The organism is Cohnella mopanensis (assembly GCF_022352055.1).
Taxonomy (GTDB): domain Bacteria; phylum Bacillota; class Bacilli; order Paenibacillales; family Paenibacillaceae; genus Cohnella; species Cohnella mopanensis.
The window spans coordinates 1-55812 of sequence record NZ_JAKRWM010000032.1 but is presented as its reverse complement, the minus strand read 5'-3'; the positions used below and the strand labels follow the sequence as shown (position 1 = coordinate 55812).

Below are 55812 nucleotides of genomic sequence, written 5' to 3'. Positions count from 1 at the left end.
GCATCGCGGGTGTGCAAGTGGCGGCAGGGTATGCAAACCAGCCGGAGCTGACGGCGGAGAAGTTCGTGGCGAATCCATTCTTGCCGGGGACGCGCATGTACCGGACGGGAGATTTGGCCCGCTGGACGGCGGACGGTCAAATTCAATACTTGGGCCGAATCGACGATCAAGTGAAAATCCGGGGGTACCGGATCGAGATGGGCGAGATCGAACGAACGCTGTTGACGCACGAAGCGGTGTCGGAGGCGGCAGTCGTAGCAGCGGAAGATGGTATCGGCGACAAACGTCTAGTCGCGTACATCGTAGCTGATCGCGCTTTTACGTCGAGCGAGATGCGCCAACATTGCGGGGAGCGATTACCGGACTATATGATCCCGGCGCTGTTCGCGCAGTTGGAGCGGATGCCGCTGACAGCGAGCGGAAAGGCGGACCGGAAAGCACTACCTGCGCCGGAAGAGGAAGTGGCCACGGGCGTGGTGTACGCAGAGCCGACCACGGAGATGGAACAGCAATTGACCGAGTTATGGGAGGAACTCCTACAACGGGACAAAGTCGGCATCGACGATGATTTCTTCGCCATCGGCGGTCACTCGCTGAAGGCGGCGACGTTGGCGGCGCGCATAGGAGAATGGAGATGCGCTCAAGTATCGGTAAAAGATATATTCCTGTATCCGACGATTCGCAAACTATCCGGAAAATTAGAGCTGAAATATGAAGCCGAAGCCTTCTATTCCTCCATTCCCCGGGCGCCGGAGCAGCCGCACTACGCGATTACTCCCGTGCAGAAGCAAATGCTTCTTCACGAATCTCGCAGTCCCGGCAGCTTGTCTTACCATATGCCGTCGGTGCTGGAGCTTGAGGGAAAGCTGGACGAAGACAGGCTGAAGGAAGCATTAACCCAACTAGTAAATCGGCATGATTCGCTTCGAACCTCCTTCGGCCAATCGGAAGGTCAATCGGTACAGATCGTTCATGCGGAGACGAACGTTGATCTGGAAACATTGGACGAGGAAGCGTTCTTCTCGGGGATCGAGGGGAACTGGGAAGCAGCGGCGCAAGCGTGGCTTCGCCCGTTCGATCTAACCCGATCGCCGCTCTTTCGCGTCGGACTTGTAAGGATGGCGCCGGAGAACCATCTTCTGCTCCTCGACATTCATCATGCCGTATCCGATGGGGTGACGTCGGGCATTCTCGTAAGCGACCTGATTGCGCTCTACGAGAACCGGCCATTGCCGGAGGTGAAGGCGCAGTTCAAAGATTACGGCGAATGGATCGCCAAGCTTCGGAACGAATCGGAGTGGGATCGAATGCGGAAATATTGGTCATCGAAGTTCGCAGACGGCATACCGGACTTCGAATTGCCTTATGACCGCGACAGACGATCGATATCGGATCTTTCGGAGCTGGACAAAGCAGACCGGTATACGTTCCGCATTGAAAGTCCTATGAAAACAGATTTGGAGCGTCTTGCCTATCGGACAGGGACGACCATGTTCATGGTTATACTTGCATCCTATCAAGCATTGCTTGGTTGCTGGTCGGGGACAACGGATGTCGTGACCGGAGTGCCATCAGCAGGTCGAATGCATCCCGATTTGGCGCAGACCGCTGGATTGCTGCTGCAAACGTGGGCTATACGCAGCCGTCCCGAATCTACGCTTTCTTTCGAAGAATGGCTTGCAGAGGTGAAAGTAAGTCTCCTGGAAGCGTTCGAGCATCCATGGCTGGCCGCAGAGGATCTTACCGAGTTGCTTGACGAGCGGGGGCTTGTTCGTTGGGAAGCAACCCGGAATCCGCTGTTCGAGACGATGTTCGTTATGCAGAACACGGATCCAGCGCCGTCCCACGCGGAGGAACTTGCGTGGCGTGCGCTGCCGTGGAATTTCACCGGAGCTAAGCTTGATCTCGTGCTACAAGCGGAAGAAATAGAAGGGGCATTAGTTTTTGCCTTTGATTATCGTTCCTGCTTGTTCCGCGAGGAGACCGTTGCCGAGATGGCCCGCGAACTGCTGAAGTTGCTGGAAAGAGCGGCGGCATATCCCTTGCAGAGCCTTGGCCAATTAACGGGAATCGAGGCGATGCGCGAATCATCGGATACGGATGACGATCTATTCGGCTCGGGATTTCAGTTCTAGGTCACAGTTAAAACCGTCATTAGGCTGACCAGATATTATTACTGGTTGGCTTTTTTTTTGATTTATTTAATAGACTCATCACTGTTAATTCAATCAAGCGAGTTAATAAATTGTTAAGAAACTGTTCATGGGCGCTTCACTAATTCCAAGTATCGTTAGTTGTGTAGATCGATGACGACTTATTAAGGGGGATTAGGAAGTGAACGCAAACGTAAAAGAAAAACCGATTTCCAATCTTTTGAACAAGGTGCCGGAAGTGACGATTTATTTCTGGATCATCAAAGTGATGGCGACCACGGTCGGGGAGACGGCCGCCGATTACTTGAACTTCAACTTGAGCTGGGGATTAACGAATACGACGTTGTTTATGTGTGGCGTTTTCCTCCTTGCTTGGATCGTTCAGATGAGAGCCAAGCGCTATGTTCCTGGCATTTACTGGCTCGTTGTCGTTCTGATCAGCGTCGTCGGGACGTTGATAACCGACAATCTCACTGATAATTACGGCGTGCCGTTAGAGACGACAACGATTATTTTCTCCGTTGCGTTGATAATCGCTTTTACGGCGTGGTTCAGAGCCGAGAAAACGCTATCGATTCATTCCATCTACCCAGGAAGACGCGAGGTCTTTTATTGGCTGGTCATCTTGATTACGTTCGCTCTGGGAACTTCAGCTGGCGATCTGCTGTCGGAAGGCATCGACCTGGGGTACGGTTGGTCTACGGTACTATTCACCGCGGCCATCGCGATCGTGACGTTCGCTTATTATCGGTTACGATTGAATGCGGTAACCGCATTCTGGATCGCCTACGTACTGACTCGGCCATTCGGCGCCTCCGTGGGGGATTACTTGACGCAGTCGAGGGATGATGGAGGGCTCGGTCTTGGTTCCGAACTTGTGACCGTCTTTTTCCTGATTACGATCGTAGGATTGGTCGTTTATTTGACGAAGTCGAGAAGAGATTTCATTCTCGAATCCAGGACGTAAGGGGGGAGATCCCATGAAATCGGACGCGAAGGTCATGATCGTCTATTCTTCCTTCGGGGACGGACATTTGCAAGCCGCTTTGGCGCTTAAACAATCGTTCGCCTCCAGGGGCATTCACGACGTAAGATTAATCGATCTATTCTAGGAAGCTCATCCGCATATCAATGCGGTCAGCCGTTTCTTCTATTTGCAAAGCGCAATCTATGCTCCCCGAATATACGGTTTTCTCTACCGCTTAACGAATCGCAAAACGAGCGTATGGCTCGGTAGCCTTTTCCATTCGATCGGCAAGAAGCGCCTTCTCGAGTTATGGAAGGATGAGCGGCCGGATTTAATCATCCACACGTTTCCGCAACTTGCGGCGGATGAGCTAAGACGTCATGACAATCACGGTATACCGACGTTTACGGTGATGACCGATTATGTTCTTCACAGTCGATGGATTCATCCAAGTACGACGGGTTATTTCGTAGCGTCCGAATCGTTAAAGAAGGCGCTATCGGCAGCCGGAGTACCCGACCACCGAATATCCGTAACCGGCATTCCGCTTCGGGAACAGTTCTCGAAGCCCGTGAGTCGAGAAGATTTGTGCAAGCAATACGGATTAGACTCATCGCGGCGCTATGTTCTAATTATGGCGGGCGCCTACGGCGTGCAAGCTTCCGTTCGATCGATGATCGACGTCGTCTTGAAGGACACGGAATGTGATCTGATCGTCGTCTGCGGCAAAAATGATAAGCTCAAGTACAATGTAGACGCAGCTTATGGAGGATTAGACAGAGTGCGCGTGCTTGCCTACGCGGAGAGAGTGCATGAATTAATGGTTCTAGCCGATTGCATGTTGACGAAGGCGGGCGGCATTACGTTAACGGAAGCGCTGGCCTTGTCGTTGCCGGCGATCGTATACCGGCCGCTTCCGGGTCAGGAAAGGGGAAATGCCGATTATTTAGTCGGCATAGGCGCGATCGGTGTCGCCTATCGTAAAGAACAATTATCGGTGCAATTGCGACTTGCTTTGGATTCTTCGCACGCCGAGCGCATGAGAGAGGCGATGGCGGAAGCGTATCGCGGCGATTCCGCGCAGCTCATATGCTATGAGGCTTTATCGTTCGACGGGCTTGTCGATGGGGCAACTCCGGGTATCGTAACTTCGGATAGAAAGGCCGTTAGCGTACATGTTTAATACTCAATGGAGAAAGCTCGTACCGGGTTCCATGCTCCCGGCCGCCCTGTTATTGTTCGTCGCGGAATGGTTAAGAGGCGCTTATCTGATCTCCTTCTTGCCCTATTATTCTGTTCAGCATGCGAATGCTGCCGCTGCTTTCGTCGGGCTTGCCGTCTCCGCTCATTATTTGGCAGATAGCGCGATCAAGACTTTCGCAGGTTATTTGCTCGATCGATATTCGCCCAAAATGGTTCTTCAGGTCGGATTCGCTTTAACGGTATGCGGACTAGTTTTATCGTTGTCGACCGGTTTCGGTTGGATGACCGTCTTATCGTCCGGAATAATGGGGATAGGTTTATCTCCGATATGGCTTGTCGGCGTGAGGCACGTAAAGGAGGAAAATCGGGCTGAGCGCATGGGGATCTTATATGCCTTCTGGATGGCTGGCTTAGGCTTGGGTCCCGTTATGCTGAATTTGGTGTTGGACGGGGGATTGGGCATCGGCATTATCGCGCTGTCGGCGTTCCTTACGACAGGATGGCTCATCGTTTGTCTTTGCCGATTCCCTCTCGAACATGTCGCTAAGCTCGGACGCGTGTCGGCGATGGAACAGTTAAAGTTGATGCGAGAAAATTTGAAAAACAACCGAATAATTGTGCCGGCTATCTTGCTGCAAACGATGGGGGCCGGAATCATCGTTCCGTTCCTGTCCAGCTTCGCATCTCAGCGATTGGCGTTAACGAATTCTGAGCTTTCGCTCGTCATGGTTCTGGGAGGCGCATGCGTTGTCTTGTTGCTAGTTCCGATGGGGAAATGGTACGATTCATCCAAGAGCAGATGGTTTCTGGTGTGCGGTTTCGGACTCTTCGCGGTTTCTTTAGCCGGGCTGACGACCGTAAGTTCATTAACGGGAGCAACTATGATGGCGGTCGTCATGGGTTTCGCCTATGCGATGCTCTTGCCTGCATGGAACGCTCTGTTGTCCCGTCACGTTCCCGCCCAATCGCCAAGCATGGGATGGGGGATCCTTTCATCTTTGGAAGGTATGGGAGTCGTTGTCGGTCCGTTGATCGGCAGTTGGGCAGTGGCTAAGGGAAGCTTGGCATCTCCGTTTCTGCTATGCGCCTGCTTATACGGGATAGTCGGGTTATCTTACTTCCTTATGCCCGCCGAACTATTCGGTAAAAGAAGCTCGGTCGAAATAGGCAAAGCTTAGCACGATTCTTAGACGAGGTGCGCGATTGTCATGTCGATTCGATTAAAGTTGATTTTGTCCTATTTAGCGATGCTTATCGTACCTCTCGTGCTTCTGGTCTTGACGGCGATGTTGCTTGTCGTCGTATATCAAGGAGACCTGCAAAATTTGAAGAAGCTATACGAAACGAAAATCGAAGGACTCGAGGAAAGCGACTATCACCGCTTGATCAAGCATGCGATCGAACAAGATCCGGCTTTGCTCAAAGATCAAAAATATTTAAATGATTTGTCGGCCGAACTGACGAGCAAGGATACTTATCTCTATATCCGCTCGGGAAACCGCGTATTATTCGCTTCCGATGGAATTCAATCCAATACGGATCTCATCTCGGAATTACCGGCATTCCAGCGTTCCCGAGATCGATTCGTATCTCCAACGAAGCCTTACGGGAACGAATTTTATCAATTCGTCCGATACGACTTCGGAAGCGTCGATACGGTTAACCTTTATTTGATCACGAAGGTCGATCCGTTCATCTATTTTGCTAGAAAATATTCCCCATACTTGTTGGTATCGGCCATAGTTATACTCGTGCTGACAAATGCGTTATTGACCTTATATATGTCCAAGAAAATTATCAAGCCGCTAATGGAGCTTCGAAAGTCCGCCATGCAGTTCAAAGACGGCAAGCTCGAGACGCCAGTAATGATCAAAGGTAAGGATGAAATCGGCCAGTTAGGTACGGCATTCGAAGAAATGCGTTCCCGGCTTCGCGATTCCATAGCCGTTCAAGCGCAGTACGAGCTGAACCGCAAGGAGTTGATCGCGAACATCTCGCATGACTTGAAGACGCCGATTACTTCCATTCGGGGTTATGTAGACGGATTGCTGGAAGGCATCGCCGATTCCCCGGAAAAGACGGAAAAATACATGCGAACGATAGCGGCGAAAGCGGTAGAAATGGATCGTCTGATCGATGAGCTGTTTTTATATTCCAAATTGGATTTGCACAGCATGCCTTTCTCCTTCGAAACGGTGAAAATCGATGATTTCTTGAACGACTTGGCGGAAGAATTGCACTTCGAGTTAGAGAAAACGGGCGTGAATTTCGTATCCGATATTCAGGTCGACCCGGATTCCGCCATCACGATCGATGGGGACTCGTTCCGTCGGGTTCTTAACAATATCATTCAGAACAGCTTGAAATTCATGGACAAAGCGGATAAGGAAATCCGTCTGGCTGCGAAGACGGAGCGCGAGTTGTTGCTCGTCATCGAGGATAACGGCTCGGGGATTCCTAATGAAGCTCTGCCTTACGTATTCGACAGGTTCTATAGGGCGGAGCGTTCGCGAAGCGCCGAGACGGGAGGTAGCGGCCTCGGACTTGCGATCGCGAAGCAGATCGTATCCGCTCACGGCGGGAATATCCGCGCGGAGAGCGAAGAGGGAGCCGGATCCCGTATCATAATAACTTTGCCGATCGCAAGGAGGGACTGAACCGATCATGAAGAAAATTTCGATCTTGATCGTAGAAGACGATAAATCCATCGCCGAGCTTCAGCGCGATTACTTGGAAGCGAGCGGCTACCGCACGGAAATTGCCGACAACGGAGAGTTGGGGCTTGAGAAAACGTTAAGCGGGCAATTCGATCTGGTCGTGCTCGATGTGATGCTGCCGAAATTAAATGGCTTCGAAGTGTGTAAACGAATACGCGAAGAAGTCGACATTCCAGTGCTGATGGTAACGGCAAGCAGGGACGACATCGATGTTATTCGGGGATTGGATCTCGGGGCCGACGATTATATGACGAAACCGTTCAAACCAGCGGAATTGGTAGCGAGAATAAAAGCGCACTTGAATCGGTATGAACGGTTGAAAGGAAGGAAACCTGAATCGAGCGAAATCGAATTCCGCGAGCTTCGGATCGATCCGGAGTCGAGGCGGGTATACGTTAAAGAAGAGGAAGTCACGTTAACGGTCAAAGAGTTCGATTTGCTCTATTTTTTGGCGAGCCATCCGAATCGGGTGTTCAGCAAAGACCATTTGTTCGAGCGGCTATGGGGAATCGATTCCATGGGGGATACGCAAACGGTTACCGTCCACGTCCGAAAGCTCAGGGAGAAGATGGAGAGGGTTCATCCGAATCTCAACTTCGTCGAAACCGTGTGGGGAGCAGGGTATCGATTTCGCGGATAACCTGTCTATGCGAAAGGGGTTGATCGTAGGGCACCGTGTCCCGGGATCAACCCCTTTCTGGTATTATTCAAGCTTGCGAATCTCGAATACGCTGCCGTATCTTCCTTGATAGACCGGTTGTCCGAAAGCACTAGTCCATTGCTGAAGCAAGTTCCCGGAAACGGTGTTGTGCGCGATAACGTAATCGGGTCGATCGGCCTTGACGATCTCGGGCAGCTTATCCGAGAAGCCGTACATCGACCGCTCGAACGCGGTCCAACCGAAGGCGCCCCTGGAAGCATCGGTCACGAACGGATCCTGCCTGCCGTCGCATAAGACGTTCGCTCCGCGGAACATAACATAACCGGAAGCGCCGTATCGGGCGAGAACTTTAGGCCGAACGCCGGAAGAAGTTTGCGCCATCACGTAATTCATTTCGTCTACAGGATAGTCTTTGGCATCGGTCTTCGGAGGGAAAGCAAAGACGAATGCCAAATTCAAGATCAACCCGACCGCCATGCCGGCAAACGCGTAACGCGGGCCAAAAGAAAAGCGGAAGTTCAGCGTTCGGCGCAGGAGAGGGGCTTTCTCCATTGCGGATGCAGCGAAATAAAGGATAAACAACCATAAGAACAAGTTTTGTTTGTAATTCGACAGGCCTAAGTATGCAATTCCGATCATGAGGAAAATCCGGAAAACTTTCTTGTGCAGGGAGAACGGAATCACGAAAGCAAAGAAGATAAGCGCCAGGATGATCGGGATGTTCTGCCAATTTCCGTAATCAATGGGCTGCCATTCGTCGATCAAGAGATTGAAACGATTTTTCGTAACCGCAAGGATGTAGAATAAGCTGCGATATCCTCCCGGATTAAGCAAGCCGGCTAGAGCGGTTATCGTATAGATGGCAAGGTCGCGTTTACGTCCTTGCCTCTCGAACAATGTTTCCGCAATTTGCATGCCCGAGAACACCGCGATGACTAGCCACACTCCAGTATGTACGTTCGCGATGGCAAGCGACAATAAAACCATCGCTGCCCCGTATCGAACATCCCCCGACATTTTGTAACGCCTCATCCAGACGAAATACCAGACAATGAGGAATGCAGAGATCATTTGCGGACGACTCGTAAAATAAACGTAATAAATCCACGCGCCGGCTAATGCTAAGAAGAGCATACAAAGGAGGGGCAGGCCTTGCAGATTTTGTTCTTGCCTGGACACCTCCATTAACCGATATAAGCCAACGATAAGCAAGGCGAAGCTAGTCGCGGTCAATAGATAAGTGCCGGGCCAACCAAAAACCGTATAGAGCCATCCTTCGATGATCTGAAACCCGAATTCATGAGGGATATAGGGCAAGTTGTCCCCGTAAAAAGTATGGATCGCATGATGGAGGATCGTGCCGTGCTCGATCATGTAACGACCGTTCTCGATATGCCAGAACGTATCCGGATCGTTATAGGAATTCGAGGGAAAGAGCAGCAATATGACGAGCGCGGACAGAGCCGCGCTGGCCCATAGACTGAATAACCGTTTATTGCTCATTGCCGGGGTAAAAACTTCAGCTTTACTGTCAACGAGCGGTACAGCTTAATGAGTCCGTTCGGCAATACGTCCATTTTTCCGTTCGTGCGGTAGACGGAGTAGCTAACGATAAAGGATAAAACGATGGCCCCAAGGATGTCTCCCGGATAGTGGACGCCTACATATACCCGTGCAATCCCCGTCAAGAGGGCGAGGCCCAGCAGAATGTAGCCTAATTTCTTGCGAACGAACCATACGCTAAACGCAAGCGAGAAGGCAAGCGTGGCATGATCGCTCGGGAACGACGCGTCGGCAGCGTGCGGGATGAGTTGATTAACTTCGTGCGCAACGAACGGTCTAGGATGGTTTATCGCCGGGGAAATCAACAACGATCCAAGAAGCAGGGCAATCGCGGTCGATAATCCCGCGTAGAAGACCAGTTTCTGATTGGCTGGCTTAGCCGTAATCCACAAAGCGGCCATCACGATCAGGATGATCCATACGATATCCTGCGCGAAAAATTCGAAAATATCGTCTATCGTATCGAATCTAGAAGCGAATTGATTGAGAAAGTGGAACAAGTTTTCGTTCATGTGCGGAAGATCTCCTTTTGTATTTTTGTAAATACTATATCTCCTTTATATTAACTATTTATTAATTCCCTTAAGTATCCATTCATTTTACTCGTCTAAAACAACATTGCCGAAGATAGGAAGAGAGGCTGGCGATATTCATGTGCATATGTCTATTGCTACCTTCTAGCTTGCTCAGCATAATGCCGCCTTCCAATAAGGAGAAGGCAAATGTGGCCAATGCATCGACATCCAAATCCGTCTTGAATTCACCGTTTTTTATGCCATCCTCAATAATTGCTTTTATCATATCTAAGGTAACGAAAAGACCTTGCTGGGCTCTATGTCGCAAAGTCGGGTGAGTGTCGTCGCTCTCAACGGCGGTGTTCTGCAAGGGGCATCCGCCGATGAAAGGGGGATTGTTCACGACGTCTTCATAGACGCGGAAAAATGCGAGCAATCGGCCTGTGGCGGACTCCTCGTTACCGATAGCTTCGGATAAACGGTTGCCGACAATAGAAGCGGCATAATTGTAAGCCTCAAGAGCAATTTCGTCTTTATTGTGAAAGTGGCGATAGATGCCCCCTTTTTGGATGCCGGTGGCGGCAATAATATCGTTTAAAGATGAACCGGCGAATCCTTGCTGATTAAACAGTTCAGCAGATTTCATAATGATGTGTTCCCGTGTTTTGTCGCCTTTTTTCATGAGTCCTCCGCTCGAATAATGTTCTAATTATTCATTATAACAAATGATAAGATTGCATCTTGCCATTTATTGGTTAAATGTTACAATCAAAAGATACCGAACGGTATCTTTTGATTGTTTTTCTATTTTACATTATAAAGGAGAGTAGTGCCATGTCGATTAAAGAACAGTTGGAACAAGCGAAGACGGGCTTTATTGCTCGAGTGCCCGAAGAGGCTCAGATGAACATTTTTCGACACATCCGGGAGCAGCAGCAATCCGGTATCGTTTTTGGATTAAAGGAAGGAGACGAAGCTCCGAATTTTACTTTGAGCAATCCGCTCGGCGAGCAAGTAACCTTGTATGACGAGCTTGCCAAAGGTGCTGTTGTCCTTATATTCTACCGCGGTAGTTGGTGTCCGTACTGCAATATCCAGCTTAGGGGTTTCCAGCTATTATTGTCCGAATTTCGCAAGCATGGCGGGCAATTGATCGCCGTCTCTCCGCAAAGCCCAGACAACTCGATATCCCAGACGGAGAAAGAAGAACTGACGTTCCAAGTGTTGAGCGATACGAATGGCCTTGTTTCCGAAAGTTACAACCTTTTATTTGAATTACCCGATTACCTTCAGAATACGTTCATATATACGCTTAAGCGGGATTTGACCGAGTTCAATGCAACCGATCGCTGGGTGCTTCCCGTACCTGCCACTTACTTGATCGACAAGGACCGAATAGTCCGTCACGCTTACGTTAACCCTGATTTCATGCAACGGGTGGAGCCGCAGGAAATGATCGATCTCTTGAAGGAAATTGAGGCAAAATAAAAATATGCGAATTTTTGCCCCGTCTGTGCGGATGCACATACCGGATATTTATCTCAACATACACTAACCGGGTGATGTAACATCACAATAACTATTGGTGGTGATATACATGGGTTATGAAGTCGGTGGTGTTGGTGCCGGAAGTTGTGGAGGCTATGGCGGCGGCATGCAAGCAGCTGCATTCGCGCTGGTACTCTTCATTCTGCTGGTAATCATCCTTCGCGCTGGAACAGGCATTTACTAATCATTTGATCGTCGCGTAACCTTATCCCATCATGCTATTTAGCATGATGGGATTTTTCTTTTTGAAACGTTTCATGCTCAGGCTTGTTGAATTTACAAAATGCCTATGATAAAATACATCTAATTTAATTACGGGAGCTGAAGAGAATGTGATTTTTCTTGCTAATCATAATAAAACAATTAAAGCGATCGTGATCGCATGTTTTATTTTGTATGCAAGAAAGTTACACTTCTTTTCACTCAAAAAATATATCCATGTCTAACTCTATAGCGGGTTGGATTAACTGTATTTATTTGAGCTACAAGAAAGTAACTTTCTTGTAGCTTTTATATTTTCTAATGCAGGAGGATTATTTTATGTCATTAATTAACGTTACCAATCTAACTTTTGCCTATGAGGGCAGCTACGATAACCTGTTTGACAACGTAAGTTTTCAGTTGGATACCGATTGGAAATTAGGATTTACGGGAAGAAACGGTAGGGGAAAGACAACATTTCTCCATTTGTTGCAAGGTAAATATGATTACAGCGGAAAGATATCTGCTCAAGTCGGTTTTGAATATTTCCCATTTCATGTCGAGGACAGGCAAAATAACACGATCGATATCATTGGAGACATCGTTCCAGACTATGTTCACTGGGAATTAATGCGGGAGCTTTCATTGCTCAAAGTGTCAGAGGATGTTTTATATCGGCCTTTTGATACTTTGTCCAACGGAGAGCAGACGAAAGTGTTGTTGGCTGCCTTATTTCTCAAGGAAAATCGATTTTTGCTAATTGATGAGCCAACCAATCATCTGGATAGGGAAGGGCGAGCAATCGTCAGTCATTATCTTAATTCCAAGAGCGGATTTATACTGGTGTCTCACGATAGATCCTTTCTCGATAACTGCGTGGACCATATCCTGTCCATCAGTAAGACGAACGTTGAAGTTCAGAGAGGAAATTTCTCCGACTGGTGGGAAAATAAAAAGAGGCAAGATCAATTCGAACTGGCAGAGGACGAAAAGTTAAGAAAAGACATTAAGCGATTGTCGGATTCAGCCAAGCAAAAGAGCAATTGGTCGCACGCAGTGGAAAAAACGAAAAACGGGACAACAAACTCCGGTTCCAGCGTAGATAGAGGATATATTGGCCACAAGGCTGCCAAAATGATGAAACGTTCTAAAACAATCGAGAACAGACAGCAAACGGCTATCGATGAAAAATCTAAGCTTCTTAAAAACATCGAAACCTCCGACAGCTTAAAAATTTCCCAACTTGCCTATCATAAAAACCAACTAGCTGAACTTGAGCACATATCGATCTATTACGATGAGATGTTGGTGTGCGCAGACATTAGTTTTACTATTGAGCAGGGGGAGCGAATTGCGCTTTCAGGGAAAAACGGCTCCGGAAAATCGAGTATTATCAAACTTATTCGCGGTGAAAATATTAACTATACGGGAACGTTCAGAAAGGGAAGTCAGCTAAGAATCTCGTATGTTTCACAGGATACCTCGCATTTAAAAGGCAACTTAACGGACTATGCTAGAGATAACGGGATTGAGGAAAGCTTATTTAAAGCCATTTTAAGGAAGCTTGATTTTTCCAGACTTCAATTTGAAAAGGATATTTCTACGTATAGCGGCGGCCAGAAGAAGAAGGTGCTCCTTGCCCGAAGTCTTTGCGAGAAAGCTCATTTGCATATTTGGGATGAACCGCTTAACTTTGTCGATGTCATTTCGCGCATGCAGATTGAAGAATTATTGCTTGAATACGCACCAACCCTTCTTTTTGTGGAGCATGACAGTGAATTTTGCCTTAATATCGCTACAAAAATCATTGAACTTGCTGCTCCGGACGTTTAGCAGGTCGTAAATACTAATGTCAGTCGATTAAAACCGCGAAGGCTTGATGCTACGCGGTTTTTGTTTAATGTTAAGCTTACTCCCTGGTCATTTGGCTCTTGACATCATAATAAGTAATAACTATAGTGGTTACAACGGTGGTGATAAAGCTTGAAGCAAATAAGCACGCGTTTTTCAATGGCGGTTCATATCCTTTCCTTGATTTCCGTTAATCCAAACGTGACAGGGGACTTCATTGCGGGCAGCGTAAACACGAATCCTGTGGTCATCCGCAGAATTATGGGAATGTTAAAGAAGGTAGGGCTGGTGGATGTGCGACCAGGGGTAGGAGGCGCCTCACTGCTCAAGCCGCCAGAGGAAATTACGCTTCTTGACGTTTATCGTGCTGTAAATGTGATTGAACAAAACCAATTATTCCGCGTTCACGAAGACCCGAATGTGAAATGCCTAGTCGGCCGGAACATCGAGTCAGTCCTTCAATCGGAATTGAAAGAAGCTCAAGCCGCTATGGAACAAAGGCTAGCCCAAACGACTTTGAGTCAACTTACTTCAAGATTCAATTAAATGAGAGCTCCCCCAAGAGCTTTTATTTTATAAACTTGTTGTAACTATAACAGTTATAACATAAGATATTACAACAAAACCTACTAGGAGGAATAACAAGATGAAAATTTTAGTTACGGGTGCAACAGGGAAATTGGGAACGAAAATCGTAGATACGTTATTGAAATCCGTACCCGCAAGTCAAATTGCGGTTAGCGCACGCAATCCAGAGAAAGCAGAAGGGCTCCAAGCTCGAGGAGTAGAAGTTCGGCACGGGGATTTTGACCGCCCGGAAACATTGGATTCCGCCTTTGCGGGAATCGATCGGCTATTGATCATATCTACGGACGGGGACAACGAGACTAGAATACGTCAACATACTAATGCGGTAGCGGCGGCACAGCGGGCACAAGTTGGATTTATTGCCTATACGAGTGCGCCAAATGCAAGCGAAAGCAAGTTGTTCCTTGCTCTAGTCCACCGCGTAACGGAAGAAGCCATCGTCCAAACCGGAATCCCGTATTCTTTCTTGCGTAACAACTGGTACTTGGAGAATGAGATCGGTAGTATTCAAGGTGCACTGGCGGGAGCGCCGTGGGTGACGTCTGCCGGAGAAGGCAAGGCAGGCTGGGCAGCGCAACAAGATTACGCGGAGGCAGCAGCAGCGGTATTAGCGGGAGATGGGCATGAGAATACGGTCTACGAGCTTTCGGGTAAATTACGGACTCAAGCTGAACTGGTGTCCGTTATTGGAACAGCAATAGGGAAAGAAGTACCCTTGCTGCAAGTCGATGATGCCAAATATGCCGACATCATGAAAGGTGCAGGCGTACCCGATTTCGTCATCCCTATTCTCGTAGGGATCCAGCAGGGCATCCGGGAAGGGACTTTGGAAGTCGAAAGCAACGATTTGGAAAAATTGCTCGGTCGTCCAGTTGCCCCAATTAGCGAGGCACTGACACAAATCATTCATAGGATTATTTAAGCTTAGGAAAATCAATCGGTACGGATAGTCGAAGGAATCCTATCGGGTGTCATGAATATGCACGGCCTCCAACCCGCGTGAATCGCGGGTTTTTTGGTTATTAGTTATAGCCCTTATGAGTCATTTTAAGCACCTTTGAAGCAGGGTATAGTTAGCTTGTGATACGACAAATCTATTGGGGTGGAATCGGATGAACAGTCAAACCAAGAAAAACTCGTGGATTTTTTATGCGTGGGCAGTATCGGTAGTCGCTACTCTAGGAAGTCTATATCTCAGTGAATATTTGCATTTTACGCCTTGCAGCTTGTGTTGGTTTCAGCGAATTTTCATGTATCCATTGACGATACTGTTAGGCTTGGCTTCCGCTCGCAAACATACTTTTATAGTTACATATGCCTTGCCGTTGGTTATTATAGGCGGCCTGATCTCATCGTATCATATTTTCGTACAAGAGATGCCGCACGAGGGGGCCACTGCGTCTTGCGGACCAGTATCGTGTCAAGAGGATGTATTAAATGCTTTTGGATTCCTTACGGTTCCTATGTTAGCTCTAAGCGCCTTCATTCTCATTTTCGTGTCTCTATTGCGGGTTAGACATTATGAAAAAAGAGAGAGCCATTCCAATGAGGCAACTCCGTCATGAGCTATCTGTCACAAGAATGACATCGGTTATAGCCCTATCGAGTTATGTAATAAATTGGGTTCCGTTCTAGAATAGTAAAGAAACATAGTTGTTGAATCGGGGTGAGTAAATGAAAAATAGACTAGGTAGGATGCTGTTAACTTTAAGCGTGGCTGTAGCCGTATTATCGGCTTGTTCTTCATCTACGATCAAGGGGGACCAAGATCCCAAGGCTGTAAAAGTTGATCTAATCACGGTACCTGCACAGGTTCATTCGGGGGAAGAAACGAAACTACAAGTCACTATCACGGGTTTAGTGGATGAGAAAAACACTGAAGTTCAGTTTGAAATCCGCAATACGGATAATAAGAGCTTACCCGATTTGATTCAAGAGGTTGAATCTTTGGGGAAAGGACAATACACAGCTCCGTATGTATTTAAGAAAGCGGCTAATTACGATGTTTATATCCATCTATACAATCAAGATATTCATATTACGAAAAAGAAACCCGTGGTTGTGAGGGAATGAAAAACAAATTCATGAAGTGGATGAGACTAACAATTGCAATCCTGTTCGTTTCCGTTGCTTCTTCGTTGTTCGGTTCGGCTCAAGCGAATACAACGGAAGCGCCTGCAAAAGCGTTACAGCTGCTGATAGACAACGCAATGCCAGGCGATACGATCGTTCTAGAAGACGGGAAATACCTTGGACCGGCTATCATAAATAAGCAACTGACGATCAAAGGGAGTCGCCACACAGTCGTAACCGCTGATGGTAAGCCTACGGTTATCGATATTCGATCTAATCAAGTCGCAATTGAGGGAATTTCGATAGTTCAACGGTTAGCAGGTGATTCGTCAGCCATTATCGTTAACTCTGATCACGTATCTCTAGACAATCTTTCGATCGAGACACGCGGATTTGGCATTTTGCTTCGAAATGCGAACGAAGGAATAATCAAAAATAACCGGATTGTGTGGTCAGGGGCAAATAACAACGAAAGAGCAAGCATGAGTAAGAAGAACAATGGCATTGACCTTTACGATTCTCATGACAACAGGATTGAAGCAAATGAAATATCGGATATGAGAGACGGGATCTATCTCGAGAACAGCCATCGTTCGAACGTCGCGAACAATCTCATATACCGCTCGCGTTACGGTATTCATTGCATGTATACGGATGGGACCCGCATTATAGGCAATCAAGGGGAGTATAACGTCACGGGAGCAATGATCATGGGAGTTCGAGACGCTGTCGTTTCCAATAATTCATTTCGGAAACAAAGCGAGAACGTGAACTCACAAGGCCTATTATTGTTCGATGTCCAGACCTCACTAATTGAAGACAATGTAGTCGAAGGTAACCGGGTCGGAATTTATATGGAACAATCTTCAAACAACGAATTAAGAAATAACTCCGTCCTGCGAAATTTCATGGGAATCCAATTTTTGGAGTCGAGTGACAACCGATTTAATCATAACCAGTTGATCGCAAACGTGATCGAAGCCGAAGCGCTGGAGAGCAGCGGCAATCGTTTGGATAGTAATTATTGGGACTCCGTTCAGGGGCTGGACGTCAATGATGACGGATTGAGCGATATCTCCTATGCGATAAACCCTTTTTATCAACGGTTGATTCAGAAGACTCCGGCTTTTCAGCTTTTTTTTCAATCTCCAGGAATGATTTACTTGAGCAATTTGTTTATGAACGATAAGGATAATTGGGCAACGGATCGTACTCCTCTGATGAGCCTACCACCCGCATTGGCGGATAGAACTAATCTTCCGCAAGAAACTCGATCCTACGTGTGGATCGCAAGTTTGATTTTACTAAGTGCTTCACTAACCATCATATACAAAGGGGTTCATAGAAAATGAAAAAATGGACATTGGGTTTAACTCTTGTATTGGCGATTGCAGTATTGACTGCTTGCGGAGGGAAAAAATACGAGGCGGTTCCCATTAATGAAGAAGTCGATGTATGCGCTATTTGCAAGATGCAAGTCAAAGACGATGCTTACGCCACGCAGCTCACGACTAAGGATGGGAAAACGTACAAATTTGATGATATCGGCTGCATGAATGAATGGAAGAAGACGAACGGAACGGAAAACATCGGAATGGATTATGTCCGCGATTATAATGACAAGGAATGGGTTGAATACAAGAAAGCGACTTATGTATACGATGCATCGCTTCGCACGCCCATGGCGTATGGCATCGTAAGCTTCAAGGACAAGAAGGCCGCTGAAGATTTCATCGCGGAGCAAGGCGTAGGGAAGCTGATGAAAGCGGATGAGCTGGTCTCTCACACGTGGGAACAAAATAAAGAAAGTATGAACATGGGAGATATGCACGGTGACGGTGATATGAACAGTGTTATGAGCGGCGATTCTATGGAAATGACGGAGAAATAATGATGGCCGATATGCTGCAGGTCGCTAAGCGCGAATTAAAAATCGGTTTTCGGAATCCATGGGCCTATTCCTTCTTGGCCCTGTTTTCCATATTCAGTCTTTGTTTGATATTCATTAACTCCCAGAACATTGTGCAAGGATACTCGGGAACAACGGGTTCTATGCTTAGCCTCATTCTTTACTTGCTGCCCTTAATGACTTTGTTTCTTGGTTCCTTCTCCTTAACCGCGGAGAAGGAGGAAGGGAGTTGGCAATTATTATCCACTTATCCTCTCGGCACGTTGTCGTTCATTGCGGGTAAATATATCGGCTTATCCGTTGTTCTGATTACGATCGTCGCCTTTGGATATGGAGTTCTGGGGATCGTTGGTCAAATTGCGGGGACCGGCTTTGACTTCGAAACCTACTTCTTATTTTTGGCATTCTCGGTTGGATTGGTATTATTATTCCTGGCTATTGCCATGATCGTAGGCTCTCTATCGAGAAACCGATGGCAGGCGATGACAAACAGCGTTGCCATTTGGTTTTTCCTCGTTGTAGGTTGGTCTACGATACTGATTGCGATATTAGGAAGCTTGCCTTACTTGTGGATCAAACCGATCTTGGTCGCTTTGACATTCGTTAATCCAGCGGAGTTAGTCCGGTTATTCGTCGTAATTAAGCTCGGAGGAGGTTCCGTCCTCGGGCCGGAATATTATGAATGGGTAAATTGGGTACGCCAATCTTCCGGTACTTTTCTATTCTTGGGCGTCTGTATCGCATGGATTGTTATATCTATGGGTTTAGTCTATTGGATATGGGAAAGGGGGCGTTCGCGTGGATGAACCGCTCGTTAAAGTATCCGGCATCAGCAAGACGATCAAGAAGCAAACGCTCGTGGAGCCTATCGATCTGAAGATCCATCGAGGAGAAGTCCTTGCCTTATGCGGAGGCAATGGCGCAGGGAAGAGTACGATACTCCGAATGGTTGCGGGAATCCTTCAACCTAGCACTGGCGAGATTAGCGTAAATGGACTGGCGTGGAAAAAAGACAGGGCAGCATTCGCTAAGCAAATTGGTTACATGCCCGACGATTACCAATTCAGCGCGGGTTTATCTGCCTTCGAAGCTTTGTCCTTCTGGGCGGCCTTGCGTTCCGTACCTAAGCAACGTGTTCTGGATACAATGGCGATGGTAGGACTCGAGGACAAAAAAAATAATAAAGTGCTTACGTTCTCTAAGGGCATGCGGCAGCGTCTGTTGTTCGCCCAATCCCTATTAGCCAACCCTCCGCTTTTGATTATGGACGAACCTACCAATGGACTCGATCCATACTGGATGAGTGAGTTCGTTCAATTGATTAAGGACATCAAACAGGCAGGTCACGCGATCGTTTTTTCCACTCATCAGCTTCCGGTAGCGGAAGACGTCGCGGATCATGTCGTATTTCTCAATCAAGGAAGAAACTGCGGTGAAGGTAGCGTAGAGCACTATCGCGCTCGCTTCGGTAATCATCCTCTACATGCGGCTTTCCAAGAGGCGCTCAGATGAGACAACGAACAGGAAATCTTAATATCGTAAGTGTAACAACTGTTGTCATTGCTCTAATTGCCCTTATTTTCGTTGTCAGGCTGCTCATATCGGAACACCGATCCGAGGATTTGCAAGTCAAGGGGAGCATCTCCATCGGACGGGAAGCGCCTGACTTCGAAAGGATAAATACAGCCGGAGAGCAGGTGAGCCTTGGTTCCTATCGGGGTCAAACCGTTCTGTTAAACTTCTGGGCGTCCTGGTGCAAGCCTTGCGTCAAGGAGATGCCTCTTATAGATGAGCTTTTCCGCAGTAAGGAAGTAGATTTTCAATTAGTATCGGTTAATGTAGGCGAAACTAGAGGAACGGTTAACGAATTTCTGAAGCTACAGGGTATCGCTTTTCCCGTCGTCATCGATGCTACCGGTAAAGTCTCGACGCTGTATCGAATAGTTGGTCTGCCTGCAACGTTCGTGATCGCTGCCGATGGGAAGCTTCGACAAGTCGGGATTGGGGAAATCACGAATCGAGACCAATTGCTGTCGATGCTGCAAACTTGATAATCGACCAAGGAGGAAAAGTTTATGAATCCATCCATCCGAGTTCTTATCGTAGATGACCATGCTCATGCTAGAGAAGGAATCCGAACCATTCTCCGTTCCGATCCGAATTTTGAGATTGTCGCGGAAGGGAATAGCGGGCTTGATGCCATTCGATTAACGGAGGAATGGATGCCGGACCTCATCCTTATGGATATCAATATGAGGGAGATGGACGGGCTCGAGGCAACCAAAGAGATCAAGTCAAGATTCCCTTACGTGAAGATCGTCATGGTTACCGTTTCCGATGACATCGCGCACTTATTCGAAGCGCTAAAGAAAGGAGCGCAAGGTTATTTGTTGAAAAATCTAAATCCGTCCGCCTGGCATGAATATTTACGAGCTGTGGTCTATGATCAGGCGCCTCTATCCAGAGAATTGGCTCAACGGATCCTGTTGGAATTCTCACAGAAGGAAACGTTAAAGGCGATAGATAGTCCATTAACGACCAGGGAACAAGAAATATTGAGATGGGTTGCCAAAGGCATGTCCAATAAAGAGATCTCCTCCACATTGGATATTTCCGAGCATACGGTCAAAAACCATCTCAAAAATATCCTTCACAAGCTTCATTTGGACAATCGCGTCCAGTTAACCCGTTATGCGTACGAGAAGGGCTATTTTCAAAATTGATTACAGAAATAACCGTGTATCACACTAAAAGCCCGACTCGTTAAGCTGAGTCGGGCTTTTTTCCTTCCATGCCTTACTTATGGGATGCGAGCCAGGTGGTGATCGTTATTAGTTGATCTTCAGTCAAGCGATTCTCGAAGGCCGGCATTCCACCGCCGCCTCCCGATATCTTCTTGTAGAGTTGTTCTTTGGTCATCGATGCGCCAATATGCGCGAGCTCTGGACCAACTGCTCCTTGCATCCGATCCCCATGACAAGCAATGCACATGTTTTTGTATAATTGCTCTGATGCAGGAGCATCCACGGCTCTTTCAGGTACCATAAATTTTGTGCCTCCAGTAGCGGATTCTTCTTTGTCAGGGAGCCCCGTGCTTATTAAATAAACTCCGAAGACGCAAGCTAAGCCTACCAGCACAGCCAATAACCGCGTATACATTTTATCCCTCCTTACCGGTACGAATCGGATTTTGTTTGTTCGGAGAGAAGCGAAGCGATATCCTTCATGATTTCTTCGCTTTTCATTCCTTCTCCCATTTCATAGACCTTGCGAATACGTTGTTCGGAATCGATTAATTGGAGGGAAGTTACCGTATGTACGAATTGCCCTTCGCCTAAATTTTGCACCATAATGCCATAATCAGCCGCGATTTTCTTAGTTTGCTCTTCATCGCCCCGAAGGATGCGCCATCCTGAACCATCCATATTTAATCTCTGCGCATATTTACGCAATACTTCCGGGGTGTCGTTCTCTGGATCGAATGTCACCGCGACAAATTGGACTTGATTCCCGAATAAACCTTTCTGCTTCAGTTGTTCTTGAAGTTGAACCATCTTGTAGGTCGTCAGCGGACAAATATCAGGACAGCTCGTGAACATGAATTCCATCAGGACGACTTTACCTTTGTTGGAGCTTGCGTTCACGGATTGGCCATCCCAGTCCTGCAAGACGAAATCAGGCGCGGATTTCACGACAGGCAAAGCGGATTTTGAGCCTTCTGCTTGATAAATAAAGTAAACGGCTAGACAGATAACAATAACGAGCAGGGCTAACGGAAATAAATAGTTGCTCATTTTATTACTCAATAATGAAATCCTCCTTTGGTTAAAATAAGTTATATCGGACGAGACCGAACAATCGGAATCAATTAAAGTATAAGCGGAAAGGAGGATCGTCTAAATAACTCGAAATAGCTAGTCGGCTTACGGTTTATGACAGAATCTTGACAGTTATAATAAATAAACGGAATTGCTAGACGGATTTGCAAGAGAACGGAGGGAGCGATAATCCATCCTTTTTCTCTCATAACTTCATACCCGATACCTTCTTGTCATAAGAATCGTTAAGGACAAGTTTGACTACCGGGGTGAAGGCATTGAAATTGCCGCTTCTTTTCAAGCAAACCGCAATACGTAGCAGCGCCATATTTCTTGTAAAAATTTTCGGTTTGATCGGAAGGATTTTCCTGACGCGGTTGGTTGGGGCCGAAGGAGTGGGGCTTTATCAAATCGCTTATTCTTACTATGGATTGATTCTGATGATAATCACGGGAGGACTACCGACAACTCTTGCTTTATTTACCGCGAAAAATAGAGATCAGGGATGGTTGTTGTTCAAAGCGTTCTCATTAACAATCATAGTTGCAGGTGGAATAAGCAGTCTGCTTACCTTTTGGTTTTCTTCTGATATCGCACGTTTACTAGGTAACTCCGAGCTTGGATTTGCAATTCGGTGTATAGCTCCGGCACTTTTCGCCGTTCCGTTACTCAATATGCTGCGAGGCTACCTGCAAGGGTTAGAACGCTTCGGGATGATTGCATTATCGGAATTAACGGAACAAGCTGTACGTATTGCAGCCATGCTCGTTTTTGTTTTGTTGTATCTCCCTAACGGATTTTCAGCCGCGGTGGGAGGGGGAATCCTCGGAACATTCATGGGTGCTTTGTGCGCCTTCATTTTATTGATATTCGCTTGCGCGTTTTCTCGAAAACCTATTCAAGCCATCGCTAATCCGATCGAAACCACTCGCGTAAATTCCGCGTTCGCTGTAGTCTTTCAAACTTCTTTACTCATTGCACTAACGAGACTTCTTATTCCCGCATCCGATCTAATCGATGCCGTATTGATCCAAAAAAGGTTACAAACAGCAGGCCATTCCGCTTCTGAAGCCATGGCTATGTACGGCGTGCTCTCAGGAATGGCCGTCATTATCGTCTACATGCCGACCCTGCTTACGTCGGCATTGTCTCATACAATCACTATGAAAATCGTGGCCGATTGGCAGGACGGCCGAATGAACCAGTTTTACAGACGAGTATATGCGGCTATGGAATTGAGTTGGATATGGGGGTGGGCATCGGGCTTGTTTCTCTATCAATACTCAGAGGATATCTCTTCGTTATTTTTCGGCACCGCCGAAGCAGCTAAACCGATTCAATATTTATCGTTCATTCCCTTAATCGTTGGATTCCGCGAATTAACGACAAGCATATTGTGGGCTCAAGATCGTAAAAAGGTACCTTTAGCGGGACTTATTGCCGGGATATGCGCGACGATTATTTTGCTATATTTTCTTATCCCAATCCCGGGATTCGGTTACGCGGGGGCCGCAATCGCTTTAACGTCCATGGAACTCGTTGCGGCGGTATGGAATTTACAAGCGCTAAAGCTGGTTCGATCGGTCTTTTTTCGTCCTTCTCTGCTTATTGCGGATTTTTTGTTTCTAGCTGGAATCATGATTTTCGCATCGTTATTATCCCTATCTTTTCTAGGCCTTACTTCATCGAAGCCAATGGCACTGGCTCTAGAGATCGTCATTTACCTCGGAGGAGCTGGCATTTACATGGGCATACGTTTCCTCTACAAAATAAGGCAACAGCTCTGACATGCAAATAGATGCTAATCCAAAATATGGATAAGCTGATATCGGGTGTTTTGGTCCCAACCCAAATCGAACGGCACCCTATGTCGATCTGCGGTATGGGAATTCACTAATGGATAGCCATAGTCATCATATCCGACTAATATGCCAAAATGGTCCACGTCATTGCCATGAAGAATATAGGCAATTAAATCGCCGGGCTTTAATTCCCCAATGTCGCCGTACGGATGGTTTGCGCTCGGTTTCGTTATCTCTTCGAAAGTTCCTTTGGCGATTATGCGCACATATCCTGAGTTTTGAAGAAACTTGCTAAAACGATCCGTCTGAATCCAAGTATGGCTCCCCCCGGATCGAAACCAATACCTCCAGTTGGCGGTCATCCGTAACCCGCCGCCTTCAATGGGATCGCCAATAACCTGCGATGCAAAATTAGTGCAGTCTCCTCCGTCCGAGGTATAATCCCGATACTTCTTATTGTAGCGATAGTTGTTTCCGGCCCCCCAAGCGGCACCTGCGTATTTATTCGCATAAGCTACTGCGCGGTCGCGATGGTAACCGGATTTAGCTTTGTTTAGATGCATTGGCCTCGAATGTTCATGGATTAAAGGATTAGGAAAACGATCGTCTGTGTCGGATATTAGCTTCGGATTCTCGTTAAGCGGATCGGAATACCACTCTCGGAGGACGTGCCATTTTCCGTCTTTTTGGATCAATGTCAAGGCATGACGGGTTCCGATACCAAACGATTGGTAAACAGAGAAGGGCTCTGGATACGTATACTCTAGTTGTTGAGATTGGACGACGGATACTTTGGCGAGTTTTCCATCCATGCGAATGCGGGGAACACGAACATGGCTTTGGGCACGCACGAATTGAACTTTTCTGCGAGCCGCCCAAGCGTTAACGTATTCCTTTCGAATCTTCTCCTGATTTAAGGCGTGCCGGCTTGCTTTTTCCGTAGAGAGATAGAAATTGTTTAGCATCGTATCATCTTTACTCAGCAAAAATCGGGAACGAGCATCGAATAAATCCTGGACATATTGAACGATCTCAAGCTCCGTTTTCGATTGGGATACAGCAGCGTCTACAGGGCTATAAGGATTCAATGTAAAAAGGATTACGGTGATTAGGACCATAATTCGCTGCATTGTAAAGAACATTGTGAAGAACATTCCTCCCCCTGACGGAAATGATGATGAGTATGTTAACCGCTAATGTGGAATGATATTCGCGAATACAACCAAGGAGTGATCGATGATGAAGCGAATGATCAAATCGGTTATAATAATGGCTACTTTCATTTATTTCTTATATCCCTCTATACCGGCATCCGCTGAAGGAAACCAACCTTATCATTTTGGTTTTAAGAAAAGCAGCGGGGGGAATCTCCCGTCGATTGCCGAAGAAGGCTTTATGGACAAGCTGCAAAAGCATGAAGCGATCTTTTTGGGAAATACGGAGAAGAAGGAACTGTATCTGACATTCGATAATGGGTATGAGAATGGTTACACTGCCCAAATACTCGATGTGTTGAAGGAAAAGAAAGTTCCCGCGGCTTTTTTCGTAACGGGCCATTTTGTTAAAGATCAGAACGAATTGGTGAGAAGAATGGTTAATGAAAACCATTTAATCGGCAATCATTCATGGAGCCATCCGAATATGACCCAAGTGTCCGCCTCACAAATAAAGGACGAGCTAGAAAAAGTAAGACAGGAAGTCGCTAATTTAACCGGCCAACAAGAAATGCGTTTCGTAAGACCGCCTAGGGGGATCTTCAACGACCGCATGCTAGGTATTTGCCGGGAGCTTGGATACACTAACGTATTTTGGTCGATTGCTTATAAAGATTGGGACGTGAAGCAACAGAAAGGATGGATGAATGCTTACGAGAATGTGATGAAACAGCTGCATCCCGGCGCAGTAATCTTGCTGCATTCCGTTTCCAGCGATAACGCTAAAGCTTTAGGGAAAATCATCGATGATGCCAGACAAAAAGGTTATGAATTCAAAAGCCTTGATCAATTGGACGTGAGAAAGTATCGTTAGTGGCCTCTAGGGTCGGGGAAGGAGCGAGGGGTCTGGAATTCTTTAGTCGTCTATTGGAACACTATGGTTACTGGGTTTTATTTTTCGCTCTTATGCTTGAATTAATTGCTCTGCCTCTTCCAGGGGAATTCATAATGACTTACGCGGGGCTTATCGTCTACGAAGGCCAACTGAATTGGTTCATCTGTATTTTGGTTGGCGGAATTGGAACCTGTATCGGCGTTACTATCTCCTATTGGATCGGATACCGGCTGGGAACCCCGTTTTTCGAAAAATACGGAACGCGATTTCACTTTGGTCCCGATAAGTTGAGAAGCGTGTCTGGCTGGTATCAAAGATATGGCAACAGATTATTGTTGATCTCATACTTTATCCCCGGCGTGCGTCATATCACCGGCTTATTTTCCGGTACTACCCGAATGTCATTTCGACAATATGCCATTTACGCGTATTCAGGGGCTTTTATTTGGGTAAGCACGTTCATTTCTCTTGGAAAGTTGCTTGGACCTAAATGGGAAATCTATCACCACGCGATCAATAGATATTTGATTCTTATAGGTATCATTTTAATAGCCATTTATCTTTGCATTCAGGTATACCGCAAAAAGAAAAAACAAATCCGAGATCAAATGATCGGCATCCTGAATCAAAGCTTCGAGCATTACAGGTCCATGGGTAAAGTGAAGTTTATTATCATTGCCGCTTTAGCCGTTTTTGTTCTATTCCTCTCGTTGCTAATCGGTTTGATTGAGGATTTACTCGCGCATGAATTTGCTGTGTTCGATGAAGTGACACAATTCCTTATCCATAGAATCTTCGATCAGAGCTGGATAGGGACCATGAACGAAATCTCGTTATTAGGATCTTACATATATTTAGTGCCAGTGTTCATCCTGACCAGTGTGTGGATTAGTTTCAAAGGGAAAGACCGGTTTCTTGAACTGAAAATATTAGTATTCGTGATTCTCGGAGGATTGGGGTTAAACGAAGGTTTACGGCTATGGTTTCCAAGCCAACAAACGATGCTTTCGTTTTCGGTTTATGGATTTGCGGCTTATTTGCTTTTTCGTCATTACGGGGGAATATTCGTGCGGATAGCGGCCGTATTAGGGGTTATCGTTATTTGTCTTGCGGTAGGAATCAGCCTTATCTTCTTAAACGTTCAATATCCGAGCGATGTAACTTCGGGTTATATTATTGGTGGAGTCTGGCTTAGCATGAATGTCATTTTGTTGGAGATTTATCGTATGTTGCTTAATTTTAATAAGGATTCCGCTTAGCGGTGGATGCCTTGCCCTTTTACTTATTCCGGTTGTCATAGGGTCTCGCAAACGAAACAAGGCATCCGCCGTATCTGATAAAATCTCGTTGAACTAGAGATCAGCGGAGGCTTGGATCAATAGGAGATCGTAACTGGCAGCAACGCCTCCCGGTATGCTGAACTTCTCCTCGTATACCTTATACATGTTAGCGAACAAGCGTCGCGTGCTGAGACCACGCATTGAAACGGCTTCCGAAGCGCTGGCTCCCATCGCTTTAACCGAATGAAGAAAATCACTTGCCGAATCATACTTTTCCGTATGAATCGTACGTTCATATTGAATGTTTGAAAATCCAGATTCCTTAAGCATGTTAAACCACTGGACTGTCGTGTGGAAAGACAGCCCATGCCGTTGCGGTTTAATACCGCTGGCTCGATAAACTTCATTAAAGGCTTCATGCATCTCGCCGAAAGTATCCGGTCCGAATGTCGTGAAGAGTAGCAATCCTCCTGGACGAAGCATGCGTCGAAGTTGGCCTAACGTCTGCAAGGGATCGGCCAGCCATTGGAAACAAGCATTAGATACGATGAGATCAACCGTGGCCGTCGGAACATCAGGTGCCCATATCTCCACATCAGTTTGAAGAAAGCGTAAACGATCCGATGCCGCAGCTGATCGAATACGTTGTTCAGCCAATTGGATCATCACAGGGGCGATATCGATTGCCGTAATACTCGCAGTAGGCCATCCATTGACAACCATCTCGGTCAGATTCCCCGTGCCGCACCCGATCTCAACAATGTCGAGTCCGTCTAAGTCCTCGTTCTTCTTCCAATCTACTAACGATTTTGAAAGAGCGTCCGACATCATACGCTGTACATGTGCATGAGCGTCATACGAATTGGCATTACGGTTAAAATGACGCCGAATATTATTTATGTTGCTGCTCAATCCACCAGCTCCTTATTTCGCAAGTGATATGATCTTCTCTTCCCAGGAACGGGACATGTCCGCACTCGGGGATGGTGAGTAACTTTGCTTTAGGTAAATGCGCTTTAAGCTCCAATGCAGCGCCATAGGGACAAATCTTGTCTTCAGTTCCGTGAACTAGAAGAACCGGACAATGGATGGACTGAAGTTGAGATAGGTATTCCTCGCTTCGCAAAATCTGAAGGCCTGCGATTAGAGCGGGGGTCGTCCAGCTAGCGATGGGAGGGAGGCTTTCAACAATACCGGCTTTGGATTCTCTCTCCGTACCCAGGAGATGACGAAAGTTTAGTTCAACGGCTTGTCGATCTTGTACGAGCCCTGTCATCATCTTCCTAACGTATGCATCTGCCCAGCCGAGATCCGAATTTTCTTTGGAGCGAGTAAAACAGGCTGTTGCCGCCATTAACACAAGTCCGTCAGCGAACCCTTTTGCCGCTAGTCTTAGCGCAAGTAAAGCCCCGAGAGACCACCCTCCAATCAATAGCTGATCTTGCAAAGCCCTTGTCCTGCAAGTTGTTTCAGTTCGGATCAGCATTTGCTCAGGAGTATCGACATCGCTGTAATCAACGGAAAGATGATGATAATCCGGCAGTCGTTCGCGAATCCGATCGAAAACCGTACTCGGCATGCTCCAACCGCTCAACCATAAGATCGTGCCGTTCTTCATGGATTCAACACTCCTAATCGAAATCCGATCGTGCGGATGAGTTCGGCGGCATCATTGAGTTCCTTATCGGTATGAGCAGCAGATAAGGAGAAGCGGATTCGGGCAGTGCGATCTGGCACAGTAGGGGGCCGGATGGCCACCGCGTCGATACCTGCCGCTTCGAGTTCTTCGCTGAACCGAAGAGCCTTATCGTTATCTCCAACGATCAGCGGAACAATAGGAGAATCTCCGCAACCGATGTTAAAACCGGCGTCGCTAAGCGTGGAACGGAATAATCGGCTTGCCGCAGAGAGTCTTTCTCGGCGCCATTGTTCGATTTGTACCAAATCTAAAGCTTTTGAAATACCGGCTACGATGGATGGAGGCAGCCCGGTGGAATAGATGAGCGGTCTTGCCTTGTTCACTAACCATCGAATTAAGGTGTGGCTGCCGCAAATATATGCACCGTAGACGCCGAATGATTTACTGAATGTGCCCATATGAATATCCACATCATTTTGCAGCCCGAGTTCATGGCATAATCCCTCTCCGCGGTTCCCGTAGATTCCTCCGCTATGCGCCTCATCGACCATCAGCATCGCTCCGTATTCGCGCTTAAGCGCAGCAAGTTCACGTAAGGGGGCATGGTCGCCATCCATCGAGAAGACAGCATCGGTAACGATCAACTTTCGTCGTTTATCACGGTACTTATGCAATAGCATTCGCAAATGTTCTATATCGTTATGGCGGTACCTGGCATGCTCCGCGCGGCTTAATACGATTCCGTCCACAATGCTCGCATGGTTGAATTGATCGCTGAACACAACATCTCCACGGCTTACAAGCGCGCTTATCACACCTGAATTAGCCATATAGCCATTGGCGAAAACAAGAGCTGCTTCGCAGTTTTGCCAATCGGCCAGCGCTGTTTCAAGATGACTATAGGGCAGACGGTTACCCGTCACAAGGCGCGAAGCCCCTGAACCTGCTCCTTCCGTGAACAACGCTTCGCGCATCGCTTCGAGTATGGCAGGATGTTGAGCGAGTCCAAGGTAGTCATTAGAGGATAGGTTGAGCAGCATCCGTTCTCCACGCACCATATAGCCGGTAGATTCGAAGACGGGTTTACTAATACGCAATGTACGCTCCAACGAAGCTCCGGCTAATAATTCAAGTTCCTGATCCATCCAATTCATAGTCGACACCGCCTTAAAGGGCGTTTAATTCAATCTCAAAGCCCAAATCTTCAATGATTTGATGATCAGCCGACACGTCTTGGCCTTCCGTCGTTAAATAATCGCCTACAAACAGCGAATTCGCGGCGAACAGCGACAACGGCTGTAACGTACGAAGGTTAACCTCGCGCCCGCCCGCTACGCGGATTTCTTTAGACGGACAAATGAAACGAAATAGGGCTAGAACCTTAAGCGCCTTCATCGAAGGCGTTCGGCCTGCATGCTCCAGAGGAGTTCCCGGAATCGCGTTCAGAAAATTGATCGGAATCGAATCGGCATCAAGTCCGCGTAGCGCGAAAGCCATTTCCACAATTTCTTGATTCGTCTCGCCCATGCCTATAATGACGCCGGAGCAGGGGGACATGCCATATGATTTTACCTTCTCCACGGTTTCAATCCGTTGATCGTAGGTATGGGTCGTTGTAATGGACGGGTAGTTGGCTTTGCTCGTGTTTAAGTTGTGGTTGTATCGATGTACGCCGGCTTCGGCAAGTCGTTCGGCTTGACCATCCTTCAGAATACCCAGGCATGCGCATATTTTCAGCGGCATAGTCGAACGGATTTCTCTGACCGCATCCACCACTTGATCAAGTTCCTTGTCTGTCGGGCCTTTCCCGGCCGCTACGATGCAATAGGTTCCGGCTTTCCTTGCCAACGCTTCGCGTGCTCCTGAAAGCAACGTATCTTTGTCGAGCAGGGTGTATTTCTGGACAGGTGCCGTCGACACGATCGATTGCGAACAGTATCCGCAGTCCTCGGGGCACAGACCGCTTTTAGCATTGATGATCATGTTAAGTTTTACTTTTTTGCCGTAATAATGTTTTCTCACCGTAAAGGCAGCTTGCATGAGCGGCAATATTTCATCATTGTCGGCTTCGAGCACAGAGAGGCCTTCCTCAAGCGTTAACAATTGCCCGTTCAAAGCTTTGTTGGCAAGCGATTGCCATGCCATCTCGACTTCAGTTGTTTTCATTTTAATCATCCTCCCATGAGTTGAACTGCTATTGCCTCTCGAATAGGCGCGAAATCTATTGTATTTCGTCCGGTATGTATCAACGTCTCTGAAGTCGCTTCCGCGTGTAATCGGGGAAGCCGACCGAGAACCTTAAGTCCGCTGAACTGTTCGATTAATTGTGCATTCGTAGCGATGCTCGGATCGTCATTCGGCTCCGGTAATTCGCCATCGTTCAATAGGACGCCAACAATCGGAATTCCGCGATGCCGAAGGAAGGAAGCGGTCATAACCGTATGATTAATCGTCCCTAGACCGGAACGGGCCACGATTAAGGCAGGAATGCGAAGCTCCGAGATTAAGTCCACAACCATAGCCTCATTGGTCAGCGGCACGGCGACGCCGCCCGCGCCTTCGATAATTAGCGCGTCGTATCGTTTAGCGAGCGATCGGCCGGCGTCGATGATGATCTTCAGCGTTAATGTCACGCCAGCTTGTTTTGCGGCGAGCAGAGGAGTAAGCGGAGCTTCGAATGTAAATGGCGCGACTGACTCTGGCCGTTCGTTAATTCCCGTGCTATGCAGCAACCGTTCAGCGTCGGTAAGTCCGCTGCCAAGCGGTGCTCCGGATTGGATCGGCTTCCAGACGCCGGCATTCAGCCCCTCGGCGCGGAGCATAGCGGTAAGGGCTGCCGTCACAACCGTTTTCCCAACGCCGGTGTCAGTACCTGTCACGAATAATCCCCGTATCGCTTGATCATTCATTTTGTTCATTTCGCTCCGCCGCCTTCAGTGACGTGACGGATAGATTCCACCAAAATATCCGTCATGGCATCCAGTTCAGCTATATTGCTGGCAAGAGGAGGGATGAAGACGATCACATTGCCGAGCGGCCTCGTCAGCATTCCGAGTTCTCTGGCCCGCAAGCTCGCGAGTACGCCTATTCGATCTTCCCAATCGTACGGCTCTCTGGATTCCTTATCGCGTACTAGCTCTATTCCAACCATGAGTCCCTTTTGACGGATTTCACCGACGTGCGGGCGATCTTTAAGTTGTGCGAGCTTATGCTCGACCAATGCAGCTTTTGCACTTACTCCTTCCACTAATTTGCGCTCTTCAAATAGCTTTAAGCTGGCCAAAGCAACGGCACAGCCAAGCGGATTGCCTGTGTAGGAATGACCGTGGAAAAATGTTTTCTGTTGTTCATAATCGGCATAGAACGCATCATACACCTCGTCGGTCGCAAGCGTCGCAGCTACAGGCAAATAACCGCCGGTCAGCCCTTTGCCGATCACCATCAAATCAGGCGAAACATCTTCATGATCACATGCGAACATAGCGCCGGTCCGGCCAAAACCAGTTGCCACCTCGTCGGCGATGAGCAGTACGCCATATTGGCGACATAGGGCAGCCATCTGGCGTAAGCAACCCGGGGGCATGACAATGATGCCGCTGGCTCCTTGCACGATGGGCTCCACAATTAGAGCCGCAATCTCATCCGCTTGCGTCTCTAGTAAATTACGCAATGCGGATAGGGTCGATTTCAATGCCTCCGCCTCGCCGCCCTCATGGCGATAAGCGTAGGGATAGGGAATAACGTAAGAAGGAAATAGCATGGGGCGGTACACGTCATGATACAGAGGAATCGCACCGACGCTTACCGCGCCGATCGTATCTCCGTGATACGCTTGATTCATCGTAATAAACTTCGTTTTACCCCGTATCCCCTTGTTATGCCAGTATTGAAACGCCATTTTGATTGCGATCTCGACACCGGTCGCTCCTGAATCCGAGTAAAAAACTTTGTTTAATCCTTCCGGAGTGATCTTAGCCAATTTCTCTGCAAGCTCGATTGCCGGTATATTGGCCATTCCAAGCAGGGTGGAATGGGCAACGCGGCCTAACTGTTCCGTAATCGCCTGATTCAGCTCCGGCACGTTGTGGCCGTGCACGTTGAGCCATACGGATGAGAAACCGTCATAATAAGCGCGCCCTTGGACGTCATACAGCATGATGCCTTCACCGCGTTCGATAATGAGCGGATCAGAGTTGTTGTAGTCTTTCATTTGAGTAAAAGGATGCCATAAATACTGCTTATTCATAGCCGTTAACCGTTCGTAATCCGTAAGCACAATGATCACCATCCATTCGTTATTCAATTGTTAACCACAATACAGTTGTTTGGTTAACAATTGAATGTCGCAATATTAGCAAACAAAAACGCCCTTGTAAAGAAAAAAAAGAACCAATGCGATGAGGATCGCCTTGATTCCATATGTTTCAGTTATTTTGCTATCTAGTAATAGGTTCGGATAGTTCTCTTCTTAACAGGGAGATTTCGTGTTTATAGGGTGCATCTTTGTACTTTATTTCACCAATGGATGGCGTCTCCAATAGTTTAGGAATAGGTGCGAGTTGAGGGTGATGCACGATATAATCAAGAGCCTTTAGACCGATGTGTCCATGCCCGATATTTTCATGGCGATCTTTTCTTGAGCCTCGTTCATTTTTAGAGTCATTAATGTGAAGGACTTTCAATTTGTCTATCCCTAACACACGATCAAACTGCTCAAGCACGCCGTCAAAATCATTGACGATATCATATCCGGCATCGTGAATATGACACGTATCCATACAGACGGATAAGCGTTCGTTATGGTAAACTCCATCAAAGATTTTTTCGAGCTCTTCGAAACTTCGACCGCATTCCGTGCCTTTACCAGCCATCGTTTCCAGAGATACCTGCACGTGGCTATCCTCGGTAAAAACTTCATTTAATCCGTTAACAATTTGCTTGATTCCTTTATCGCTTCCGGCACCCACATGTGACCCTGGATGCAAGACCAATTGTTCGGATCGCAAGCTTTCGGTCCGTTTAATTTCGTCTTGAAGAAAGGTCACGCCGAATTCGAAAACCTCTTTGTTTATCGTATTTGCCAGGTTAATGAGAAAGGGTGCATGAACGACAATGTTAGATAGGCCATGTTGTTTCATGTGGGCGTGACCGCGTTCTATATTATATTGATCAATCGGTTTACGTTTCGAATTTTGCGGGGCACCTGTATAGATTAAGAAGGTTGAGGCACCATAGGAAGCAGCTTCTTTACTAGCTTGCAATAACATCTCTTTGCCACCCATGGATACATGGGATCCTATTAATAGGGTCATTACATCCACTCCACTTAGATTTAGGACTTTAGTATTAACATATCAGCAGCAGCACGAAAATGAAAATGGGGATGGATGGGAGTAGAGGGGAGAGTAATCGAGAGGACGACTTATTCTATATGCTATAATATTAGCCAGCAGGATTGTACTGTAAAGAAACGTGCACCTACTGTAAGTATTAGAAGCAACGAGTTTGGCAATAATTTATGTGCATCGAATGGGGTTATTACTTAAATTAGGGAGTGGATATCTTTGATTAGTAAACTCGGTCAAATTATGTTGTATGTCAATAATCAAGATAAAGCACGAGAATTTTGGACAGAAGTAGTAGGCTTTAATGTTATTTCCGAAGAAGATAACGGTCAAGGATTGAGATGGATTGAAGTCGCTCCTGCAAAGGGTTCGGAAACTAGCATCATTCTTCATAATAAGGATTTCGTTGCCAAAATGTCACCCGGAGTAAATCTCGGTACGCCTTCTTTAATGTTTTTTACGGAAAATCTCGATCAATTACATACCGACTTATCCAATAAAAAGATCAAAGTCGGTGAAATCGTAACTATGCCTTCCGGAAGAGTATTTAACTTTGCGGATTATGAAGATAATTACTTTGCCGTACTGGAGAAAAACAACTAAATATATTGTTTTTGCGGGCGGCTGACAATTTTGTCAGCCGCTTTTTTTTGCATGAAGCCGCTTACTCGTACCGCAAACCATTCGATAATTCATCCAAACGTTCCCAATCTATTACGAATATGTTTTTCTTCTCTTTCCTAATTATTTTCACATTCGAAAGCTTCTTGATCACTCGATTAAGATGACGAGGCGTAGTGCCAATCAAGGATGCAATCTCAGGAATATGCGGTGTCTGAATTTCTTTACCGAAACCATTCTGCAGTCGAATCGTTAACAAATAGCTCGCAAACCGTTCCTCTACAGAAGCTAACAGATTAATTCTTGAAGCCGTTGTACAGGTTTGGAGCTTATAAGAAAGATGCTTTAGAAGCTCATTCAAAAAATGGGGATCGCGCATTAATTCGATTTCAACAGTACGTTTGTCGATAAACAGAAAACTCGTCGGTTGAACAGCTTCAACTTGTGACTGTATCTCTACTTTTTGTATCAGTTCGATATCTCCAAAGACCGATAAAGGATGGCAAAAGCGTAAAAGTAATGATTTACCTGTCCCTACACTGGACGATACCTTTGTTTGGCCTTCCACTTGGAAATATAGTCCCGCCAGTTCATCTCCTTCCTTAAGTACTAACTCGTTCCGTTCATATACGCGTAGTTGAATGGGGAGGGTGTCAGGTTCAGGAAATATTCGATCGAGGTTATGCTTTGAGATATAACGCTTTATATTATCTTGTTCTATGATGGATTTCATTACGTGCTCCTTTTTTGGGACATCGGTCCTTTTTATTATACAATAAGCTGATATGATTGGAGAAAACGAGAGAGGTCATACAATGAAATTTGTTTTTGATTTGGACGGTACGATTTGTTTTAAAGGTAAACCAATCACCGAGAAAATATTGGGAGTTTTGGATTTGCTAGAACGTAACGGTCACTCTGTTATTTTTGCCTCAGCAAGGCCGATACGAGACATATTCCCCATATTGGACAATCGGTTTCATGCACATACAATGATCGGGGGGAACGGATCACTGATTTCTCAGAAGGGTCAGCTGATATTATCCACGCCATTTTCCGATCATCAAATCAATGCAATCAAACAACTTATGCTCGAATATGAGACCACCTACCTCATCGATGGAGAATGGGATTATTCCTATACCGGAGCGCCGGACCATCCCATCTTAAACAATGTGGATCGTGCTAAATTAGCGAAAATAATCCCTGTGGAGGCACACTCATCTATTGTGAAGGTACTTATACTTTCAGCAAGTAACATGAGTCAATTTGCCGAAAAGGTGTCTGCGCTCAACGTAGTTGTACATAACCACAAAAACGAAGACATACTCGATATAAGTCCCGCCGACGTTCATAAATGGGGCGGTCTGATGAAACTAAACGTAGAGAAGGGGAGTTACATCGCATTCGGCAATGATGCCAATGATCTTTCGATGTTCATGAATGCGAAGCACTCCGTCATGATTGGACATCATGAGGAGCTAGCGAAGTATGCAACAGAAGCCATTCCTTTGGACGACAACGTAGAAGATCGAATCGTCGATAAACTACATCAACTTGTATCACAATACAAGGGATGAGTACTTGAAACCTCTCTATTCCCGAAAGGGAATGGATGAGGTTTTTTTTGGTAAGTGCACAAGCAAATCGTACTTATTGAACATCGAGGAATGTCAATCATGAGCTGTTCATATATTGGAATTATTACTTCTTGTCCTCATTGCTCACCTGCCCCTATTCTAAATCCTGTTAGGAGGCTTCTGTCCTTGGAATGCTTATCCATATTGGGCATAGGTACAGCCGTTCCAGCTTATTGCCTAGATCAAGATGATGTAGCGCGCCGATTGAAGGAAGCAATGAAAGAACGTCCAGAAGACGCAAGGTGGGTAGATCGCGTTTTTGCCCACGGCGGAGTGGATACACGATACACATGCGAACCTAACCTATTGGAACCCGCGAATCGATGCCGGTATATTCCATCGGTTTCCGAATTAAATATACCTTCGACCGATGAACGTATGTCCCTGTATCACAAGGAATCCATTTTAATAGCGATGAAAGCAGCCCGAACGGCGCTTACTGACAGCCAAATTAAACCTAGCGATATTACCCATCTCATTACGGTGAGTTGCACGGGATTATATCTTCCGGGATTGGATACGGAGCTTATTTGGCGCCTCGATCTAAGTGGCGACGTACATCGAGTTCCGTTAACTTTCTTGGGGTGCGCCGCCGGTCTTACTGCGCTTCGGGTATCTGAAGAGATCGTTCGCATGGATCCCAACGCAAAAGTTCTAGTTGTAACCGTGGAATTGTGTAGCCTTCATATTCAGCCCTCATTTGATAAAGAACATCTCTTTACCGCCGCTCTTTTCGGTGACGGCGCTTCGGCGTGCGTAGTTGGGATGTCCGATCCAGACTGCCAGGGCGGATTTGCCATACAGAAGTCCCATACGGTTCTGTTTCCGAATTCCTCTTCCAAAATGAAATGGACGGTAGGAAATTTCGGATTTCAATTGTATCTTTCTCCGGATATTCCAAGGTTAATTACAAAAGAAGTGCCCGAGGCTTTCAAATCGTTTTGGAACGACGAGGCTTTACCGGCATTATGGGCGATTCATCCGGGAGGCAGGGGGATTATCGACTCCCTGCAAGCAGCATTCCATCTCACGGATTCGCAAACGGCAGCCAGCAGGTCCATCTTACGCGAATACGGCAATATGTCGTCAGCAACGATATTGTTCGTATTGGCACGATTGAGAGAGGATCAACTTCGGACAAATGAAGGGGTTAAGGATGGAATCGCATTAGCATTCGGTCCCGGCATGACAGCCGAAATGATTCGCTTTACGTATCGTCCATGATAGGGGGAAGCGGACTGCAACATCGCTCGCCAAAGCCGGAATTGATGGATGACTTTACGAAAGGCGGAGACCAACTTCAAGAAGCATTACGGCATTTGCGAAGGCTGAACTGGATTTTCGGAGCAAAGGGTCCGGTACTTTATGGGGTTAAACGTTTATGGAATCGTTCGGGAAGACCGGATAGATTAACGATTCTTGATGTCGGTTCCGGTTCCGGAGACATTAATCGCCATCTATTGAAATGGGCTGACAAACAAGGCGTGAAGATCAGAATCATTCTAGCCGATGTAACCGAGGAAGCTCGAGCGGAGGCAGATCAACTGTTCCGCAATGATTCGCGGGTCATATTCATAAAACAAGATTTATTTAACCTTGAGGCCGGACAGGCGGATATCGTGACAGCCTCCCAATTCGTTCATCATTTTCCGTCAGAATTACTTCCGTCTATTGTGGAGAAGATGCTTTTGGTTTCACGATTCGGTGTCGTCTTGAACGACATTCACCGGCACTGTATTCCTTGGGTAGCCGTTTGGATTGCGACCCGCTTCCTCTCGCGGAATATCTATATCCGTCATGACGGACCACTATCAGTGGCCAAAGGATTTCGCAGCGCGGATTTTCGTCATCTCGCTAAGAGTGTAAATGGTTTAAGCTTGACATACAGTTGGAGGCCGCTATTTCGTTATTCCGTCATTGTTCCTAAGCAATAGGAGGCCGAGCCTAATGAAATCGGAATTTGATGCTATCGTCATCGGTGCTGGAATAGCCGGGAGCAGTATGGCTTATTCGTTGGCCAAGCAGGGTTGGCAGGTGGCACTTATTGATAAAGACACGTTCCCTCGCCATAAGGCGTGCGGAGAGTTTCTATCGCCAGAATCGTTAGGAACACTGAAAGCTCTTAATTTGGATGGAGTAGTCGCTTCCCTAGAACCCTCACCTATCACCAGGGTACGTCTGCATACGGATCGCGGCGTTTCCCTCGAAATTCCCCTATTCGCACCGGCGATGGGGTTAAGCCGTCAAGCGTTGGATGCCAGCATTCAGCTATCGGCGCAGCAGAGAGGGGTTAGCGTGTACACCGGAACCACTGTGACAGAAGTGACGAAATCTTGGACTGGGCATCATGTTGAGCTCTCCTCTAAGGACGGAAGAACACAGCTCTATTCCCATACCGTCATCGCAGCTTGGGGAAGGCGACCTTTGCATGGTTTTCAAGGCTCTGAGCAGAAGCCTTCCAAAAGGTCTTACGTGGGAATTAAATCGCATTACACAAGATTCGACTCTGACCCTGCAGTCGATCTTTATTTTTTTCAGGGTGGATATATCGGTATTGCTCCAATCGAGGGAGGACGTTTGAATGTTGCGGCACTCCTCGCTAATCCCGTTTTCCATAGGCTGGGCGGTACCGATGCTATCGCAAGCATTCTGAAGAACGCGGGTGAACGGATTCCAACTCTGCGCAGAAGATTGGAGCAAACCAGCGCGGTTCCCGGTTCGCATGCGGCTACTTTCCCTGTAATCATTCGTCCAGAGCCGAAAGGATGGAATGGAATTCCGTGTGTCGGCGATGCGGTTGCGGTTATTCCTCCGTTCTGCGGGGACGGAATGGCAATGGCCTTGCGTTCAGTAGAGCTTTGCGCACCGATAGCGAACTCCTATCTCCAGGGAGATTGTACCTATTCGGAATGGAGAAATACGTATAACGAGCGGATCAAACAGCAGTTTTCCGGCGCGCTTAGATGGGGGAGCCTGATGGAACGCTTGCTTACGAATTCCGCGCTTTCTTCTTGGTTACTTCGATTAGGCTCGATGATGCCGGGAACAGCGGAGAAACTAGTTCGGGCGACTAGGCTTCGGGGAGGATTGTGAAAGGGAGATGGAAATGAAAAAAAGGGTTGTGATTACAGGGATGGGCTGCGTTACCCCAATCGGGTTAGACAAGGAGTCCACCTGGCATAATGCGTTGAAAGGCGTATCCGGCATTCGGAATATTACGGACGAACGGATGGATGAGCTTTCGGTTAAGCTGGTTGCGGAGATCTTGGGTTTTGATCCCTTACAACATATGGACGTTAAAGAAACCCGGAGAACGGACCGCTTCATCCAGCTTGCCATTGCGGCAGCCGACGAAGCCGTACATGACAGCGGGTTAGTGTTGGGGGATAACGCAGACCCGCTTCGCACGGGGGTATGGATCGGTAGCGGAGTCGGAGGAATCATGACATTCGAAACGGGAATGCGTGAGGTTGTTCAGAATGGCTATGGTCGGGTATCTCCGTTTGCGCTGCCTATGTTCCTTCCCAATATGGCGGCAAGCCGTGTAGCGATTCGATTTGGGGCTCGAGGCGTTACGGGTTGTACGGTAACCGCTTGCGCTTCGGGATCACAGTCGATTGGCGAAGCCTATCGAGCCATACAAAGAGGCGCAGCGGATGTCATGATTACCGGAGGCGCGGAAGCTCCCATTTGCAATATCGGATTAGCCTCTTTCTCCGCCATGAGAGCTCTGTCGATGCAAACCGATCCGTCGCAAGGAAGCCGTCCATTCGACAAGAGGCGCGACGGATTCGTAATGGGAGAAGGCGCGGGAATACTCGTTCTGGAATCATTGGATCACGCCCAAGCTCGCGGAGCGGAAATACATGCTGAATTGCTCGGTTATGGATCCTGCGGAGAGGGCTTTCATATCGCAGCTCCTCGCCCTGACGGAAGCGATTGGAAAAGGGCTATGATCTTAGCCATGGAGGATGCCGAGCTCACTCCGGAGAGGATCCAGTATATTAATGCCCATGGTACGAGCACTCTTCTCAATGATTTGACGGAAACAAGAGCGATCAAAGCCGTGTATGGCTTCCATGCTTACAATGTTAGTATCAGCTCGACGAAATCTATGACAGGCCATCTGCTAGGCGCATCGGGCGCAGTGGAAGCGATCTTGTCGATTCTCACGCTAAGAGAGGAGATCATTCCTCCAACCATCCATTATGGGGAGCAGGATGAGGAGATGGATCTTGATTACACGTCTAATGTATCCAGACGTAGGCAATTGGACAACGTTATGTCCAATACTTTTGCATTTGGCGGACATAATGCCGTGTTGATATTCGGCAAATGCCAACAATTGACCTCTCCGAGAGGGCTTTGGCATGATGTACCGTAAAATCACTTCGTTAGTAATTCGGTATCGTTCTTGGGTCATGGCGTTCTGGATAATTCTGACGAGTCTCTTAATGCCGTTCTCTGTACAACTGCCTAACATACTAGGCGATCACGGTCTTGTGACCAAGGATCAGTATGCGCAAGTTCAAGAGATATTGTCCCGAGAATTTCGAGTGCTGGAAGAGCCTGTCGTTCTTTTATTTAATAATGACAAGGGAATGCCCCTACGATTATTTCATTCCTTTATTTCACGCACTTTGGATCAAGTGAAGAGGGTTAGCGGTGTCCAGGTCTCGTCATCTCCGCTTGAACGGAAGGGGATGGAGAAGGGGAAGTATGCCTACGCTTTAATATCCGTACTTCCGGGTTCCTCTACTGATAAAAAACGAGCAATCGAGCAAGTTCGTGAAGTCGCCTCAGGAGATCGAAACTTTAATGTTACGCTAACTGGAAAGCTGATCATCCAGGAAGACGTGAACCGCCTAAGCAAGCAAGATTTGAAGGCGGCGGAACGGATCGGAGTTCCCGTTGCATTCGCGATCTTGTTTATAACATTGGGAGGTATATTACCGGCTGTCATTCCCATCGTTGCCGGCGCCATAACTGTGGTCATTGCTATGGGAATTATGTATGCCTTAGGTTCATACGGTGGAATGAACTTGTCGGTCTTTGTATATAATGTGATCCCTATGGTGGGAATGGCCGTATGTATTGATTTTGCCCTGCTGATGGTCAGCAGGTTCCGAGAAGAAAGGGTTAGTTTATCCGTTAACGAAGCACTGTTGAAAACAATGGCTACATCCGGAAGAACGATCGTTATATCTGTCGGCTGCGTCATCCTGGCTCTAATAGGAACGTTATATATTCGGATGCCCATATTCAATACGGTTGCATTGGGCACTCTTGTTGTCCTAGCAGTGTCGTTGCTGGTCAACCTGACATTCGTTCCGGCTCTTCTTTATACGTTTCAACGAAGCATCATCGCCAACCGTTCTAATCGTAAGCTTCGAAGAGGTAGAAGTACTTGGCAAACTTTCCTTTCTGCTGTGATGAAAAGGCCTATCGTCTCGGTAACTTTGGCCATTTTTATACTATCCGTTTGTTTGTATCCTCTCCATACCATGCAAGTCAGCGTTCCGGGTCCAAGGTCGCTTCCAATAGATAACGAGTCTCGAATAGCCGCGGAGATCGTAACGGAAAGCTTCCAACCCCCATTCGTATCGCAGGTGTCTATTCTCGTACAGGGAAATGACGACGGGGAAGGGGCGGGTCTCCAGAACCGGCAAACCATAGCTCATATCGAGCGGGATCTTGAACAAGACCCCAGAGTCATGGCAATGAATATTGAACAGTCAACTGTAAAAAAAGGACTTAACCTTATAACGGTGTGGCTGCTAGGGAAAGAAGCATCGATAGAAGTGCAGCAATGGGTTCGAGATCGCTCCAATCAGCTTGCTAAGCTGGACGTCCTTATCGGAGGAGAGCCGAAATATCATCAGGAAGTGCATGATGAAGTTTATACCCGAGTGAAATACGTTCTTCTTTTCGTTATCCTTACCAACTTGATCGTCTTGTCCGTTGCTTTCCGTTCGATTTTGATCCCGTTAAAAGCCGTCATCATGAATCTTGTCAGCATAGGAGCATCGTTAGGCATTATTACGTGGATATTTCAACTGGGGCGGTTTGGAATTGAGGCTACGGACATTGCGATTATGATTCCCGTGTTTATCTTCGGATTGACCTTCGGGATTAGTATGGATTACGGCATATTCCTGCTATCTAGAATTCAAGAGAGCTTCAAGGAAACGGGGAATAATGAACAAGCCATTCACAACGCACTGACAGCTTCAAGTAAAATCATTACTTCCGCCGCAGCGATAATGATTGCCGTAACGGCTCCGTTTGCTCTTGCCGAAGTTTCCGGGGTAAAGCAGCTTGGAATCGGCATCGCATCCGCCTTATTCATAGATGCGACGGTCATCCGTATGATCTTGGTGCCATCATTAATGAAATGTTTCGGAAAATGGAATTGGTGGATGCCATTTGTGAAAAACTAAAAATAGTAACCCATTCCCATTTCGGCAAAAAAGGAGCCCCATTAATGAATCAGCTTCCCCAATTTCCTCAATCGTATTGGACGGCATCGGTTGATAACCCGGAGTTTCCTAAGCTTACAACGGATTTGCATGCGGATGTTGTTATCGTAGGTGCAGGGATTACCGGAATAACCGCGGGTTATTTACTTTCCAAAGCAGGAAAAAAAGTGATCATCCTCGAGGCCGGGCGAATTCTTAATGGAACAACCGGTCACACGACCGCTAAAATTACCGCTCAGCACGATCTGATATACGATGAGTTAATTCACCATTTTGGAGCAGAGAAAGCCCGATTATATTATGAAGCGAATCGTGATGCATTGAATTTTATTCGCGAGACCGTTCAATCGGAGGATATATCCTGTGACTTGGTGGACGAGCATGCTTATATATACACCCAATCGGAAACCACGATAAAGAAGCTTGAGCTAGAACGACAAGCTTACGAGACGCTCGGGATCGTTGGCGAGCTTAAGGATCGTATCGACTTGCCTATAGATATTAAGTCCGCATTAGTCATGAACGATCAAGCACGGTTCCATCCTCTTTCTTACTTAATGGCATTAACTAAAATCCTCGTTCGTTCCGGGTCGCAAGTATTCGAACAAACAACGGTCATGAAGGTGGAAGAAGGCGAGTCCCCGGCTGTTGTGACTGAATCCGGCAACCGTGTTCGTTGCGAGCATGTGATATCGGCTTCCCATTTTCCTTTTCTCGATTGGAAAGGATTTTACTTTGCCCGCATGCATGCCGAACGTTCCTATGTTCTGGGAGTCCGAATAGATCAGGAATACAGCGGGGGCATGTATCTCGGCGCCGACAACCCGAAACGTTCGATTCGATTGGTTACCGACGGGAAGGAGCCTTTGATACTAGTTGGAGGAGAAGGTCACAAAGCCGGTCAGAGTAAATGTACGATCAATCATTACGAGACGTTGCAGTCGTTCGCCGCATCTGTATTTAACGTGAAGGAAATCGCATACCGCTGGTCTACTCAGGACCTGGTCACGTTGGACAAAGTCCCTTACGTAGGACGAATCAATTCAAGTACCGATAACATTTTCGTTGCAACGGGTTACAGAAAATGGGGAATGACGAACGGTACGGCTGCCGCCCATCTACTTAAAAATATGGTCCTAGGAATTGAAGATCGGTATCAAAGCGTATTTGATCCTTCTCGGCTTCATGCAGACCCCGATATTAAAAGCTTTGTCTCGAATAATGCGGATGTGGCCAAGCAACTGATTTCCGGAAAGTTGGAGATGGTTGATCGTAGCCTAAGCAGCATTGGTCTAGATGAAGGCGCTCCGGTCCGGGTAAATGGCAAGCGGGCGGGTGCTTATCGCGATCCCGATGGTGCTTTGCACGTAATCGATACAACTTGCACGCACATGGGGTGCGAGACGCACTGGAATGACGGAGACCGCACTTGGGATTGTCCTTGCCACGGTTCCAGATTTTCTTATACAGGGGAAGTCATTGAAGGACCCGCCAAAGAGCCTTTGGCCAAGATCGAGTATCCCGGAGAAAAAGAAAGCATGTAGCGCTGAGAGTTTCAATGTTACTGTTTGCCGTCAGATGTTCGATATCCAGGCTATGTAACTTTCAACCCGCGTAAGTCGCGGGTTTTTCTTATTATGGGATTATGAATTCGAAAAATTAAGCGCTTGACATTTCTTTGAGCTCATACGGGTACTTGACACCCGTGTGCTATATTATAAAAAGAAATTTTCAAGGAGGAGGCCGCTAATGTTTCAGCATAGCAATCAAAATTATGAAGGAATAAACTTCAGTACGCAAGATTTAAGGTACGGCGAGCTAATCAGTTGTACGTTTAATCGTTGCTTGTTTGCTAACGGATCACTAGAGGAGATTACATCGATCAATTGTCGTTTTATCGAGTGCGACTTTCGCGGAGCATCGTTAAATAGCTCCATTCATAAAGAATCTGCGTTCGAGAATTGTATTTTTAACGGAGCTAATCTGTTTGTTTCGAAATTCGAAAGATGCAAAATGACGGGTTCTGATTTTTCCGGCTCTAATATGGATGGGATCACGATTGATGAAGGCGATTGGTCCTATACAAATTTGCGGCTCACGAGATTAGCAAGACAAGACTTACGCGGGGTTAAATTTTATGAAGCGGATTTGTCGGGGGCCAACTTAGAAAAAGCAGATTTAAGAAATTGCGATCTAACTATGGCATCACTGGCAAAAGCTAAGTTGCAGAGTGCGGATATAAGAGGGGCTAAACTCGATGGGGTAGATTTTACAACATTCCCCGTTGCAGGTATGAGAATGGACAGAGAGCAAGCTGTATTGTTCGCGTTGGCTCATGGAGCCAAGGTAGATTGAAGCTGCTTCAGGTATAGCAACGTATAGGCGGTAAATGGCACCGGTACTTAACGAGTGCCGTTTTATTGCTTTGAATATTCCTTGACAGGAATATTCCCCATAAAGTATATTTAATTCAGCAGGAAGATGATCATAGTGATGAAGGAAGGAGTTGAGATGCTACCTAGAGACCATCACTTAACGAGGTGAGCGACATGTCAGGAAACAATCCGGGCATGGAAATGACGACATTAAGCGCTTTGTCCGAACCGAATCGTATGAATATCGTCGAACTGTTGCGTGACGGTCCCCTGACAGTGGGGGAGATCGCCGAGCGGCTGGATCTTCGCCAACCCCAAGCCTCGAAGCATCTGAAGGTGCTTAGCGAGAACCGGATTGTGGAGGTGCAGGCCGAAGCTAACCGCAGAATTTATAAGCTGCGGCCCGAACCCTTCCAAGCATTGGATACATGGGTGCGATCCTTCCAGCGTGTTATGGAGGAGAGATTCGATAATCTGGACGATTACTTGCGTGAACTGCAGAGCAAGGAAAAACCATAAAAATATTCAACAATATTAGGAGGAATTTCAATGTCTAACAATCCAATGGTTTCGAGAGTAGAGAACGATCGGGTGCTGGTGCTGGAGCGCGTTTTCGACACGCCGTGCGATCTCGTGTTCAAGATGTTTAAGGAGGCCGAGCATCTCAAGCGTTGGTGGGGACCGAGAGGCTGGGAGATACCGGTATGCAACGTCGATTTCCGTCCGGGTGGCGTTTGGCACTATTGCATGAAGTGCATCGATCAGAACCTAGGACAATTTTACGGCATGGAATCTTGGGGCAAAGCCGTATATAAGGATATTGTCGAGCCGGAGACGATCAGCTACACCGATTACTTCTCGGATGCCGAAGGCAATTCGAATGACGACATGCCGTCGACCGATGTCACGTTGGAATTCATTGATCTTGGCGGCAAGGCGAAACTGGTCAGTCGTGGTGAATATGTATCCGCGGAAGCTCTCAAGACTGTCATGGACATGGGTATGCTACAAGGGATCACCGAAACTTGGGACCGACTGGAAGAGCGTCTGAACGAAGTCGGGCGGTAATGGATTTTGAAACCATAAAATGCAAAAGAACAGCGAATCCGCTCAATTGCGGCTCGCTGTTCTTTTACATAACACTTGGTATTTTCAAAAATACAAGATAGGGCCAATATTACTATGGGAAAAGCCAATGCCGATGCTAATATATTCACATAAAATAATAGCATGTACAGGCACCGTAGAAATAAAACAAAGGAAGTTGATCTTATCATGGCTTGTCATATCGGCAGGATAATTATTGTGAAAAACGAAGGTACGGTCATATTTGGAGATAACGCCAACCTTTCCCCAAACGGCACTTCCATGAATAACGGGGGATCACCCGCAGGTGACTCAGGAGAGATCTCACTGGATAACAGCCGATTCAGTCTGACTATACCTCTCGATTCGCAAGTTCCAGAAGTCATGGAATCGAAGTTTAAGAAAAAAGCTAGAAATTGCCGCATTGTACAAGGCTCAAATGTTAAACGAGGTCACCGATCATCGGATACGTAACCAGGTTGCGGAGTTCATTCAAACGGCAGCAGCATTAAAACAAGGAGCCCTCGTGGGCTCCTTGTTTTAATACTGCTGCTATGCGACGCTATTCCCCAAAATACATTTAAGTCATCCAACCGCTTCGTTTGTTACATCACTTTAATAACGAGGGACTGGTCCACATCTTGAATGGAGCCGCGCCCGGATATAGCTAATTGTAACTCGGTTTCCGCAATTAAATGGTTAATGACTTCTTGTACGCCTACTTCACCTGCAACAGCTAATGCGTATGCATAAGGTCTACCAATAAGTACGGCAGTAGCTCCAAGAGCGATAGCTTTCAATATATCCGCCCCTCTACGAACGCCGCTATCCATCAAAATAGGGATTTTTCCTTGAATGGATTCACAGATCGAAGAAAGAGAATCCAAAGTGGCAACTGCGCCGTCAAGTTGGCGTCCTCCATGATTAGATACGATGATACCGTCGACCCCGTGCTCTAAAGCCATAATTGCATCATCCGGATGGGTGATCCCTTTGATCAGCAAAGGTAATCGGGTTTGTTCACGAATGAATTCAAGCTCCTTCCAAGTGAAGCAGGTGTTATTGCCTTCTTCTAATGCTTTCAACGCAGCGTCTTTCGTATTTTTGTCCGGTGCTTCTTTAAGCTTCGAGCAAAACACGGGATCCGAAAAATAGTTGCCCATGCCTTGCCCAGTAAGGAAGGGGAGGTAAGCGTTTTGCAAGTCCGTTTCTCGCCAGCCAAGCAGGGTGGAGTCCACTGTGACGACGACGGCCGAGAATCCGGCAGCTTCCGCGCGTTGCAGAAAACTTTTGGTCAAATCGCGGTCTTTAGGAGGATAGAGTTGAAACCATCTTACGCCATCTCCCATTGCTTCAGCTACCTTTTCCATAGGTACGCTTGAAACATTACTTAGAACATAAGGAACTCCTGATTTTGCCGCAGCTTTGGCGGGGGCCAATTCACCATCGGGATGTAGAATCGTATTGACGCCTATCGGTGCCAATAGAAAGGGGACAGGAATTTTTTTGTCGAATAACGAAACCGACAGATTACATTTGGATATATCGCAGCATATTCTCGGTCGAATTCTGTATTTCTGAAAGGCTTCAATATTGCTGCGGTTCGTATCGCCTGCACCAGCAGCTCCATATACGTAACCGAATGGCGCAGCCGCGAGAATTTCCTTTGCTCGCTTTTCCCATTCATTGAACGATACGGGTAAAAGCCTCGCAGCTTCATCTCCGCATTGATAAATATTCATCTGAATATCTTCGCTATGGATCGCCAAAGTTACACCTCCATGGTTTTTTAGCGTAATGGTTAAAGTGGACATTCACTGTATTAAAGTTACCTTGTTTAATAATTTTAAACCTACAAGGTCGAGTGCCTATATTCGTTTTCTGAAAATATAGTTATCTGATAAGATGAGCGGGAGAGGCGAGAGCGGAATGAAAACCGCTTGCCCTGGAGTTCACTCCACGTAGTGAAGTATATTTGAAAAAACAATATCTATTGGAAGCGAGGTACTTACAAATGGAATATGTGAAACTTGGAAATACTGGCTTGGATGTATCCCGAATTTGTCTTGGCTGCATGGGATTTGGCGAGGCGGGGCGATGGGTTCATCAGTGGGTGCTTGATGAAGAGCGCAGTCGTCCGGTCATTAAAAAAGCTCTAGAGCTAGGCATTAATTTTCTGGATACCGCGAACGTGTATTCCGACGGTACGAGCGAGGAGATCGTTGGACGCGCTCTTAAGGACTACGCTAATCGGGATGAAGTTGTCATTGCAACCAAGGTTTATAACCGCATGCATGAAGGCCCCAATGGCGCCGGACTATCCCGAAAGGCGATTATGAGCGAGATCGATAAAAGCCTAAAGCGACTAGGAACCGATTATGTGGATCTGTACCAGATACACCGCTGGGATTACAATACGCCTATTGAAGAAACGATGGAAGCTTTGCATGATTTGGTGAAGGCAGGGAAAACAAGATACATAGGTGCTTCTGCCATGTACGGATGGCAGTTTCTAAAGGCATTACACGTAGCCGAGAAAAATGGATGGACCCGGTTTGTATCGATGCAGAATCATTTAAACCTCATCTACCGTGAAGAAGAGAGAGAAATGCTGCCGCTGTGTAAAGCTGAAAAAATCGGTGTCATTCCATATAGTCCGCTTGCAGGAGGAAGATTGACAAGAGATCCGCAGGATAAGACGCATCGTTCCGAAACCGATCAAATTGCGAAACAGAAATACGATGCGACTGCAGATGCCGATCGATTGATCGTGGATCAGGTTGCGGCTATCGCAGATAAACGCGGCGTAACCCGTGCTCAAATCGCTATTGCCTGGTTACTGCAGAAAGAACCGGTCACGGCTCCCATTATCGGTGCTACGAAAATATCCCATCTCGAGGATGCGGCAGTTGCTCTTTCGATTACGTTAACTCCAGAAGAAATTGCCTCAATGGAACAACCGTATGTGCCGCATCGGATAGTTGGACATCAATAATGAGCAAGCGAGTCGGTTTCGCCGACCAAATCGAGAGGACTAAATGTTGCTAAATATAATCGATTGAAAATCCACTTATTACCATGTTGCATTACTTGAATTATCTCGATCGTCACCTTAAGCTGTAAAGGGTAAGAAAAAGGCAGCATGAAACAATCGGAGGGTAAGTTCATTGACTGAAATGAATAAAGTATGGTGGAAAGAAGCAGTCGTTTATCAAGTCTATTGGAGAAGCTTCTATGATTCTAACGGAGATGGTTACGGAGATCTGGAGGGATTGATTCAAAAGCTTGACTACATTCAAGAGCTTGGAGTCGATGTCATTTGGTTGAATCCAATATACGAGTCTCCTGACGCGGATAACGGATATGATATCTCGGACTATTTCAATATCATGCCGAAAGCCGGCACCATGCAGACATTCGAAAAGCTGCTTACTAGCGTCCATGAACGAGGCATGAAGTTAATTATGGATTTGGTCGTCAATCATACATCCGACAAACATCCATGGTTCGTGGAATCCAAGTCGTCCAAGAAAAATCCAAAAAGAGACTGGTATATATGGAAAGATGGAAAAGAGGACCAAAAACCAAACAACTGGCGATCCTACTTTGAGCCATCGGTTTGGGAATGGGACGAGAATACGGAGCAATATTATTTTCATTCTTTTGCCGTCGAACAGCCGGACCTGAATTGGGAAAGTCCGGAGTTGCGTCATGAAATATATCGGATGATGAGGTTTTGGTTGGATAAAGGAATAGACGGGTTCCGTTTGGATGCAATAGCTTTATTGGCTAAACCAGAAGGGTTTCCTAACGTTGATAACCCCGAGGACATTAGTTATTTAACGAATAATGCTGGACTGCATTCCTATATACGAGAAATGAATGAACTCGTTCTAAGACATTACGACATATTGACGGTAGGCGAAGCCGCATTCGTCACTCCTGAAGAAGGATTGAAATATGTCGGAGAGGATCGCCACGAGTTAAACACATTGTTCCATTTTGAAGTGTGCGATGAAATGCCGAATTGGGATATGCTGCGATTTAAAGAAATTCAGAGACGTTGGTACGTAGGACTGTGGGGTAAAGGATCGAATTCTCAGTTTCTGAATAACCACGATCACACAAGGCAAGTTACACGATATGGAAATGACGGTCCTTACAGGGAGCAGTCCGCAAAGTTATTAGCAATAATGCTGCACACCCTTCCAGGAATTCCTTATATCTATCAAGGCGAAGAAATTGGAATGACCGGCGTTCGCTTTCCTTCCATTGAACTTTACGATGATATTGCAATGAAGAATCGTTACGCTGAGGAAGTCGGGAAAGGCAAAGACCCGCAAGGGGTTCTCCAAAGTCTTCAACCTTTAAGTCGGGATAACTCCCGGACTCCCATGCAATGGAATGATTCAATGAATGGCGGGTTTTCGACAGGCAAGCCTTGGATCAATGTGAATCCGAATTACAAAGAGATAAATGTAACTAGAGATCTATCTGATTCGAACTCGATCCATCGATTCTATCAAAAACTGATCAAATTACGTAAGAATAATACAGCAATGGTATATGGTCAATTTGAAGAACTTCAAGAGTGGGCGGAAGACCAACATCTTTATGTGTACACCCGTACACTGGGCGACAATCGATTGTTGATTATCCTTAATCACTCGGACGACCGATCGTTCCTCCAATTGCCATCCGAATATCAGAGCTCCGTTAGCGAATTGTTGCTATCCAACTATGCGCTTACTGATATTAATTCTATTAAAGGCACAATAGAACTTAACCCTCACGAAGCTCGAATTTACAAAGTGGCAGTTAAATAAAAATCAGATGGAGGTTAAACATGGAGCTCCCTAAACAAAAATTCACCACGTTTCTCATGTTCGATGGCAAGGCTGAAGAAGCAATGAATTTTTATGTGTCGTTATTTGATTCATCGAAAATTACTAACATTCTACGGTATGGAGCAAATGAAGCCGGAGTTGAAGGAACCGTAATGAAGGCAACATTTTCTCTAAACGGACAAGCATTTATGTGTATAGATAGTAGCGCTAAGCATGGATTCACGTTTACTCCTGCGATTTCCATATATGTTGCATGTGATTCCGAAGACGAGATAGATCGAGTATTTGAGAGTTTATCTCGCGATGGCTCTGTTCTCATGCCTTTATCATCTTATCCCTTTAGCCAAAAGTTTGGTTGGGTTCAAGATAAATATGGTGTTTCGTGGCAATTAAACTTATCAAAGTAACTGAAACGGAAAACGATAGTTCATTAACACAGTCGCGTAACTAGCGACTTTTTTTTTGTATCGGACAGATTAGTTGAAAGTATAATATAGGTTAATCTATAGTGTATTGGTTAGGATGGACAACAGGAGAAGAGGGAACGAATGCCAACAATACTGATTGCTGACGACGATGAAAATATACGCGAACTTGTCGGTTTGTTTCTACGCAACGACGGATTCGAAACAGCAGAAGCAGCGGACGGCAAGGAAGCACTGAACGTCTACGCCTCAACGCATGTCGATCTTGTCGTGCTTGATATTATGATGCCGATTATGGACGGTTGGACGTTATGCAAGGAGCTTAGAAGAGCCAATCCTGATCTTCCTTTGCTTATGCTGACTGCGAGAGGCGAAACATGGGAGAAAGTGAAAGGGTTCGAACTTGGGACGGATGATTATTTGACGAAACCATTCGATCCGTTGGAGTTGACGGCTCGTGTTAGGGCATTGCTGAAACGATACCGGATTGGTTCCACGCAGACGATCCAGTTCGGCAACGTCATCCTTGATCGGCAGACCTATAAGGTGATGAGAGGGACGGAGTCGCTTACGTTGCCGCTCAAGGAGTTCGAGTTGCTGTATAAGCTTGCCGGAACACCCGGACAAGTCTATACGCGCGAGCAGTTGATCGATCAAATTTGGGGGATCGATTACTCTGGAGACGATCGTACGATAGACGTACATATTAAGCGCCTGCGTGAACGGTTCGCGAGTACACCCGATTTTCGTATCGAAACGGTGCGCGGGCTTGGATACCGGCTTGAGGTACACGAATGATCAGATCCTTATATACAAGAGTTGTGCTGACATTTCTAGTTTCCGTGATCGGGGGCACGATCATTGCCTTTTTTGTGGCAACTTGGGTATTTGAAGATCAATTGAACGAAAACTTGCAAATCACCTTACTTGACTTTGGCCAGGATATCGTCCGGATTTACGAGAAATTACCGTCGGATGAAGCTGACTCGTTCGTAAGCGGAATGAAGCAACTCAATTCTTATCACATTCGAATTTACGAAGAAACGGATCAGTTCCAATCCTACGGAGCGCTTAAAGATCAGCATGTTTTCATGGTGACGAAGGAACAAGTCAAGGAAGTACTGGATGGGGAAGTTGTTCAAGTCAAGACGAATGGCATTGATCCTATCCTCTTAGGGCTCCCATTGACAACGGAAATGGGTACGAAAGCGATGTTCGTGGAGCCGATCTCACCTTCTTCCTCCTCATTTCTGATCAAGTGGATTATTAATTTTTTGACCTATTCGTTGATTGCTGGAAGCTTATTGATTTTGGTTGCCGCCATGTTCCTGATAAGACCGATCAAAAAGCTGACACAAGCAACTAGGCGTATAGCAGCCGGTGATTTCGACGTCAAGCTGAATATTAAACAAAAGGGCGAGCTGGGTACTTTGGCTCGCAGCTTCGAAGAAATGATGCACGATCTGCAGCAGCTTGAGCAGATGCGCAAGGAATTCGTAGCAAATGTGTCGCACGAAGTTCAGTCGCCGCTTACCTCGATATCCGGTTATGCCATTGCACTCAAGCAAGTAGACCTCGCAGATCACGAGCGAAGCCGATATCTTGATATTATCATCGCTGAAGCGAAACGGATGTCCAAGATGAGCGATAGTCTGCTAAAGCTGAGTTTGCTGGAATCGACGTCACATCAGATGCGATTGGTTACGCTCAGCCTTGATGAACAGATCAGACGGGTCATCGTCGCGCTCCAGCCGCAATGGTCGGCTCGCAACATCCGTTTCGAGCTCAATTTGAGAGCCGTTACGCTAACGGCTGATCATGATCAGTTAAACCAGGTATGGACTAACATACTCGGCAATAGCATCAAATTTTCCAAGAACGGCGGCGTTATTACCGTCAGCATAAAACAAGATATCAAAAGCGTGACAATCCGAATATCCGACACTGGTATTGGAATTTCCCTAGAGAATCAGAAGCGTATATTCGAGCGTTTTTTTAAGTCCGATCGTTCCCACAGTCGTAAATATGAGGGTAGCGGTATGGGACTCGCCATTGTAAAACAGATCATATCGCATCATCAAGGCGATATCCGAGTGGAAAGCGAACTCGGCGTTGGAACGAGCGTCATCGTCACCTTGCCAACTACAATTCCGGCAGAGTAATCATGTGACGCCGCAGTATTTTTTCGCTAGTTCATACTCCGTTCATATTGACGTCATGGGGAGTACATCTTCGTCGTATAAGCTTTCCTTAGAGGTTCGATATGGAGCCAAATATGAGGATGACGACAGGAGAAGATGCGGGTGAAATTACGAGAGGGAATGAAAAAAACGATTAAATTTATACTTAAAGCAATAGGAATAATAGTTATAGCACTAGTCCTTTTTCTAGCAATTGTTTTTATAGTTAATAAGATCTGCAACAAAACAGAGCAAGAAAAAATACAATCCTATGGTCAGTTAGTACCTGTAGATGGGAAAAAAATGAATGTTTTGATTCAAGGAAAAGGCGAAGAAACAGTCGTGCTACTACCTGGTTATGGAACAGCTGCGCCGGCTCTTGATTTTAAGCCGTTAGTGGAAGAACTATCTCCATTTTATAAAGTTGTCGTGATTGAGCCTTTTGGTTATGGATTAAGCGAAGATACCGAAAAAGCACGCAGCACGGAAAATATCGTAAATGAAATTCATGAAGCTTTGCGGAGTCTAAAAATTGACCGATATATTTTAATGGGTCACTCCATCGCCGGCATTTACGGATTAGACTATGTGAACAAATATGAAGATGAAGTGAGTGCATTTGTCGGGATCGATACCAGTGTACCGACGCAAGGCGGTATGGATGCTGAATTTCCGATAAAAACGTTTAAACTACTCAAAAAATCAGGTTTAGCCAGGTTGATAATAAAACTGAGTGCTGACCCCTATGCTGGTCTACCTTATGATGATGAAACAAAAGAACAAATTAGAATGATTACTCTCAAAAACCTTTATAATTCCAGTACTTCGAATGAAATGGAAAATTTTTATACTAATTTTATGGCAACTGAAAAATTAACATTCCCCAGAAATCTGCCCCTTATTTTCTTTATACAAGCGAATAATTCGGGAGTGGATAGGTGGATCCCTCTGCATGAAGAGCAAGTAAAAGATTCCGCGCATGGAAAAGTGATGACAATGGAAGGAGAACATTATTTGCACCATACGAAATCGAAAGAAATCGTTGAGAACTTAAAAGGATTTATGGAACAAATAAAATAAACAATGAACATGCTAAATGAGGAGCTTGCCAAGGGGCGGCTCCTTTTTCATTTGCAGAAATAATAGACAACTTGGGTTATGCTATAAGTTTTTTACAGTTTATACTAAATATTTTCGGGTGAAACATTAAGGAATGCTTTGATAAAATATTACTTGTAACCGCTTACAAAATAAATGTTGGAAGGAAGTGGGAGAGTCGGCCTGCTACGGGCTGTACAGTATCATAGCAAGACTAGATGCATTTCAACCAAAAAGGAGGAATTCGAAATGAAACAGAAAAAAGTCAGGTTTATTTTAACAATGTTACTTTGTTTTACGCTTGCATTGCCTGCGGCGATCGTACATGCGGCAACTACGATCACCTCGAATCAAACGGGTACCCAAGACGGCTATGACTATGAGTTGTGGAAAGATTCCGGGAACACAAGCATGACTCTCAATAGTGGAGGCGCGTTCAGTGCCACGTGGAGTAACATCAATAACGCGTTATTCCGTAAAGGCAAGAAATTTAATGCGACTCAGACGCACCAGCAAGTTGGAAACATCTCAATTAACTACAGCGCAACTTTCAATCCGGGCGGCAATTCCTATTTGACTGTCTACGGATGGACGAAGAGCTCGCTCGTAGAATTTTACATCGTCGATAACTGGGGCACGTATCGTCCGACCGGAACGCAGAAGGGCACCATTACCGTTGACGGGGGGACATATGATATCTATGAGACTACTCGAACCAACCAACCTTCCATTGAAGGTACTGCAACTTTCAAGCAGTATTGGAGCGTTCGGCAGTCCAAACGCACGAGCGGAACGATATCGGTAAGCGAACACTTCAAAAAGTGGGAAAGCTTAGGAATGCCGATGGGTAAGCTGTACGAAGTCGCACTTACGGTAGAAGGTTATCAAAGTAGCGGAAATGCCGACGTAACAACAAATGTACTTACGATCGGCGGCAGCTCCGGCGGTGGCGGCGGTACAACGAATCCTCCTGGCACCAGTACGAAAGTGGAAGCCGAGAGTATGACCAAAGGCGGTCAGTACACCGGGAATATCAGCTCGCCGTTCTCCGGAGTCGCGTTATACGCCAACAATGATTTAGTGAAATTCACTCAGAATTTCACTACCGGCACCCACAACTTTTCACTCCGTGGCGCTTCGAATAACTCCAACATGGCCAGGGTCGACTTAAAAATCGGC

General features: G+C 46.5%; 56 protein-coding genes. 41 read left to right on the top strand and 15 right to left on the bottom strand.

The annotated features are described in order from the left end of the window. From L3D05_RS25885 to L3D05_RS25860, 7 genes are all read left to right on the top strand, one after another. A partial coding sequence (locus L3D05_RS25885; RefSeq protein WP_239619258.1) for a condensation domain-containing protein occupies positions 1-2135 on the top strand: 2135 nt, incomplete at its 5' end. A gap of 199 nt (positions 2136-2334) precedes the next feature. Then, entirely contained in the window at positions 2335-3120 is a 786-nt protein-coding gene (locus L3D05_RS25880) for a COG4705 family protein (RefSeq protein WP_239619257.1), read from the top strand. A 13-nt stretch (positions 3121-3133) separates the two neighbouring features. Beyond that, complete coding sequence (locus tag L3D05_RS26560) at positions 3134-3265, top strand: hypothetical protein (protein WP_255807903.1); 132 nt, start codon at positions 3134-3136, stop codon at positions 3263-3265. Positions 3266-3280: 15 nt separating this feature from the next. Next, positions 3281-4303, top strand: a complete 1023-nt coding sequence (locus tag L3D05_RS25875) for an MGDG synthase family glycosyltransferase (RefSeq protein ID WP_369418012.1) — start codon at positions 3281-3283, stop codon at positions 4301-4303. After that, positions 4296-5501 carry an MFS transporter gene (locus L3D05_RS25870; RefSeq protein ID WP_239619255.1) on the top strand — a complete coding sequence of 402 codons (1206 nt, stop codon included), beginning with the start codon at positions 4296-4298 and terminating at the stop codon, positions 5499-5501. Before L3D05_RS25875 ends, L3D05_RS25870 begins: the two co-directional genes overlap by 8 nt. Positions 5502-5531: 30 nt before the next feature. Then, complete coding sequence (locus L3D05_RS25865) at positions 5532-6980, top strand: sensor histidine kinase (protein ID WP_239619254.1); 1449 nt, start codon at positions 5532-5534, stop codon at positions 6978-6980. Positions 6981-6987: 7 nt separating this feature from the next. Continuing rightward, on the top strand, positions 6988-7680 hold the full coding sequence (locus tag L3D05_RS25860; RefSeq protein WP_239619253.1) for a response regulator transcription factor: 693 nt from the start codon (positions 6988-6990) through the stop codon (positions 7678-7680). A gap of 63 nt (positions 7681-7743) precedes the next feature. On the opposite strand, the gene L3D05_RS25855 is transcribed toward L3D05_RS25860, so the two are convergent. The 3 genes from L3D05_RS25855 to L3D05_RS25845 all read right to left on the bottom strand — a co-directional run bounded on the left by L3D05_RS25855 (position 7744) and on the right by L3D05_RS25845 (position 10461). Continuing rightward, entirely contained in the window at positions 7744-9204 is a 1461-nt protein-coding gene (locus L3D05_RS25855; protein WP_239619252.1) for a hypothetical protein, read from the bottom strand. Beyond that, the gene (locus L3D05_RS25850) at positions 9201-9776 is read right to left on the bottom strand and encodes an undecaprenyl-diphosphatase (RefSeq protein ID WP_239619251.1); all 576 of its coding nucleotides are present in this window, start codon (positions 9774-9776) and stop codon (positions 9201-9203) included. The genes L3D05_RS25855 and L3D05_RS25850 overlap by 4 nt, the downstream gene beginning before the upstream one ends. A gap of 82 nt (positions 9777-9858) precedes the next feature. Then, complete coding sequence (locus tag L3D05_RS25845; RefSeq protein WP_239619250.1) at positions 9859-10461, bottom strand: TetR/AcrR family transcriptional regulator; 603 nt, start codon at positions 10459-10461, stop codon at positions 9859-9861. Positions 10462-10613: 152 nt separating this feature from the next. Between L3D05_RS25845 and L3D05_RS25840 the strand changes: the two genes are divergently transcribed. The 13 genes from L3D05_RS25840 (at position 10614) to L3D05_RS25780 (ending at position 20672) form a co-directional block, all read left to right on the top strand. Continuing rightward, positions 10614-11267, top strand: a complete 654-nt coding sequence (locus L3D05_RS25840; RefSeq protein WP_239619249.1) for a peroxiredoxin-like family protein — start codon at positions 10614-10616, stop codon at positions 11265-11267. A gap of 109 nt (positions 11268-11376) precedes the next feature. Continuing rightward, on the top strand, positions 11377-11511 hold the full coding sequence (locus L3D05_RS25835; RefSeq protein WP_239619248.1) for a sporulation protein YjcZ: 135 nt from the start codon (positions 11377-11379) through the stop codon (positions 11509-11511). Between the two features lie 356 nt (positions 11512-11867). After that, positions 11868-13361 (top strand): Lsa family ABC-F type ribosomal protection protein, encoded by a 1494-nt coding sequence (locus tag L3D05_RS25830; protein WP_239619247.1) that lies wholly within the window; start codon positions 11868-11870, stop codon positions 13359-13361. A gap of 150 nt (positions 13362-13511) precedes the next feature. Further along, positions 13512-13925, top strand: coding sequence for an Rrf2 family transcriptional regulator (locus L3D05_RS25825; protein WP_239619246.1), 414 nt, complete (start codon positions 13512-13514; stop codon positions 13923-13925). A 100-nt stretch (positions 13926-14025) separates the two neighbouring features. Beyond that, the gene (locus L3D05_RS25820) at positions 14026-14889 is read left to right on the top strand and encodes an SDR family oxidoreductase (protein WP_239619245.1); all 864 of its coding nucleotides are present in this window, start codon (positions 14026-14028) and stop codon (positions 14887-14889) included. A 190-nt stretch (positions 14890-15079) separates the two neighbouring features. Next, complete coding sequence (locus L3D05_RS25815; protein WP_239619244.1) at positions 15080-15532, top strand: disulfide oxidoreductase; 453 nt, start codon at positions 15080-15082, stop codon at positions 15530-15532. 109 nt (positions 15533-15641) lie between these two features. Further along, positions 15642-16040 (top strand): hypothetical protein, encoded by a 399-nt coding sequence (locus tag L3D05_RS25810; protein WP_239619243.1) that lies wholly within the window; start codon positions 15642-15644, stop codon positions 16038-16040. After that, complete coding sequence (locus tag L3D05_RS25805; RefSeq protein ID WP_239619242.1) at positions 16037-17392, top strand: right-handed parallel beta-helix repeat-containing protein; 1356 nt, start codon at positions 16037-16039, stop codon at positions 17390-17392. The genes L3D05_RS25810 and L3D05_RS25805 overlap by 4 nt, the downstream gene beginning before the upstream one ends. Beyond that, the gene (locus L3D05_RS25800) at positions 17389-17931 is read left to right on the top strand and encodes a nitrous oxide reductase accessory protein NosL (RefSeq protein WP_239619241.1); all 543 of its coding nucleotides are present in this window, start codon (positions 17389-17391) and stop codon (positions 17929-17931) included. The genes L3D05_RS25805 and L3D05_RS25800 overlap by 4 nt, the downstream gene beginning before the upstream one ends. Before the next feature lie 2 nt (positions 17932-17933). Further along, a complete protein-coding gene (locus tag L3D05_RS25795; protein ID WP_239619240.1) occupies positions 17934-18755 on the top strand; it encodes an ABC transporter permease in 822 nt (273 codons plus the stop codon). Then, on the top strand, positions 18748-19461 hold the full coding sequence (locus tag L3D05_RS25790; RefSeq protein WP_239619239.1) for an ABC transporter ATP-binding protein: 714 nt from the start codon (positions 18748-18750) through the stop codon (positions 19459-19461). The genes L3D05_RS25795 and L3D05_RS25790 overlap by 8 nt, the downstream gene beginning before the upstream one ends. Continuing rightward, positions 19458-20000 (top strand): TlpA family protein disulfide reductase, encoded by a 543-nt coding sequence (locus L3D05_RS25785; RefSeq protein WP_239619238.1) that lies wholly within the window; start codon positions 19458-19460, stop codon positions 19998-20000. Before L3D05_RS25790 ends, L3D05_RS25785 begins: the two co-directional genes overlap by 4 nt. A gap of 24 nt (positions 20001-20024) precedes the next feature. Continuing rightward, on the top strand, positions 20025-20672 hold the full coding sequence (locus L3D05_RS25780) for a response regulator (RefSeq protein WP_239619237.1): 648 nt from the start codon (positions 20025-20027) through the stop codon (positions 20670-20672). A 73-nt stretch (positions 20673-20745) separates the two neighbouring features. Here L3D05_RS25780 and L3D05_RS25775 read toward each other — a convergent pair whose 3' ends face one another. Together L3D05_RS25775 and L3D05_RS25770 are read right to left on the bottom strand one after the other, a co-directional pair. After that, a complete protein-coding gene (locus L3D05_RS25775) occupies positions 20746-21108 on the bottom strand; it encodes a c-type cytochrome (protein WP_239619236.1) in 363 nt (120 codons plus the stop codon). Between the two features lie 11 nt (positions 21109-21119). Then, positions 21120-21755, bottom strand: a complete 636-nt coding sequence (locus tag L3D05_RS25770; protein WP_239619235.1) for an SCO family protein — start codon at positions 21753-21755, stop codon at positions 21120-21122. 290 nt (positions 21756-22045) lie between these two features. On the opposite strand from L3D05_RS25770, the gene L3D05_RS25765 reads away from it, so the two are divergent. After that, positions 22046-23554, top strand: coding sequence for an oligosaccharide flippase family protein (locus L3D05_RS25765; protein WP_255807886.1), 1509 nt, complete (start codon positions 22046-22048; stop codon positions 23552-23554). A gap of 14 nt (positions 23555-23568) precedes the next feature. On the opposite strand, the gene L3D05_RS25760 is transcribed toward L3D05_RS25765, so the two are convergent. Further along, positions 23569-24711 carry an amidase domain-containing protein gene (locus L3D05_RS25760; RefSeq protein WP_239619233.1) on the bottom strand — a complete coding sequence of 381 codons (1143 nt, stop codon included), beginning with the start codon at positions 24709-24711 and terminating at the stop codon, positions 23569-23571. Between the two features lie 127 nt (positions 24712-24838). On the opposite strand from L3D05_RS25760, the gene pdaA reads away from it, so the two are divergent. Both pdaA and L3D05_RS25750 read left to right on the top strand, forming a co-directional pair. After that, positions 24839-25597 (top strand): delta-lactam-biosynthetic de-N-acetylase, encoded by a 759-nt coding sequence (gene pdaA, locus L3D05_RS25755; protein WP_239619261.1) that lies wholly within the window; start codon positions 24839-24841, stop codon positions 25595-25597. 92 nt (positions 25598-25689) lie between these two features. Continuing rightward, positions 25690-26877, top strand: coding sequence for a VTT domain-containing protein (locus L3D05_RS25750; protein WP_255807883.1), 1188 nt, complete (start codon positions 25690-25692; stop codon positions 26875-26877). Positions 26878-26970: 93 nt separating this feature from the next. On the opposite strand, the gene bioC is transcribed toward L3D05_RS25750, so the two are convergent. The 7 genes from bioC to L3D05_RS25715 form a co-directional block, all read right to left on the bottom strand. Then, positions 26971-27810 (bottom strand): malonyl-ACP O-methyltransferase BioC, encoded by an 840-nt coding sequence (gene bioC / locus L3D05_RS25745; protein WP_239619231.1) that lies wholly within the window; start codon positions 27808-27810, stop codon positions 26971-26973. After that, positions 27791-28516 (bottom strand): alpha/beta fold hydrolase, encoded by a 726-nt coding sequence (locus tag L3D05_RS25740; protein WP_239619230.1) that lies wholly within the window; start codon positions 28514-28516, stop codon positions 27791-27793. The genes bioC and L3D05_RS25740 overlap by 20 nt, the downstream gene beginning before the upstream one ends. Continuing rightward, positions 28513-29691 carry an 8-amino-7-oxononanoate synthase gene (gene bioF / locus L3D05_RS25735; RefSeq protein ID WP_239619229.1) on the bottom strand — a complete coding sequence of 393 codons (1179 nt, stop codon included), beginning with the start codon at positions 29689-29691 and terminating at the stop codon, positions 28513-28515. The genes L3D05_RS25740 and bioF overlap by 4 nt, the downstream gene beginning before the upstream one ends. A gap of 13 nt (positions 29692-29704) precedes the next feature. Continuing rightward, on the bottom strand, positions 29705-30703 hold the full coding sequence (gene bioB / locus L3D05_RS25730; protein WP_239619228.1) for a biotin synthase BioB: 999 nt from the start codon (positions 30701-30703) through the stop codon (positions 29705-29707). A gap of 5 nt (positions 30704-30708) precedes the next feature. After that, the gene (gene bioD, locus L3D05_RS25725; RefSeq protein WP_239619227.1) at positions 30709-31455 is read right to left on the bottom strand and encodes a dethiobiotin synthase; all 747 of its coding nucleotides are present in this window, start codon (positions 31453-31455) and stop codon (positions 30709-30711) included. Continuing rightward, positions 31452-32825, bottom strand: a complete 1374-nt coding sequence (gene bioA / locus L3D05_RS25720; protein WP_239619260.1) for an adenosylmethionine--8-amino-7-oxononanoate transaminase — start codon at positions 32823-32825, stop codon at positions 31452-31454. The genes bioD and bioA overlap by 4 nt, the downstream gene beginning before the upstream one ends. Before the next feature lie 148 nt (positions 32826-32973). Continuing rightward, on the bottom strand, positions 32974-33849 hold the full coding sequence (locus tag L3D05_RS25715; RefSeq protein ID WP_239619226.1) for a deoxyribonuclease IV: 876 nt from the start codon (positions 33847-33849) through the stop codon (positions 32974-32976). 252 nt (positions 33850-34101) lie between these two features. On the opposite strand from L3D05_RS25715, the gene L3D05_RS25710 reads away from it, so the two are divergent. After that, positions 34102-34485 (top strand): VOC family protein, encoded by a 384-nt coding sequence (locus L3D05_RS25710; RefSeq protein ID WP_239619225.1) that lies wholly within the window; start codon positions 34102-34104, stop codon positions 34483-34485. A 61-nt stretch (positions 34486-34546) separates the two neighbouring features. Here L3D05_RS25710 and L3D05_RS25705 read toward each other — a convergent pair whose 3' ends face one another. After that, positions 34547-35236: a Crp/Fnr family transcriptional regulator gene (locus tag L3D05_RS25705; protein WP_239619224.1), complete on the bottom strand. Its 690-nt coding sequence runs from the start codon at positions 35234-35236 to the stop codon at positions 34547-34549. An 82-nt stretch (positions 35237-35318) separates the two neighbouring features. Between L3D05_RS25705 and L3D05_RS25700 the strand changes: the two genes are divergently transcribed. The 10 genes from L3D05_RS25700 (at position 35319) to L3D05_RS25655 (ending at position 46065) form a co-directional block, all read left to right on the top strand. After that, positions 35319-36083, top strand: a complete 765-nt coding sequence (locus tag L3D05_RS25700) for an HAD-IIB family hydrolase (protein WP_239619223.1) — start codon at positions 35319-35321, stop codon at positions 36081-36083. Positions 36084-36269: 186 nt separating this feature from the next. Continuing rightward, positions 36270-37367, top strand: coding sequence for a type III polyketide synthase (locus L3D05_RS25695; RefSeq protein ID WP_239619222.1), 1098 nt, complete (start codon positions 36270-36272; stop codon positions 37365-37367). 44 nt (positions 37368-37411) lie between these two features. Then, positions 37412-38077 (top strand): methyltransferase domain-containing protein, encoded by a 666-nt coding sequence (locus L3D05_RS25690; protein WP_239619221.1) that lies wholly within the window; start codon positions 37412-37414, stop codon positions 38075-38077. A 13-nt stretch (positions 38078-38090) separates the two neighbouring features. Continuing rightward, positions 38091-39236 carry an NAD(P)/FAD-dependent oxidoreductase gene (locus L3D05_RS25685; RefSeq protein WP_239619220.1) on the top strand — a complete coding sequence of 382 codons (1146 nt, stop codon included), beginning with the start codon at positions 38091-38093 and terminating at the stop codon, positions 39234-39236. A gap of 13 nt (positions 39237-39249) precedes the next feature. Then, entirely contained in the window at positions 39250-40527 is a 1278-nt protein-coding gene (fabF, locus tag L3D05_RS25680; RefSeq protein WP_439647986.1) for a beta-ketoacyl-ACP synthase II, read from the top strand. After that, complete coding sequence (locus L3D05_RS25675) at positions 40514-42583, top strand: MMPL family transporter (protein ID WP_239619218.1); 2070 nt, start codon at positions 40514-40516, stop codon at positions 42581-42583. Before fabF ends, L3D05_RS25675 begins: the two co-directional genes overlap by 14 nt. Positions 42584-42627: 44 nt before the next feature. Continuing rightward, positions 42628-44166 (top strand): FAD-dependent oxidoreductase, encoded by a 1539-nt coding sequence (locus tag L3D05_RS25670; RefSeq protein ID WP_239619217.1) that lies wholly within the window; start codon positions 42628-42630, stop codon positions 44164-44166. A gap of 205 nt (positions 44167-44371) precedes the next feature. Further along, positions 44372-44977 (top strand): pentapeptide repeat-containing protein, encoded by a 606-nt coding sequence (locus L3D05_RS25665; protein WP_239619216.1) that lies wholly within the window; start codon positions 44372-44374, stop codon positions 44975-44977. Positions 44978-45171: 194 nt separating this feature from the next. Continuing rightward, positions 45172-45516 (top strand): ArsR/SmtB family transcription factor, encoded by a 345-nt coding sequence (locus L3D05_RS25660; protein WP_239619215.1) that lies wholly within the window; start codon positions 45172-45174, stop codon positions 45514-45516. Positions 45517-45546: 30 nt separating this feature from the next. Further along, entirely contained in the window at positions 45547-46065 is a 519-nt protein-coding gene (locus L3D05_RS25655) for an SRPBCC domain-containing protein (protein WP_239619214.1), read from the top strand. A gap of 623 nt (positions 46066-46688) precedes the next feature. Here L3D05_RS25655 and L3D05_RS25650 read toward each other — a convergent pair. After that, a complete protein-coding gene (locus tag L3D05_RS25650) occupies positions 46689-47852 on the bottom strand; it encodes an alpha-hydroxy-acid oxidizing protein (protein WP_239619213.1) in 1164 nt (387 codons plus the stop codon). 245 nt (positions 47853-48097) lie between these two features. On the opposite strand from L3D05_RS25650, the gene L3D05_RS25645 reads away from it, so the two are divergent. The 7 genes from L3D05_RS25645 to L3D05_RS25615 all read left to right on the top strand — a co-directional run. After that, positions 48098-49078: an aldo/keto reductase gene (locus tag L3D05_RS25645; protein WP_239619212.1), complete on the top strand. Its 981-nt coding sequence runs from the start codon at positions 48098-48100 to the stop codon at positions 49076-49078. Positions 49079-49259: 181 nt separating this feature from the next. Continuing rightward, entirely contained in the window at positions 49260-50909 is a 1650-nt protein-coding gene (locus L3D05_RS25640) for a glycoside hydrolase family 13 protein (RefSeq protein ID WP_239619259.1), read from the top strand. 20 nt (positions 50910-50929) lie between these two features. Then, on the top strand, positions 50930-51337 hold the full coding sequence (locus tag L3D05_RS25635; RefSeq protein WP_239619211.1) for a VOC family protein: 408 nt from the start codon (positions 50930-50932) through the stop codon (positions 51335-51337). 141 nt (positions 51338-51478) lie between these two features. Continuing rightward, positions 51479-52153 carry a response regulator transcription factor gene (locus L3D05_RS25630; RefSeq protein WP_239619210.1) on the top strand — a complete coding sequence of 225 codons (675 nt, stop codon included), beginning with the start codon at positions 51479-51481 and terminating at the stop codon, positions 52151-52153. Next, positions 52150-53517 carry a sensor histidine kinase gene (locus L3D05_RS25625; RefSeq protein WP_239619209.1) on the top strand — a complete coding sequence of 456 codons (1368 nt, stop codon included), beginning with the start codon at positions 52150-52152 and terminating at the stop codon, positions 53515-53517. The genes L3D05_RS25630 and L3D05_RS25625 overlap by 4 nt, the downstream gene beginning before the upstream one ends. Positions 53518-53652: 135 nt before the next feature. Beyond that, positions 53653-54615 (top strand): alpha/beta hydrolase, encoded by a 963-nt coding sequence (locus L3D05_RS25620; protein ID WP_239619208.1) that lies wholly within the window; start codon positions 53653-53655, stop codon positions 54613-54615. 267 nt (positions 54616-54882) lie between these two features. Beyond that, positions 54883-55812 (top strand): glycoside hydrolase family 11 protein (locus L3D05_RS25615; RefSeq protein ID WP_239619207.1); only part of this gene is annotated, 930 nt, incomplete at its 3' end.

Excerpts from the sequence above, each read along its gene's own strand:
- L3D05_RS25845 (WP_239619250.1), bottom strand. The coding sequence starts at position 10,461 with ATGAAAAAAGGCGACAAAACACGGGAACACATCATTATGAAATCTGCT.
- L3D05_RS25815 (WP_239619244.1), top strand. The coding sequence starts at position 15,080 with ATGAACAGTCAAACCAAGAAAAACTCGTGGATTTTTTATGCGTGGGCA.
- L3D05_RS25715 (WP_239619226.1), bottom strand. The coding sequence starts at position 33,849 with ATGACCCTATTAATAGGATCCCATGTATCCATGGGTGGCAAAGAGATG.
- L3D05_RS25775 (WP_239619236.1), bottom strand. The coding sequence starts at position 21,108 with ATGTATACGCGGTTATTGGCTGTGCTGGTAGGCTTAGCTTGCGTCTTC.
- L3D05_RS25795 (WP_239619240.1), top strand. The coding sequence starts at position 17,934 with ATGGCCGATATGCTGCAGGTCGCTAAGCGCGAATTAAAAATCGGTTTT.
- bioB (WP_239619228.1), bottom strand. The coding sequence starts at position 30,703 with ATGAAAACAACTGAAGTCGAGATGGCATGGCAATCGCTTGCCAACAAA.
- L3D05_RS25785 (WP_239619238.1), top strand. The coding sequence starts at position 19,458 with ATGAGACAACGAACAGGAAATCTTAATATCGTAAGTGTAACAACTGTT.
- L3D05_RS25640 (WP_239619259.1), top strand. The coding sequence starts at position 49,260 with ATGAATAAAGTATGGTGGAAAGAAGCAGTCGTTTATCAAGTCTATTGG.
- bioA (WP_239619260.1), bottom strand. The coding sequence starts at position 32,825 with ATGGTGATCATTGTGCTTACGGATTACGAACGGTTAACGGCTATGAAT.
- L3D05_RS25860 (WP_239619253.1), top strand. The coding sequence starts at position 6,988 with ATGAAGAAAATTTCGATCTTGATCGTAGAAGACGATAAATCCATCGCC.
- L3D05_RS25805 (WP_239619242.1), top strand. The coding sequence starts at position 16,037 with ATGAAAAACAAATTCATGAAGTGGATGAGACTAACAATTGCAATCCTG.
- L3D05_RS25700 (WP_239619223.1), top strand. The coding sequence starts at position 35,319 with ATGAAATTTGTTTTTGATTTGGACGGTACGATTTGTTTTAAAGGTAAA.
- L3D05_RS25835 (WP_239619248.1), top strand. The coding sequence starts at position 11,377 with ATGGGTTATGAAGTCGGTGGTGTTGGTGCCGGAAGTTGTGGAGGCTAT.
- L3D05_RS25670 (WP_239619217.1), top strand. The coding sequence starts at position 42,628 with ATGAATCAGCTTCCCCAATTTCCTCAATCGTATTGGACGGCATCGGTT.
- L3D05_RS25685 (WP_239619220.1), top strand. The coding sequence starts at position 38,091 with ATGAAATCGGAATTTGATGCTATCGTCATCGGTGCTGGAATAGCCGGG.
- pdaA (WP_239619261.1), top strand. The coding sequence starts at position 24,839 with ATGGCTACTTTCATTTATTTCTTATATCCCTCTATACCGGCATCCGCT.
- L3D05_RS25675 (WP_239619218.1), top strand. The coding sequence starts at position 40,514 with ATGATGTACCGTAAAATCACTTCGTTAGTAATTCGGTATCGTTCTTGG.
- L3D05_RS25750 (WP_255807883.1), top strand. The coding sequence starts at position 25,690 with ATGCTTGAATTAATTGCTCTGCCTCTTCCAGGGGAATTCATAATGACT.
- L3D05_RS25850 (WP_239619251.1), bottom strand. The coding sequence starts at position 9,776 with ATGAACGAAAACTTGTTCCACTTTCTCAATCAATTCGCTTCTAGATTC.
- L3D05_RS25855 (WP_239619252.1), bottom strand. The coding sequence starts at position 9,204 with ATGAGCAATAAACGGTTATTCAGTCTATGGGCCAGCGCGGCTCTGTCC.
- bioF (WP_239619229.1), bottom strand. The coding sequence starts at position 29,691 with ATGAATTGGATGGATCAGGAACTTGAATTATTAGCCGGAGCTTCGTTG.
- L3D05_RS25840 (WP_239619249.1), top strand. The coding sequence starts at position 10,614 with ATGTCGATTAAAGAACAGTTGGAACAAGCGAAGACGGGCTTTATTGCT.
- L3D05_RS25645 (WP_239619212.1), top strand. The coding sequence starts at position 48,098 with ATGGAATATGTGAAACTTGGAAATACTGGCTTGGATGTATCCCGAATT.
- L3D05_RS25660 (WP_239619215.1), top strand. The coding sequence starts at position 45,172 with ATGTCAGGAAACAATCCGGGCATGGAAATGACGACATTAAGCGCTTTG.
- L3D05_RS25830 (WP_239619247.1), top strand. The coding sequence starts at position 11,868 with ATGTCATTAATTAACGTTACCAATCTAACTTTTGCCTATGAGGGCAGC.
- L3D05_RS25630 (WP_239619210.1), top strand. The coding sequence starts at position 51,479 with ATGCCAACAATACTGATTGCTGACGACGATGAAAATATACGCGAACTT.
- L3D05_RS26560 (WP_255807903.1), top strand. The coding sequence starts at position 3,134 with ATGAAATCGGACGCGAAGGTCATGATCGTCTATTCTTCCTTCGGGGAC.
- L3D05_RS25655 (WP_239619214.1), top strand. The coding sequence starts at position 45,547 with ATGTCTAACAATCCAATGGTTTCGAGAGTAGAGAACGATCGGGTGCTG.
- L3D05_RS25740 (WP_239619230.1), bottom strand. The coding sequence starts at position 28,516 with ATGAAGAACGGCACGATCTTATGGTTGAGCGGTTGGAGCATGCCGAGT.
- L3D05_RS25820 (WP_239619245.1), top strand. The coding sequence starts at position 14,026 with ATGAAAATTTTAGTTACGGGTGCAACAGGGAAATTGGGAACGAAAATC.
- L3D05_RS25810 (WP_239619243.1), top strand. The coding sequence starts at position 15,642 with ATGAAAAATAGACTAGGTAGGATGCTGTTAACTTTAAGCGTGGCTGTA.
- L3D05_RS25665 (WP_239619216.1), top strand. The coding sequence starts at position 44,372 with ATGTTTCAGCATAGCAATCAAAATTATGAAGGAATAAACTTCAGTACG.
- L3D05_RS25870 (WP_239619255.1), top strand. The coding sequence starts at position 4,296 with ATGTTTAATACTCAATGGAGAAAGCTCGTACCGGGTTCCATGCTCCCG.
- fabF (WP_439647986.1), top strand. The coding sequence starts at position 39,250 with ATGAAAAAAAGGGTTGTGATTACAGGGATGGGCTGCGTTACCCCAATC.
- L3D05_RS25865 (WP_239619254.1), top strand. The coding sequence starts at position 5,532 with ATGTCGATTCGATTAAAGTTGATTTTGTCCTATTTAGCGATGCTTATC.
- L3D05_RS25705 (WP_239619224.1), bottom strand. The coding sequence starts at position 35,236 with ATGAAATCCATCATAGAACAAGATAATATAAAGCGTTATATCTCAAAG.
- L3D05_RS25635 (WP_239619211.1), top strand. The coding sequence starts at position 50,930 with ATGGAGCTCCCTAAACAAAAATTCACCACGTTTCTCATGTTCGATGGC.
- L3D05_RS25760 (WP_239619233.1), bottom strand. The coding sequence starts at position 24,711 with ATGTTCTTTACAATGCAGCGAATTATGGTCCTAATCACCGTAATCCTT.
- L3D05_RS25625 (WP_239619209.1), top strand. The coding sequence starts at position 52,150 with ATGATCAGATCCTTATATACAAGAGTTGTGCTGACATTTCTAGTTTCC.
- L3D05_RS25690 (WP_239619221.1), top strand. The coding sequence starts at position 37,412 with ATGGATGACTTTACGAAAGGCGGAGACCAACTTCAAGAAGCATTACGG.
- bioD (WP_239619227.1), bottom strand. The coding sequence starts at position 31,455 with ATGAACAAAATGAATGATCAAGCGATACGGGGATTATTCGTGACAGGT.
- L3D05_RS25800 (WP_239619241.1), top strand. The coding sequence starts at position 17,389 with ATGAAAAAATGGACATTGGGTTTAACTCTTGTATTGGCGATTGCAGTA.
- L3D05_RS25780 (WP_239619237.1), top strand. The coding sequence starts at position 20,025 with ATGAATCCATCCATCCGAGTTCTTATCGTAGATGACCATGCTCATGCT.
- L3D05_RS25620 (WP_239619208.1), top strand. The coding sequence starts at position 53,653 with ATGCGGGTGAAATTACGAGAGGGAATGAAAAAAACGATTAAATTTATA.